The organism is Polyangium jinanense (genome assembly GCF_028435365.1).
In genome coordinates, this window is record NZ_JAGTJJ010000065.1 from 1 (window position 1) to 57,371 (window position 57,371).

At 67.9% G+C, this 57,371-nt stretch carries 47 protein-coding genes; 20 read left to right on the forward strand and 27 right to left on the reverse strand.

Going from position 1 to position 57,371, the window contains the following annotated elements; translation table 11 throughout:
• Positions 1-157 precede the first annotated feature (157 nt).
• Positions 158-1,987, forward strand: coding sequence for a DNA methyltransferase (locus KEG57_RS46985; protein ID WP_272423439.1), 1,830 nt, complete (start codon positions 158-160; stop codon positions 1,985-1,987).
• On the opposite strand, the gene KEG57_RS46990 is transcribed toward KEG57_RS46985, so the two are convergent.
• Both KEG57_RS46990 and adh read right to left on the reverse strand, forming a co-directional pair.
• On the reverse strand, positions 1,965-2,360 hold the full coding sequence (locus tag KEG57_RS46990) for a DUF779 domain-containing protein (protein WP_272423438.1): 396 nt from the start codon (positions 2,358-2,360) through the stop codon (positions 1,965-1,967). The genes KEG57_RS46985 and KEG57_RS46990 overlap by 23 nt on opposite strands.
• Positions 2,360-3,880: an aldehyde dehydrogenase gene (adh, locus tag KEG57_RS46995; RefSeq protein WP_272423437.1), complete on the reverse strand. Its 1,521-nt coding sequence runs from the start codon at positions 3,878-3,880 to the stop codon at positions 2,360-2,362. The genes KEG57_RS46990 and adh overlap by 1 nt, the downstream gene beginning before the upstream one ends.
• A gap of 165 nt (positions 3,881-4,045) precedes the next feature.
• Here adh and KEG57_RS47000 point away from each other — a divergent pair, with 165 nt between their 5' ends.
• Together KEG57_RS47000 and KEG57_RS47005 are read left to right on the forward strand one after the other, a co-directional pair.
• The gene (locus tag KEG57_RS47000; RefSeq protein WP_272423436.1) at positions 4,046-5,176 is read left to right on the forward strand and encodes a hypothetical protein; all 1,131 of its coding nucleotides are present in this window, start codon (positions 4,046-4,048) and stop codon (positions 5,174-5,176) included.
• Positions 5,177-5,306: 130 nt separating this feature from the next.
• Positions 5,307-5,573, forward strand: coding sequence for a hypothetical protein (locus tag KEG57_RS47005; RefSeq protein ID WP_272423435.1), 267 nt, complete (start codon positions 5,307-5,309; stop codon positions 5,571-5,573).
• Between the two features lie 308 nt (positions 5,574-5,881).
• Here KEG57_RS47005 and KEG57_RS47010 read toward each other — a convergent pair whose 3' ends face one another.
• Together KEG57_RS47010 and KEG57_RS47015 are read right to left on the reverse strand one after the other, a co-directional pair.
• On the reverse strand, positions 5,882-6,223 hold the full coding sequence (locus KEG57_RS47010; protein ID WP_272423434.1) for a DUF3634 family protein: 342 nt from the start codon (positions 6,221-6,223) through the stop codon (positions 5,882-5,884).
• Positions 6,175-7,752 carry a serine/threonine-protein kinase gene (locus KEG57_RS47015; protein ID WP_272423433.1) on the reverse strand — a complete coding sequence of 526 codons (1,578 nt, stop codon included), beginning with the start codon at positions 7,750-7,752 and terminating at the stop codon, positions 6,175-6,177. The genes KEG57_RS47010 and KEG57_RS47015 overlap by 49 nt, the downstream gene beginning before the upstream one ends.
• 461 nt (positions 7,753-8,213) lie before the next feature.
• On the opposite strand from KEG57_RS47015, the gene KEG57_RS47020 reads away from it, so the two are divergent.
• The gene (locus tag KEG57_RS47020; RefSeq protein WP_272423432.1) at positions 8,214-8,600 is read left to right on the forward strand and encodes a hypothetical protein; all 387 of its coding nucleotides are present in this window, start codon (positions 8,214-8,216) and stop codon (positions 8,598-8,600) included.
• On the opposite strand, the gene KEG57_RS47025 is transcribed toward KEG57_RS47020, so the two are convergent.
• Complete coding sequence (locus tag KEG57_RS47025) at positions 8,597-9,856, reverse strand: MFS transporter (RefSeq protein WP_272423431.1); 1,260 nt, start codon at positions 9,854-9,856, stop codon at positions 8,597-8,599. The genes KEG57_RS47020 and KEG57_RS47025 overlap by 4 nt on opposite strands.
• Before the next feature lie 185 nt (positions 9,857-10,041).
• On the opposite strand from KEG57_RS47025, the gene KEG57_RS47030 reads away from it, so the two are divergent.
• Together KEG57_RS47030 and KEG57_RS47035 are read left to right on the forward strand one after the other, a co-directional pair.
• On the forward strand, positions 10,042-10,437 hold the full coding sequence (locus KEG57_RS47030; protein ID WP_272423430.1) for a c-type cytochrome: 396 nt from the start codon (positions 10,042-10,044) through the stop codon (positions 10,435-10,437).
• A 22-nt stretch (positions 10,438-10,459) separates the two neighbouring features.
• A complete protein-coding gene (locus tag KEG57_RS47035; protein WP_272423429.1) occupies positions 10,460-11,461 on the forward strand; it encodes an alpha/beta hydrolase family protein in 1,002 nt (333 codons plus the stop codon).
• Here the strand turns inward: KEG57_RS47035 and KEG57_RS47040 are convergent.
• Positions 11,403-12,395 (reverse strand): DUF4846 domain-containing protein, encoded by a 993-nt coding sequence (locus KEG57_RS47040; RefSeq protein WP_272423428.1) that lies wholly within the window; start codon positions 12,393-12,395, stop codon positions 11,403-11,405. The genes KEG57_RS47035 and KEG57_RS47040 overlap by 59 nt on opposite strands.
• 328 nt (positions 12,396-12,723) lie before the next feature.
• On the opposite strand from KEG57_RS47040, the gene KEG57_RS47045 reads away from it, so the two are divergent.
• Positions 12,724-13,281, forward strand: coding sequence for a GNAT family N-acetyltransferase (locus KEG57_RS47045; RefSeq protein ID WP_272423427.1), 558 nt, complete (start codon positions 12,724-12,726; stop codon positions 13,279-13,281).
• 339 nt (positions 13,282-13,620) lie between these two features.
• Here the strand turns inward: KEG57_RS47045 and KEG57_RS47050 are convergent, their stop codons facing one another.
• Together KEG57_RS47050 and KEG57_RS47055 are read right to left on the reverse strand one after the other, a co-directional pair.
• Entirely contained in the window at positions 13,621-16,536 is a 2,916-nt protein-coding gene (locus KEG57_RS47050) for a DUF7003 family protein (RefSeq protein ID WP_272459731.1), read from the reverse strand.
• A gap of 119 nt (positions 16,537-16,655) precedes the next feature.
• Positions 16,656-17,948, reverse strand: a complete 1,293-nt coding sequence (locus tag KEG57_RS47055) for a hypothetical protein (protein ID WP_272459732.1) — start codon at positions 17,946-17,948, stop codon at positions 16,656-16,658.
• A 156-nt stretch (positions 17,949-18,104) separates the two neighbouring features.
• On the opposite strand from KEG57_RS47055, the gene KEG57_RS47060 reads away from it, so the two are divergent.
• Complete coding sequence (locus KEG57_RS47060) at positions 18,105-20,846, forward strand: PAS domain-containing hybrid sensor histidine kinase/response regulator (protein WP_272423424.1); 2,742 nt, start codon at positions 18,105-18,107, stop codon at positions 20,844-20,846.
• An 8-nt stretch (positions 20,847-20,854) separates the two neighbouring features.
• Here the strand turns inward: KEG57_RS47060 and KEG57_RS47065 are convergent, their stop codons facing one another.
• From KEG57_RS47065 to KEG57_RS47075, 3 genes are all read right to left on the reverse strand, one after another.
• Entirely contained in the window at positions 20,855-21,565 is a 711-nt protein-coding gene (locus KEG57_RS47065) for a hypothetical protein (RefSeq protein ID WP_272423423.1), read from the reverse strand.
• Positions 21,562-22,386 carry a multinuclear nonheme iron-dependent oxidase gene (locus KEG57_RS47070; protein WP_272459733.1) on the reverse strand — a complete coding sequence of 275 codons (825 nt, stop codon included), beginning with the start codon at positions 22,384-22,386 and terminating at the stop codon, positions 21,562-21,564. Before KEG57_RS47070 ends, KEG57_RS47065 begins: the two co-directional genes overlap by 4 nt.
• A gap of 122 nt (positions 22,387-22,508) precedes the next feature.
• Positions 22,509-23,132, reverse strand: coding sequence for a hypothetical protein (locus KEG57_RS47075; protein WP_272423421.1), 624 nt, complete (start codon positions 23,130-23,132; stop codon positions 22,509-22,511).
• Positions 23,133-23,191: 59 nt separating this feature from the next.
• Between KEG57_RS47075 and KEG57_RS47080 the strand changes: the two genes are divergently transcribed.
• Together KEG57_RS47080 and KEG57_RS47085 are read left to right on the forward strand one after the other, a co-directional pair.
• Entirely contained in the window at positions 23,192-23,842 is a 651-nt protein-coding gene (locus tag KEG57_RS47080) for a nuclear transport factor 2 family protein (protein WP_272459734.1), read from the forward strand.
• Positions 23,843-23,906: 64 nt separating this feature from the next.
• Entirely contained in the window at positions 23,907-26,357 is a 2,451-nt protein-coding gene (locus KEG57_RS47085) for a DsbA family protein (protein ID WP_272459735.1), read from the forward strand.
• Between the two features lie 15 nt (positions 26,358-26,372).
• Here the strand turns inward: KEG57_RS47085 and KEG57_RS47090 are convergent, their stop codons facing one another.
• Together KEG57_RS47090 and KEG57_RS47095 are read right to left on the reverse strand one after the other, a co-directional pair.
• On the reverse strand, positions 26,373-27,092 hold the full coding sequence (locus KEG57_RS47090; RefSeq protein WP_272459736.1) for a hypothetical protein: 720 nt from the start codon (positions 27,090-27,092) through the stop codon (positions 26,373-26,375).
• Between the two features lie 71 nt (positions 27,093-27,163).
• Complete coding sequence (locus tag KEG57_RS47095) at positions 27,164-28,033, reverse strand: hypothetical protein (protein ID WP_272459737.1); 870 nt, start codon at positions 28,031-28,033, stop codon at positions 27,164-27,166.
• Between the two features lie 118 nt (positions 28,034-28,151).
• On the opposite strand from KEG57_RS47095, the gene KEG57_RS47100 reads away from it, so the two are divergent.
• On the forward strand, positions 28,152-29,381 hold the full coding sequence (locus KEG57_RS47100) for a zinc-dependent alcohol dehydrogenase (protein WP_272423416.1): 1,230 nt from the start codon (positions 28,152-28,154) through the stop codon (positions 29,379-29,381).
• Here the strand turns inward: KEG57_RS47100 and KEG57_RS47105 are convergent.
• The 3 genes from KEG57_RS47105 to KEG57_RS47115 are packed head-to-tail and all read right to left on the reverse strand — an operon-like array spanning position 29,297 to position 31,244.
• Positions 29,297-30,298 (reverse strand): HTTM domain-containing protein, encoded by a 1,002-nt coding sequence (locus KEG57_RS47105; protein ID WP_272423415.1) that lies wholly within the window; start codon positions 30,296-30,298, stop codon positions 29,297-29,299. The two genes, KEG57_RS47100 and KEG57_RS47105, sit on opposite strands and share 85 nt — an antisense overlap.
• On the reverse strand, positions 30,276-30,809 hold the full coding sequence (locus tag KEG57_RS47110) for a hypothetical protein (protein ID WP_272423414.1): 534 nt from the start codon (positions 30,807-30,809) through the stop codon (positions 30,276-30,278). Before KEG57_RS47110 ends, KEG57_RS47105 begins: the two co-directional genes overlap by 23 nt.
• A gap of 60 nt (positions 30,810-30,869) precedes the next feature.
• Positions 30,870-31,244 carry a hypothetical protein gene (locus KEG57_RS47115; RefSeq protein ID WP_272459738.1) on the reverse strand — a complete coding sequence of 125 codons (375 nt, stop codon included), beginning with the start codon at positions 31,242-31,244 and terminating at the stop codon, positions 30,870-30,872.
• A gap of 168 nt (positions 31,245-31,412) precedes the next feature.
• Here KEG57_RS47115 and dhaK point away from each other — a divergent pair, with 168 nt between their 5' ends.
• From dhaK to ptsP, 3 genes are read left to right on the forward strand one after another with little or no spacing between them, the layout of a single operon-like run.
• The gene (dhaK, locus tag KEG57_RS47120) at positions 31,413-32,414 is read left to right on the forward strand and encodes a dihydroxyacetone kinase subunit DhaK (protein ID WP_272423412.1); all 1,002 of its coding nucleotides are present in this window, start codon (positions 31,413-31,415) and stop codon (positions 32,412-32,414) included.
• A gap of 1 nt (position 32,415) precedes the next feature.
• Complete coding sequence (dhaL, locus tag KEG57_RS47125; protein ID WP_272423411.1) at positions 32,416-33,051, forward strand: dihydroxyacetone kinase subunit DhaL; 636 nt, start codon at positions 32,416-32,418, stop codon at positions 33,049-33,051.
• Entirely contained in the window at positions 33,048-35,456 is a 2,409-nt protein-coding gene (gene ptsP, locus KEG57_RS47130; RefSeq protein WP_272423410.1) for a phosphoenolpyruvate--protein phosphotransferase, read from the forward strand. The genes dhaL and ptsP overlap by 4 nt, the downstream gene beginning before the upstream one ends.
• Here ptsP and KEG57_RS47135 read toward each other — a convergent pair.
• The 5 genes from KEG57_RS47135 to KEG57_RS47155 all read right to left on the reverse strand — a co-directional run bounded on the left by KEG57_RS47135 (position 35,401) and on the right by KEG57_RS47155 (position 41,793).
• Positions 35,401-37,584 carry an ATP-binding protein gene (locus tag KEG57_RS47135; RefSeq protein WP_272423409.1) on the reverse strand — a complete coding sequence of 728 codons (2,184 nt, stop codon included), beginning with the start codon at positions 37,582-37,584 and terminating at the stop codon, positions 35,401-35,403. The two genes, ptsP and KEG57_RS47135, sit on opposite strands and share 56 nt — an antisense overlap.
• A 58-nt stretch (positions 37,585-37,642) precedes the next feature.
• The gene (locus KEG57_RS47140) at positions 37,643-38,287 is read right to left on the reverse strand and encodes an MEDS domain-containing protein (protein ID WP_272423408.1); all 645 of its coding nucleotides are present in this window, start codon (positions 38,285-38,287) and stop codon (positions 37,643-37,645) included.
• A 100-nt stretch (positions 38,288-38,387) separates the two neighbouring features.
• On the reverse strand, positions 38,388-39,509 hold the full coding sequence (gene sfnG / locus KEG57_RS47145) for a dimethylsulfone monooxygenase SfnG (protein WP_272423407.1): 1,122 nt from the start codon (positions 39,507-39,509) through the stop codon (positions 38,388-38,390).
• A gap of 39 nt (positions 39,510-39,548) precedes the next feature.
• Positions 39,549-41,141, reverse strand: coding sequence for a hybrid sensor histidine kinase/response regulator (locus tag KEG57_RS47150; RefSeq protein WP_272423406.1), 1,593 nt, complete (start codon positions 41,139-41,141; stop codon positions 39,549-39,551).
• 10 nt (positions 41,142-41,151) lie between these two features.
• Positions 41,152-41,793 (reverse strand): MEDS domain-containing protein, encoded by a 642-nt coding sequence (locus KEG57_RS47155; RefSeq protein ID WP_272423405.1) that lies wholly within the window; start codon positions 41,791-41,793, stop codon positions 41,152-41,154.
• Between the two features lie 266 nt (positions 41,794-42,059).
• On the opposite strand from KEG57_RS47155, the gene KEG57_RS47160 reads away from it, so the two are divergent.
• Positions 42,060-43,154, forward strand: coding sequence for a DUF4241 domain-containing protein (locus KEG57_RS47160; RefSeq protein ID WP_272423404.1), 1,095 nt, complete (start codon positions 42,060-42,062; stop codon positions 43,152-43,154).
• Between the two features lie 18 nt (positions 43,155-43,172).
• Here the strand turns inward: KEG57_RS47160 and KEG57_RS47165 are convergent, their stop codons facing one another.
• The 5 genes from KEG57_RS47165 to KEG57_RS47185 form a co-directional block, all read right to left on the reverse strand.
• Positions 43,173-43,373, reverse strand: coding sequence for a hypothetical protein (locus KEG57_RS47165; RefSeq protein ID WP_272423403.1), 201 nt, complete (start codon positions 43,371-43,373; stop codon positions 43,173-43,175).
• A 291-nt stretch (positions 43,374-43,664) separates the two neighbouring features.
• The gene (locus KEG57_RS47170) at positions 43,665-45,206 is read right to left on the reverse strand and encodes an alpha/beta hydrolase (protein ID WP_272423402.1); all 1,542 of its coding nucleotides are present in this window, start codon (positions 45,204-45,206) and stop codon (positions 43,665-43,667) included.
• A gap of 216 nt (positions 45,207-45,422) precedes the next feature.
• Positions 45,423-48,149 (reverse strand): WGR domain-containing protein, encoded by a 2,727-nt coding sequence (locus KEG57_RS47175; RefSeq protein ID WP_272423401.1) that lies wholly within the window; start codon positions 48,147-48,149, stop codon positions 45,423-45,425.
• A 236-nt stretch (positions 48,150-48,385) separates the two neighbouring features.
• A complete protein-coding gene (locus KEG57_RS47180; RefSeq protein WP_272423400.1) occupies positions 48,386-48,637 on the reverse strand; it encodes a helix-turn-helix domain-containing protein in 252 nt (83 codons plus the stop codon).
• A 61-nt stretch (positions 48,638-48,698) separates the two neighbouring features.
• A complete protein-coding gene (locus tag KEG57_RS47185; RefSeq protein WP_272423399.1) occupies positions 48,699-49,682 on the reverse strand; it encodes a sigma-70 family RNA polymerase sigma factor in 984 nt (327 codons plus the stop codon).
• 238 nt (positions 49,683-49,920) lie between these two features.
• Here KEG57_RS47185 and KEG57_RS47190 point away from each other — a divergent pair, with 238 nt between their 5' ends.
• Complete coding sequence (locus tag KEG57_RS47190; RefSeq protein WP_272423398.1) at positions 49,921-50,910, forward strand: hypothetical protein; 990 nt, start codon at positions 49,921-49,923, stop codon at positions 50,908-50,910.
• On the opposite strand, the gene KEG57_RS47195 is transcribed toward KEG57_RS47190, so the two are convergent.
• Positions 50,903-51,826, reverse strand: coding sequence for a hypothetical protein (locus KEG57_RS47195; protein ID WP_272459739.1), 924 nt, complete (start codon positions 51,824-51,826; stop codon positions 50,903-50,905). The two genes, KEG57_RS47190 and KEG57_RS47195, sit on opposite strands and share 8 nt — an antisense overlap.
• A 509-nt stretch (positions 51,827-52,335) precedes the next feature.
• Between KEG57_RS47195 and KEG57_RS47200 the strand changes: the two genes are divergently transcribed.
• The 4 genes from KEG57_RS47200 (at position 52,336) to KEG57_RS47215 (ending at position 57,210) form a co-directional block, all read left to right on the forward strand.
• A complete protein-coding gene (locus tag KEG57_RS47200; RefSeq protein WP_272423396.1) occupies positions 52,336-53,670 on the forward strand; it encodes a hypothetical protein in 1,335 nt (444 codons plus the stop codon).
• A 117-nt stretch (positions 53,671-53,787) separates the two neighbouring features.
• Entirely contained in the window at positions 53,788-54,594 is an 807-nt protein-coding gene (locus tag KEG57_RS47205) for a hypothetical protein (protein ID WP_272423395.1), read from the forward strand.
• 85 nt (positions 54,595-54,679) lie between these two features.
• A complete protein-coding gene (locus tag KEG57_RS47210; RefSeq protein ID WP_272423394.1) occupies positions 54,680-55,432 on the forward strand; it encodes a hypothetical protein in 753 nt (250 codons plus the stop codon).
• A 476-nt stretch (positions 55,433-55,908) separates the two neighbouring features.
• A complete protein-coding gene (locus tag KEG57_RS47215) occupies positions 55,909-57,210 on the forward strand; it encodes a M1 family metallopeptidase (RefSeq protein ID WP_272423392.1) in 1,302 nt (433 codons plus the stop codon).
• Positions 57,211-57,371: the final 161 nt, after the last annotated feature.

The following is a 57,371-nucleotide window of genomic DNA, read 5'->3' on the forward strand; positions in this document are numbered from 1 at the left end:
CCATGCGCAAGCTGCTCGGTGCGGTCTACAGCGTCGCGAAAAACCGTCGACCCTTCACGCCGCAGCTCGCCGCTGCGTCGGTTACGGACTGACGATTTTTCTTGCGTGGGGGTCCCGGTATCTCAGGTGCCTTGACGCACGGGAGGACACGAACATCATGGGGCCCGTGACCGGAGCGCCCGAGCGCGTGGAGGAGACGATCAGCGCCGCCGAGCGCCGGCAGCTCGGCGTGCATTACACGAACGAGGCGTTCATCCTCCGCACGATCCGGCCGCTTTTCCTCGACGTGCTCGAAGCGTCGCTCGCCGCGGCGAGCACGGCCGTCGCGCTCCGCGCCTTCGTCGAGCGGCTCCTCGGCCTGCGCTTCCTCGATCCCTCGTGCGGCGCGGGGAATTTTCTCGTGGTGGCTTACCGGGAAATACGCAGGCTCGAGATCGAGGCCCTCGTTCGCCTGCGCGCCCGGGGCACGGTCCTGCCGCGCCGCGTGCGGCTCGACCAGTTCTGCGGGATCGAGATCGACGAGCGCGCCGCGAATGCCGCGAAGATCGCGCTGGAGCGTGAGGCCGAGGCCGGCGAGCTCGAATTCGTGGGGCCGAGCGGCGTCGCGCCGCGCATCACGGTCGGCAATGCGCTGCGGATCGACTGGAATGATGTTTTACCAGCCGGGCGAGCGTCGTTCGTCTTCGGAAACCCGCCATTCGTGGGCATGGCCTGGATGAGCGCCGAGCAGCAGGAGGATCGCCGCCTCGCATTCGAACAACTCGACACGCGCGGGCTCCACGCCGGCAGGCTCGATTATGCGGCGGCGTTCATCGCCCGCGCGATGACGTACCGCGAACGCCACCCCGTCCGGTTCGCGTTCGTCGCCACGAACTCGCTCACCCAGGGCGAACAGGCGCGAAGCCTCGGCCCCTTGCTCCGCCGGTACGGGTATCGGATCGATTTCGCGCACCGGACGTTCCACTGGGCGAGCGACGCGAAAGGGAAAGCAAACGTCCACGTGGTCGTGATCGGGTTCTCTCGCGGAAAATCGTCACCGCGCCGGATCTTCGATTATCCCGATCCGCGAGGCGAGCCCGTGGAGCGGGCGGCGAAGAACATCAACGTCTTTCTCGCCGACGGGCCGGACGTCGTGCCGCGGAAACGAAAAACCCCGCTCGGATCCGGCTATCCCGCGGGCACGAAGGGCAGCCAGCCGACCGATGGAGGGCACCTCGTCGTCGAGCCCGCGGATCACGCCGCCGTGATGGCCGATCCCGTGGCCCGGCGGTACGTGCGCCGGTATCTGCAGGCATCCGAGTTTCTCTGGGACGAGCCGCGCCATTGCCTATGGCTCGAAGGCGTACGCCCCGAGGAAATTGCGGCGTCACCCGTGCTGCAAAAGCGTATCGAGGCCGTGCGTCGCGTGCGCCTCGCCTCGCGCACGCCGTCGGTACGGGATCTCGCGGACAAACCGTGGCTCTTCACGCAGATCCGGCAGCCCTCTTTCCGCTACCTCGCGCTCCCCGAGGTCTCGTCCGAGAACCGCCGCGTGATCCCCGCGGCGTTCGTCGATCCGGACGTCATCGCCGGCAACAAGTTGATCACGTTTCCGGGCGCGGACGACTGGGTCTTCGGGATGCTGCAATCGAGCATGTTCATGGCCTGGGTGCGGGCCGTGGCCGGGCGCATGAAGAGCGACATCAGCATCGCGCCGCACCTGACATATTGCACGTTCCCCTTCCCCACACCGGACGCCAAGGGGCGTCGTCGCGTGGAGGAGGCCGCGCGCGAGGTGCTCGCGGTACGAGAGACGTTCCCGGGCAAGAGCCTCGGCGAGCTTTACGATCCGCGGAGGATGCCGGAGGAGCTCGCGCGGGCCCACGATGGGCTCGACAGGGCTGTGGAGGGGCTTTTCGAGGGGGGAAAACCGTTCCGCACGGAGGCGGACCGGCTGCGGGCGCTCTTCGAGCGTTATGCCACGCTCAGCCTTGCGGGCCGCGCTTGACGCCGGCGGCGTCGAGCGCGCAGAGCTCGTCCCCGCCGAAGACATTCGATCGCGTGAGGAATCGCATGCCCTCGGGGGACTCGATCGAAAAACCGGCCCCGCGGCCCGGGACGGCGTCAATCACGAGCTGCGTGTGTTTCCACAGCTCGAACTGCGCGCCGCCGATGTACACGGGGCAGCCCTCGATCTCGCCGAGCAAGACGTCCCGCTCGCCCACCTTGAACTCACCACGCGGGTAACACATCGGGGCGCTGCCGTCGCAGCAGCCCCCCGATTGGTGGAACATGAGCGGGCCGTGGCGCGCCACGAGCCGACGGATGAGGGCGATCGCCGCCTCCGTGGCCGTGACGCGCGGCGGGACCGTGGGTTCCATCAGAAGAACCCCAGCGCCTTCGGGCTATAGCTGACGAGCAGGTTCTTCGTCTGCTGGTAATGCGAGAGCATCATCTTGTGCGTCTCGCGCCCGATGCCCGATTGCTTGTACCCGCCGAACGCCGCGTGCGCCGGATAGAGGTGGTAGCAGTTCGTCCACACGCGGCCCGCCTGAATCGCGCGGCCCATGCGATACGCCGTGTTGATGTCGCGCGTCCACACGCCGGCACCGAGACCATAAAGCGTGTCGTTCGCGACCGAGAGCGCCTCGGCCTCGTCCTTGAACGACGTGACGCTCACGACCGGCCCGAAGATCTCCTCCTGGAAGATACGCATACGGTTCGTTCCCTCGAAGATCGTCGGCGAGACGTAGTACCCATTGTCGAGATCGCCGCCGAGGCGCACGCGCTCGCCGCCGAGGAGGAGCTTCGCGCCCTCCTTCTTGCCGATGTCGATGTAGGAGAGGATCTTTTCGAGCTGATCACTCGACGCCTGCGCGCCGATCATCGTCGTCGGATCGAGGGGATTGCCCTGCTTGATCTTCTTCGTCCGCTCGACGGCCCGCTCGATGAACTGGCGGTAGATCTTCTCGCCCACGAGCGCGCGCGAGGGGCAGGTGCAGACCTCGCCCTGGTTCAGGGCGAACATGGCAAAACCCTCGAGCACCTTGTCGGCGAAATCGTCGTTCTGCGCGAAAACATCCTCGAAGAAGATGTTCGGCGACTTGCCGCCGAGCTCCAGCGTGACCGGGATCAGGTTCTCCGAGGCATATTGCATGATGAGCCGGCCCGTCGTGGTCTCGCCGGTGAACGCGATCTTCGCGATGCGCGGGCTCGACGCGAGCGGCTTGCCGGCCTCGAAGCCGAAGCCGTTCACGATGTTCACGACGCCCGGCGGCAGGAGATCACCAACGATTTCGGCCCACAGCAGGATCGTGGCCGGCGTTTGCTCGGCAGGCTTCAAGACGACGCAATTGCCGGCGGCAAGCGCGGGCGCGAGCTTCCACGCAGCCATGAGCAGCGGGAAGTTCCAGGGGATGATCTGACCGACGACGCCGAGCGGCTCGGGGAAATGGTACGCGACGGTGGTATCATCGATCTGGCCGATCGTGCCCTCCGAGCCCCGAATACAGCCCGCGAAATAACGGAAATGGTCGATGGCGAGCGGCAGGTCGGCCGCGAGCGTCTCGCGCACGGGCTTGCCGTTGTCCCACGTCTCGGCGACCGCGAGCTTCTCGAGGTTCTGCTCCATGCGGTCGGCGATCTTGTTCAGGATGTTCGCGCGCTCGGTCGGCGAGGTGCGACCCCAGGCGGCGCGCGCGGCGTGCGCGGCGTCGAGCGCCTTGTCGATGTCCTCCGCGGAGGAACGCGGAATCTCGCAGAACGGACGGCCGGTCACCGGGGAGATGTCCTCGAAATGCTCCCCCTTCACCGGGGCGACCCACTCGCCGCCGATGTAATTCCCATAGCGGGACTTGAACGAGACCTTGGAGCCTTCTTGGTTGGGCGGCACGTAGACCATTGCGATTTCCTCCGCGAATGTCTCGCCCCCCGACGTGCCCCCCGCGGGCCGCCTCGGAGGCGAGCGAGGAGCAAACTCCCCGAGGTGGCCGGTGTCAAGGGGTTTGGGGCGCAGCGAGGCTCTGAACGCACCGGTACAGCCCGCGCGTGTGGTAGAGTCGCTGCCATGTCGGATCTCATGTCGGAGAACCACCTCGGCCCCCTGTTCTCGTCGTTTCTCGTCGACGGGGTGGGTACGCTGGGCTTCCTCGCGCTTTTCGGCGCCGCGCTGCTCGCGCGGGCCCGCAAGCGCGCGGAGGCGCGGGCCGCCGAGGCCTCGTTCGACGGCGAGAAGCAGCTCGTCGTGGGCGAGGCGATGGTCTTCGGCAAGGTCGAGCGAGCCGAGGGGTCGGAGACCACGGTCCGCGTCGAGGTGGATCAACACGGCGAGGAGTCCGAGAGCTCCGGCGTGTGGTCGCACAAGTGGACGGAAAAGAGTCGGCGCGTCATGGTCGCGCCATTCTATCTGCGCCTCGCGTCAGGCGAGCGCGTGCGGGTCGAGCCGCGGGACGACGTGTTCCTCGTGGACGAGATGGACGGGCTCGTCCGCGTCGACCTGAAGTCACGCATGCGTTACGCCGAGCTCACGCCCGGCGAACGCGTGTACGCTTCGGGCGTGCTCTCGCGCGCCCCGGATCCGGAGTCACAGCCGGGGGCGGGATATCGATCGGGGCGCGAGGGATTCGTGCTCCGGCCGCCGCGCAGCGGACGTATGCTGCTCTCGTCGCAGCCGCTCGGTGAGCGTTTCCACGATCGTGCACGCTTCCACGAGCGCTGGGCGGGGTGGATCCTGCTCGCCGCGATCTCGTTCCACGTCATCTTCCTCGGCTATCACGTGCGACGCTGGGCGGGCACGGACACGACGGCCACCATCAGCAAGCTCGACCATTACGTCACGAAGGGCGATGACACCGTGACGCACCATTACAGGGTATGGCTCACGCCGCGGGACGGGGTCTCGGTCGACGACGAGGTGGAGCCGGAGGATTTCGCCTGGATGCACGAGGGACAGATCGTGCCGGTGCGGCTCGTCGAGGGGCCTTTCGCTTCGACCACGACGATCGGTGGTCACCTGACGGTCCACGACCTCGCCTGGAGCGTGGTACCGCTGCTCATCGGAGCGTGGCTCATCTACAGGTTCCGAGAGCGGGCAACGCGGCCCTGGTACGAGCGCGAGGTCGTGGATAGCGGCAGTGGGAAGCTCGAAGAGACGTTCGAGGCCGAGAAAAAGCGAAGCCAGCCGCGCCCGCAGGCCTAGGCATCTTATCGATGCACTTCAATAAGCCGGGGAGTTCGGGCTGGATTTCGTCACGGGAACGGATTAGGGTCGCCTAAAGCCGTGAGGGAGAGAACGCTCCACGCGGCGCACAACCAGAGGGGTATACGACATGGCAAAGCACAGTTTTTCGGTCAATTTCCCCGGCGCCGCAGTCGACATCATCGCGAAGGCGAAGGGCGCGATCGAGAAGGCCGGCGGCAAGTTCGGCGGCGACGAGAAGAAGGGTGACTTCTCGGTCCCGACGCCGGCCGGCAAGGTGACAGGCGTCTACACGATCACGGGCCAGTCGTTCGCCGTGGACATCACGGATAAGCCCTTCGTGGTGCCCGGCAAGGTGATCGAGGAGCAGGTCAAGTCGTTCCTCGCGAAGGCCTGAAAGCGTAGCGCCGGGGTTTCACCCCGGACCCAGACCAGGGGTTGTCCACCCCTGGACCCGGACCAGCGCAAGCGCTGGACCCGGGGCGACAGCGCGCGATGCGCGCTGTCGACAGGGAAAACGTCGCTACCAGATACGACAGCGCCGCCGTCTCGGCTGGCAACGTGGTTCGTGGTCTTGCCACGGGCCCGTCGGAGAAACCGCGCACTGCGCGGTTTCTCCGTTTTCGGTCCAGGCCGTGCCTGGTCCGGGTGCAGGGGCGGATAGCCCCTGCTCGGGTCCGGGGTGAAACCCCGGCGCTACGGCCCCTAGCGAGCCCCGCTGCGCTTCACGCGCCGGGCCGTGCGCAGGCGGGCGACGGGGAACCGTCCGACCACGTTGCGGAGCCTTTGCGCCGTGGTCTCGTCGATCCCTTTTTCGGTGCGGACCACGACACGTCCGCCCTGGAGCCGGAGCACGATCGTCCCCGTTGCGCGGGATCGACCGAGGACGTCTTCGATGTCGGCGGCGAGCTCGGCCGGCGCTCGGCCCGAGAGCCGCGCGACCCTTCCACCTTCTGCTTCGACGACGAGCAGCCGGCGCGTCCTCTCCACCGAAACGATCACGACCACGACGAACGCGACGAGCCCGAAGGCGACGAGCCAACCCACGCCGCAGCATAGCAAGCTTCGATGCGCGTCGCCGCTCCCGGCCCGGGGGGTGCCGTGGCCCGCCGCGGCTTCGCGCGCAGCAGGGCAAACGCCACGATGGCGCCCACGACGAGGACCACGAGCACCACGTAGATCCACGTCCGGGAAGGACCTCGGGCCAGCGCCTTTTCGGGCGTTTTCTTCCGAGCGGCCGGCTTCCCCGGCTCTTCCTTCAGGTTGGGGATCGTGGCCTCCTCGGGATCGGGACCCGCGACTGCCTTCTGCGCCGCTGCGGCCTCCGCCGAGGTATTGAGCTCGGCCGTCGCCTTGGCGATGTCTGCTGCGAGCTCGGATTGATCTCCGAAATCGGCCGAGTCGAAGATCGACGCCAGACGTTGCCCCCGCGACTCGGGCCCGACGAGCCCGCTCACGCTGCGCTTCAGCGTCACGGACGGCGACGCTTCGACGATCGTTGGCTCGCCGTCCGGCGAGACGAGCTTCGGGCTCAGCGCCGTCGTCGAGGGGAGACGCCGCGCGAGTGCGAGGTGCGGCATTCTCGAGAGGACTGCTGTGGGCTCGTCGTCGCTCCCGGTCTGTGTCGTCTCCTCGTCTTCGTGCGAAGGCACGCGGGCGGCCTCGCGGGGCGCCGTGGTGGCGAGCCCGCCGGAGAGCTCGTGGTAGACCTCGCGCACGGCGGCCTGCATCTCGCGCGCGGTCTGGAAACGATCCTTTCGTTCGAAGGCGAGCGCGCGGGCGAGGAGCTCGACGAGGGCGCGAGGTGCGCCGGGTGAGATCGTCGCGAGGGAGGGCGCCGGCGTCGTCACGGCGGCGACGAGCGACTCCTGCGGCGTGAGGTTGCCGTGAACGAACTGGCCCGTGAGCAAGGTGAACAGAGTTGCGCCGACCGAGTAGAGATCGGAGCGCTCGTCGACGTTCTGCCACTGCCCGCGGGCCTGCTCGGGCGGCATGAACGCGGGCGTGCCGATCACGATGCCGTTCACGGTGAGCGCCTTGCCGCGGGGCGCCTCGCGGAGCTTGGCCACGCCGAAATCGAGCAGCTTGATCTGGCCCGTGCGGAGGAGGAAGACGTTCTCGGGCTTGAGATCGCGGTGCACGACGCCCTTCTCGTGGGCCGCGGCGAGCACGTCGAGGATCGGGTCGGCCATGGAGAGCACGTCGTCGAAGTCGAGGCTGCCGCCGCTGCGGAGCCTCCGCGCTTCGAGGGTCTCGCCGTCGAGCAGCTCCATCACGAGGAACACGCAGCCGTCCTCGTCGACATCGTCGTCGAGGATGGAGACCATGCCCGGGTGGCTCACGGCGTTGACGGCGTAGGCCTCGCGCAGGAAGCGGTCGCGGGCGTCGGCGATCGCGTTGAGCTCGGGATGGATGATCTTGATGGCGACGCGCTTGCCGGTGCGATGGGTCGCGGCGTAGACCGCGCCGAACCCGCCCGTGCCGAGCACGCCCTCGAGGCGCCACTTGTCGCGGAGCACGCGCCCCACGCGCTGTCGCGCGATCTGGGTCGCGAGGCTCGGGGGGGCGCTGTCCATGTGGGCGCGCAGGGTACCAGAAGTCCGGCTCTTGGGGGAACGTCCTCCGCAGCGAGCCCGGTCGCCGGCCGAGGGCGCGCATCACGAGCGGTCCGGAAGAACCCCGGCGCCGCCTGCCGCCCGTTCCCCTCCGGGGAGCGGCGCTGTTCTTCGTGCCAAACATGTGGCACATGCGCCAGGTTTTTCCGCGGAACTTCGAAATCGAGCGAACCCGTTCGAAAAAAAATCACGAAAGTTCGCAACTGGGGTAAAGCTCCGGTCGATGGACGGGCACGAGCCTCGATGTCGCCGCGCGTGGCGCTGGACGAGGTCCGTTCCAGTAAAACCCGATCCTGTAGACGAGCACCATGAAACCTCCCCGTCCCCCCCGTCGTCCCCCGTCGCAAATCCCCTCCCCTCGGGGTTCGTCCGGACGCCCGGCCCCCCCTCCGGACCCCGATGCCGAGGAGCTCCGCGCCCTCGTGTCGGAGGTGAAGGACAAACTGGTCCGCACGGACGACTTCGGTCACGTGATGGACGCGTTTTTCCTGCAGCTCGGCACGAAACTCCGCTTCCTCACGAAGGGCGTCCGCATCGACGAGCAGCCGCTCCTCGGCGCGCTCGTGCCCATGGCCGAGCAGATGGCGCGCAGGCCGCTCCGCGTCCTGGAGATGAAGCTGGTCCGGCTGCGCGAGCACCGCCTGTCGCACGGAATGCTCTACTTCTCGGGCTGGCTCGGCGTCGTCCTCCTTTTCGAGGACATCGGCATGGGCATCCTCGCCATGAGCGAGTCGGACCTGCGCGGGCCGACGCTTTATGGCCGGTTCAAGTTCCTGGCGACGGAGCGGCCCGCACGTCCGCCGAACTAGCCTCGCTCGAGGGCGGTTTTTCCCAGGGAAAGCGGGGCCTCCGCCCGCCGGAGCGAGAGCGCGATCCAGGCGACGAGCCCCGCCCCCGCCGCCATGGCCCCGATCGCCTGGAGCGAGAAGGAGGCCTGGTACAGGAACGCCGCGAGGAGCGCGCCCACCACCATCGTCGTGGTGGTCGTGAGGTCGTCGATGCTCGACAGGCGGCCGATCATCGCATCCGGCGCAAGGCGCTGGAGGGACGCGCTCGTGAGCACCCAGTTGCTCCCGCCGCCCATCCCCCAGACGAGCACGGTGACGAGCAGGAGCGCAGGCCAAGGCTGCACCAGGGAGAAGGTAACGATGCCCACGAACGTGGTGAGCGCCGCCGCGTGTTCGAGTCCTCGCCCCGGATCGTTGCCCCGCGTGAAGAGCGAGATACCGAGCGGGCCGAGCCCCGTCCCCGCCCCGCGCACGGATTGCAAGATGCCGAGCGAAATGGCCGCCGCGCCGAACGGCGCCACCTGATCCGCGACGAGGTTCAGCGTGACCCAGCCCATGCCGCCCGCGAGCGCCGCGGGCACCTTCGAGAAAACGGCCCGGAAAAGCGCCGGCTGCGCGCGCGCATGCTCGAACGCCGCCCAGAGATCCCGCGGTACGGCCCGCACGAGGCCCCAGACGCCGGCGGACTGCGGCTGTCCGGCGCCCTCGGGCTTCATGGAGGGCAGCCCCGCCGCAAGCGAGGCGGCGAGGAAGAAGGAGACGGAGTCCACGAGGATCGCGGGCACGGGACCCAGCGCGGCGAGCAATCCGCCGAGCGCCATGCCCGCGACGAACGTGACGCTCCAGGTCCCGGAGACGATGGCGTTCGCCCGGAGGAGCTCCGGCGGCTCGACCGTGTGGCGGAGCGCCGCTGTTTCTGCCGGGACCATGAAGGCCGTGAACGCGGAGCGCACGAGCACGAGCGACTGCAGCGCCACGAGCTCGCCCCGCGCGGCCGCGAGCGCCATGGCGAGCGTGAAGGCAGCCTGGACGAGCGGGATGCCGACGAGCAGGCGCCGCCTGTCGAACCGGTCGGCAACGAACCCCGCGATGGGCGACAGGCACGCGTGCGGGAGGGAGTGCGCCGCGAAGACGCCGACGAGCGCGAGCGCGCCCCCGCCATGGTCGAGCGCCAGCCGGCTCACGGCGACGAACGCGAGCCAGTCGCCGACGAGCGAGATGGTACCAGCCGCCCAGAGGCGCCGGAACGCAGGGCGGCGGCGGAGGAGGTCGAGCATGCGGCAATCATGGCAGCTTTCTCCGCATCCGCGCGCGAAGGGGACATCGGATTGGCAGATGCTCAATCGACCAGCACGGCCCACCTTCCGTCCCTTCCCCTTCGTGCTAGCTTGCCGGCCGTCCTCGCGGCCCCTACCGAGGGCGAGCCTCGCTGCGGATGCCCCGGGCGAGCACGGGAGATCTGGTGGTTTTGTCACGACGGTATCGGCTTTTCCTGCTCCTCTTCGCGCTCGCCGCCCCTGGGGCGTTCGCCGCATGCAAGTCGAAGCAGGCTCCACCGCGCGAGGTGGCCGGCGGGGACGCGGAGCGAGGACGCGAGGCGATCAAGAAGTACGCGTGCGGCGCCTGCCACCTCATCCCGGGCGTCGAGGGGGCGATCGGCAAGGAGTCGCATCCGCTGTGGGGATTCGCGAACCGGGGCGACATCGCGCACGTCGCGCCGAACACGCCGGACAACCTCATCAAGTGGATCCGCCGCCCGACCGATCTCGATCCCCGTACGAAGATGCCGACCCTCGGCGTGAGCGAACAGGAAGCGAAGGACATCGCGGCGTACCTCTACAAGCTGAACGGCGAGTGATCGGGTATCCTCGGCCGACCGCATGAGGAAGGCCCGCGCCCTCGCCGCCGCCACGCTCGCGTTCGTCGCCGTCTCTGGGGGTGCGGCCGAGGCAAACCCGCGCCGCCGCGTGGGATATCCCTGCGCCGGGTGCATCTTTGATCCGCCGCCCGAGGGAGCGACGAAGGCGCCGCTGCTCGTGGTGCTTCATGGAGACGCGCCCGGCGGCAAGACGCCGCTCGTGGAGCGGGATTCCTCGCCGTTCGTCGCGGCCGCCGCGGCGCGGGGCGTGGCGATGTTCGCGCCGATGTGCCCCAAAGCGGAGGGGTGCCGGGTCGGAAGCTTCTGGCAATGGTCGCAAGGCAATCCGACAGAATGGATCGAGGCACAGATCGACGCGATTGGCCGGGACTACGGGATCGACGCGGATCGGGTGTGGATCGCGGGTTGGTCGGGGGGCGCGTCGTTCCTCGGGTGGAACTGGGCGCGGCTCGGGGCGCGGTATGCGGCGGTGGTGTTCGTCGGCGGGGGCATTCCGCCGCGAGACAGCGCTTGCGCGCCGGAGCCGAATCCGACGTGCGCGCCGCCGGCCTATTTCCTGGTCGGCGACCGGAACCCACTGCACCACCTCGCCCGGGGGCTGCACGAGCGCGTGGCCGCCTGCACGCGCGACGTGACGTGGGACCTCTTGCCCGGCAAGGATCACGCGGGCGAGTGGCGGGCGCTCGGCGCGAAAGGGAAAGCCGACAGCCTGCTCGATTGGCTCGCCGCACGACCGCGGTCCTGCAAAACCGAGCCCGTCGCGCCGGATCCGCCGCCGGATCCCCCGCCTCCGCCTCCGCCTCCGCCTCCACCGCCTCCGCCGCCAATGACGCCGCCGCCGGCTGCGCTTTGCGGATGCCGAATGGGCAAGCCGAGCGCGGCCTATGAATGGTTCGCTTTTTCGTCGGCCGTGGCGCTCCTGCTCGATCGACGGAGGCGCCGTTCTACTCGGGCAAACGGCGGATCGAATCGAACGGGAATGGGTCCCAGAACGGAGTCGTGAGCGCGCCCGACGCCTCGTCGATCACGAACCACGCACGGGCAGGCTCGGGGCGAATCACATGGACGTTCTGCGCCGGGACGAAGCTCTGGCCGAGCAGGACCGCGCGGCGCCCGGCCGCGTCCTTGGCCATGTCGAGGACCAGGACCGTGTGGCCGAACGGCACGCCGGTCAGCACGAAAAAATCCCCGGGTCGCAAGGCGCCGAGGGCCACACGCTCGCCGTCCCGCGCGAGGGCGCCGGTGTTGGTCCAGCCAAACACGTCGTCGAGCCAGGTCCGGAAGAGCGCGTGTGTCGGCTCGGCGCGCTTCGCCGACGGGACGAGCTCGATCCGATTGCCGTCCACGCGCACCCGCTGGCCCGAGGCGTACCGCTGGAATTCGAGCTTCGTGCCGCTCGCCGTGCGGTAGGCCTGGTCGCGGTGTCCATGCGACCAGCGCCACTCCGCATGCAGCCGGATGATCGCGTCGGCGCATTGCTGCAGGTCCGCCTTGCCGATGTCGATGGCCACGACCGCGGCGACATTCGGGTGGCCGTCCGCGCGAATCTCGTCGCCACGGTAGGACTTCACCGGCGTGCCCTTCGCGGCGAGCGGCAAGGTGCGCAGAAACGCGCCGAAGCCGTCCGGGGCGAGGGGCACGCGGGTGAAGCCGGGTGGAGGTGAGAACCGCCGCTCGAGCGTGTCGACCGGCGCCGGCGTGCCCGCGGCTCCCCCTTCGAGCCAGGGGTACTGCGCAAAGGCGTCCGCGGCGGGGGGGCGCGCGGGGGACGGGCTCGCCGGCCCGCTGTCCTGAGCCTGAGCGCTCGTCGAGGGAAGCGGGCGAACCGGCTCGGGGTGCACGGTGGTCTCGCCTGCATCGCGCCGGGGATCCGCTTCCGTCGGCCCGAGCGCCGTGCATGCCGAAAGCGAGCCGAGAAGCGCGAGGGTCCACCGCATGGTCATCTCCTTCCGATCCGATCCTCCACGTGATCGAAGGGGCGCCCGAAAGTGTGACCCGATCTCGCTTCGCAGGGCTCGCGCGCCCGGTGGCGAGGCAACAAAAAAACGAGCGCCTACTCTACGGCGGGGGGGGCGGCCGGAGCAGGCGCTCTGCCCGTAGATATTGCACGCACCGGGCCAACACGTTTCCAGCGTGGATCCGGATATTTGGCGAAGGGTTCTTCCGGGCCGACTTTCAATCGTGCAACACTGCGCGTCGCGATCGTGCAACGCGTCGAGGCATCGTTGCTGATGTCACGAAACGGTGAGAGGCTCCGCGACCCTCATGGTTTCCTTCACCCCGTTCCCTACCCTCGAAACGCCCCGCCTCGTCCTGCGTGAGCTCGTCCCAGCCGACGTGGAGACGATCTTCCGCATGCAGTCCGACCCCGAGGTGGTCAAGTACTTCGGCCGTCCCGCGCACGCGAGCCTCGCCGAGACCGAGAAACTGTTCGGGATCGTGTTCGACGCGCAACGCGACGTCACGGGCATCCGCTGGGGCCTGTCGCTCAAGGACAGCGGCGAGCTCGCCGGGACGTGCGGGTTCTGGCGCTGGGACAAGAACCACCGCCACGCGGAGATCGGCTACGAGCTCGCAGCCGCGTTCTGGGGCAAGGGCCTCATGGTCGAGGCGCTCCGGCCCATCCTCCGCTACGGCTTCACGCAGATGGATCTGCACCGGGTCGAGGCGACCATCGACCCGGACAACCACGCCTCGCAGCGCGTCCTGGAAAAACTCGGCTTCAAGCGCGACGCGCTCATGCGCGAGAACTGGTTCCACAACGGCAAGTTCACGGACTCGGCCATCTACGGCCTGCTGGAGCAGGAGTTCCTCGTCGAGTGACGCTTCGCTGGGGCGTTGCCCCAGGCCCCACCCGGGGCTATCCGCCCCGGGACCCGGACCAGCGCAAGCGCTGGACTCGGGGTCGATGAACTGCGCATCGCGCAGTTCATCGAACAGGCCGATTCAAGACTGGCGAGCGACCCTGCCCATCAAGACCGCCGCGCTGCCATTTCGATGGGCAACGCCGTCTCTGGTCTTGCCACCGGCCTGTGGGAAGAACTGCGCATCGCGCAGTTCTTCCCCCTGAGGTCCAGGGCTTGCCCTGGTTCGGGTCGAGGGGCGAACAGCCCCCGCAGGGTCCGGGGCGGCGCCCCGGCGCGGCGGCCGAGTAAGGGAGTCCTACGCCTCGTCCTCGTCCTCCTCGTCGTCCTCGTCTTCATCCTCGTCGTCGAGCTCATCGTCCTGGGCGCCTTGCCGCCGCGCGTAGGCGCGCTCGTCCCGCTCGTCGAGCGCGGTGAGCAGCGCCCGCGCGATCTTGGCTTGGGGGCCACGCTGGTTCGCCTCGATCTCGGCGCGGATCTCCGGCCGCTCGAAGAGGGCCTGCGAGATCGCCGCGCGCGCCTCGGGGCGATCGGCGTAGAGCGCGAGCGCCATCCCGACCACCCGCGCCGAGGCGAGCCGCGCGAGCTGGCTGCCCACCCACGCCGCGTCCGCGACCTTCGGGATCCGCGCCTCGTACTTGCCGAGCATCTCCTCGCCCGCGAGCGACACGAGCAGCACGTCGGGCGCGGACGGAGGCGTCCTGCGATCGAGCAGTTTGTCGCGGACCCACGTCCGATCTTCCCCGGCGTGCGCAAGATCGAGCTCGCACCGCGCACTCCGCTCGGCCCCGGCGCGGCCGTGCAGCACGAGGTCGAGCATGCGCGGCGCCTCGCCCGTTTGTCCGGGCCGCCACGACGCCGCGAGCCGCTCGCGCAGCGGGCCCCGCTTCCCCTCCACACGACGCAGGACGAAGCCGAGCTCGAAAATCGCGCTCGCGAGCGCCGCCCTGTCCGACGCCCACGCCTCCGGCGAGAGTTTTCCGAGGGCCGCGACGAACGCCTCGATCGTCTCGCGCCCGCCGACGAGCGCCTCCAGCAAGAGCACGAACTCCGTGCCCACGTGTGCAGGCACGGTCCACGGCCGGAGGACGAAGTTCTCCACGAGCTTGCGCGCCTCGGCCGCGTACAGCATGCGATCGTTCTTCGAGGCCGCGAGCACGCCGCGATCCCCGGTCACCCACTTGCGCTCGGCCAGGCCCGCGACGCGCGCCCACATGCATGCCGTCCTGCGCGGCCAGAACTGGCGCACGACGGGCGACGACGCGTTCGTGAGGTGCAGGATCGCCTGCTCCGCCTGCCCCTTCTTGTTCTGCGCCGCGCCATGCAGGAGCCACACCCCGTGCGGAAAACCGCGCGCGATCGTGAGGCTCCAGTACGGCGTCACGCCGACCCCCGCGGCCGGCGTCTCCGGCTCGATCGGATCGTCGCCCTCGGCCCAGGCGTCGCCGCCCGCGTAGCTGCGCAGCTCCGCCGCACCAGGGATCCAGCACTCGGGACGCGCGTTCGCCCGGCCCGGGAGACGCGTGATCTTCCGACGCGCGCGCAGCGCCTCGACCATCGCCACGAGGTCCATCGATCGCGAGGCCGGCTCGCCCGCGGCGACGTACTCGAAGTCGTCGAACGAGAAGAGCCGCGTCGCGCCCTGCGGGATTGCCGCGGCCACGCGCAGATCACGATCGGCCGCGAAGATCATGTCGCGATGCCGGCGGCACAGATCCACGACGAGTGCCTCGGCCGGCGTCACGAGCCTGAGGGTTCCGCGCGAGGCCTCGGGCAGCGCCGCGAACGCGCGCGGCAGGCGGTAACTCGCGCGCAGCGGATCGCCGTTTTGCCGCACGGCCGCGCGCTTGACGTGCACGATCATGTCGTCCGACGGGAGCGGCAGCGGCACGATGCGCGGACCGTCGGAGCCCGCCGTGGGCCGGCCCCTCTCGTCGCGCTCGCCGAGCAGGACGATCTGGTTCGTGATGCCGTCGACGTAGTCGTCCGCGTCGATCTCCACGCTCTGGAGCTCGTCGCGGACGGTGTCGATGAGCTCGTCGTCGCGCCCCGAACGTTTGCCCGCGCCGGGCCCATACGCCGCGAGCTCCCAGCACGCGAGCACGCCCGATCCCGGGTGATGCAGGATCTGCTCGATGACGAGCACGTCGCCCTTCTGCGACGCGTACCCCGTGATCCGCATCGCGGCCGTCGTGTAGTTCGCGTTGTCCCAGCTGGGCAGATCGAACTTGCGCGCCGCCTCGTCGAGCTCCGCGATGCTCCAGAGCGGACCGCGCGGTTCGTCGATCGCCTCGGACTCGGCGAGCAGCCGCTCCACCTCCTCGGGCAAACGCGTCCGCGGCAGGTTGAACTGCTCGGCGATCCGCTTGGCCGCCTCCTCGCCGAGCGACGCCTCGATCGCCTCGCGCACCACGCCGCCGAGCGCCGCGGCGCGATCTCGCAAGAGCTCCGCCGCGCGCGGGTTCCCCTCGTCCGCGAGCGTCGCGAGCGCACCGTATGCATTCGGGTGACGCGTCATCCACCGCCGCGCCACGTCGAGACCGTCGTCCTTCGTGGCTGCGTCGGCGCGCGCGCGCTCGTCGTCCTCGTCCTCGTCCGCGCCCGGATCGTCCGCGTCTTCCTCGTCGTCCTCGTCCTCGTCCTCGTCGTCGCTCTCGTCTCCGTCGTCGTCCGACGTGGACGCGTCCTCCACGAGATCGCTCTCTTCCGCCTCGATCTCGCTCCCCGTGCTCGCGAGCTCCACGATCGATTGCACGCGCAGCGCGACCTCGAGCGCCTCGCGCGTCCCGATCGCGAGCAGGCACGGCACCACGCACCACGGCACGTTCACGAGCGCGCCGTCGCCTTCGATGCGGCTCTCGATCCAGGGCAGGATCCCGTCTCCGTACCGATCGTGCAGCGCGGTGTTGTCGCGGCCGCGCACCTGGAACTCCCAGCGGATGCGCCGCCCGTGCTTCACGAACTCGGCCGCGTCCTCGAGCGACAAGAGCGCCGCCCACACGCGGTCGCTCTCGAACACCATCGTTCCTCCGGCCGAACGGCCTTCACCCTTGCGGAAGACCTCGGCCGGCTCGACGAGGCGGCGCGCCTCGCTGAGCGACATGAGCCCACGCCCGTCGCGGCGGGACACACGCGCGTCCCGCATGGCGATGCTCACCGGCGAGGATGGATCGAACCACCGGGGCGCGGTCTTCGTGACGTGTTCCTTCTTCATCAACTTGCTCTGCGCGGGCCGATGCTAGCGAGCGCCCAAGCGTCTGGCTACCCTCGCCAAACGAGCGGAGGCGAGAGCGGTAACAGAAGCGGGAGCGCCGGTGGTCTCGGCGCTACGCCTCACCCTGGCATTGCGTGCGCCAAGAGCCTGGCGCCGTCCTTGAAAAGGACCTCGATCTTTCCGCCATCCACACGGCGCACGAGGCCACGTCCGAACTTCATGTGCTCCACGAGGTCGCCCGGGGCAAACCTCGCGGTCGTACGATACGGCGTCGCCGCCTCCTCCATGCGCCCGGCGAGCGCCTCTTTCCAGGCGCGCTCGTTCCGCTCGGCCTCGCTCTCCACGGGCTTCGGCGGCGCGGGGTCGCGGAGCGGATCCCAGCCGTGCGCGTACCGCAACATCGACGCGGCGAGCGCCGGATGCGCCGCCGCCCAGCGATCGTCGAACAGGATCCACTGCTCGTGGCCGAACGCACTCGACGTGTGCGGGCAAAACAGCGCCGCGTGCTTGCCCACCTGCACGATCGCCTTCGTGGGATCGCCGTCCAGCTTGAACGCCGTACCCACCTTGTAAAACTCACCCTCCGCGTGCTGATGCGCGCCCACGCCGAGCAGGGTGTGGTTCGTCTGAACGACGACCTCACGCAGCGGATACGCCGCGCATTTCGCGAGCGCCGGCGCGATCGAGATCTGGCCCGGCTCGATCATCGCTCGCAGGAGCCGGAGCTCCACCGGCCACGTGTCGAGCCACTCCTTCGACCACGACTCCGGCTTCTTCGTCGGCACCACAGTGCGCAGGTGCGACGCGAGATCGGGCAACCGCACGCCGGGGATCGCCACGGCTTGGCCCGGGATCGATTCACCATCGTAGGACGTGAGCAGACAGGCGTACGTCGTCCCCTCGCCTTCGCCGCGCGGCAGGACCAGCTCCGGTTCGAAGGGCGGCGTGAACGGGCCGTCCGCGTCGCCCTCCGGCAGCTTCGGCTCCTCGTGCAGCAGCCATGACACCCGCTCCGGCTGCTTGCGCGCGACCTCGTCGTCGAAGAAGAAGTACGCAAGCATGACCTCGTCGTCGTCCGTCAGCACGCGGAGCGAGTGCTCGTCGATGCGCACATTGCCCGGACCTCCCTCGACGTAGAGGTGCTTGCGCAGGATCTTCTCGAGCTCGGCCGTCGACTTCGGCGCCGTGAGCCCGTGCTCCTTCACCGCCTCGAACACCGTGCCGAACCCGTACACGTAGCCGCCGAGCTCGTCCTCGTAGAAGCTGCTCGGCTCCTCGGCCTTCTTGGCCTCGATCATCTTCCCGGAGAACCACGCAAGGATCGACGGCGCGTCGAGGCGCCGCACCCGACGCGAAAGCGGCCCTTCGTAGTGCGATCGATACACGAACCAGATCCCGGGTGCCTCGCTCACGACCAACCGATCCTTCCTCGGCTCCACAGCGGCCGCGCAGTTTGCCCCGGCGCGGGGCGAACGTGAAGGGGCAAGCCTTACGTCTTCGCGGGCGCGCGGCCCGTCGCCGCGCCTGCTTGCGATCATGGGCACGGCGCCCCACGTGTCGATGGATCCATGGCCGAGCCTCGTGCAGGTGCTGCCCCCGCGGAGGACCGATGTCGACGCATCCTCGACAGCCTGCCCGGGCTCGTCTGGGCGTGCCGGGCGGACGGCGCGTGCGACTTCGCCAACGCCTCGTGGGTCGCGTACACGGGCCTCCCCGCGCCGGAGCACCACGGCCTCGGCTGGCAACGCGTGCTGCACCCCGACGACCAGGCGCGCGCCGCTCGGGCGTGGGCCTCGGCGCTCGCCTCGGCCGGATGCTTCGAGATCGAGGCCCGCCTCCGCCGGCACGACGGCGTCTACCGCTGGTTTTCGCTCCGCAGCGCGCCGAGCCGCGACGATCACGGCGCCGTCCTCGCGTGGTCCGGCATCGCCGTCGACGTCCACGAGCAGCACGAGCACGCGCGCCACGACGCCGCGGATCTCGCGCGCGCCTTCGACGTGCTCGATCGTGGCGAGCCCTGCTTCGTCCTCGATCACGAGTTCCGCTACGTCTTCGTGAACCCGAGCCAGGAGCGCCTAAGCCAGACGAGGCGGAGCGAGACGCTCGGGCGGACCGTCTGGGAGGCCTTTCCTTCGGTCGCGGGCCCGCATTCACGCTATTTTCGCGAGTACCACCGGGTCATGCGCGAGCGCGTGCCCGTCGAGTTCGACGCGTACTACGCGCCGCTCGATCTCTGGACGCACGTGAACGTGTACCCGACGAAGGAGGGCGGCATCGCCGTCTTCTTCCACGACGTCACGGCGCGCAAGCGCGCCGAGGAAGAGCGCGGGCGGCTCGTCGTAGCGCTGCGCGAGACCGCGGCCCGCGCCAACCACAGCCGCGCGCAGCTCGAAGCCGCCTTCGAGGCGATCCCGGACGGCATCGTCGTCTTCGACATGAAGGGCCAGGTGATCCTCGTGAACAGCGCGGAGGCGGCGCTGCACGACCTCACGCGCGCCGAGCAGCCGCGCCTCGAGTACTTCGCCGCGCACTTCCAGCTCACCGATCTCGACGGCCGCGTGCTCCCCGTCGACGCATGGCCGGTCTCGCGCGTGCTGCGCGGCGAGTCCTTCGCAGGCTGGCAGCTCCACGCGCGGCGTCTCGACATGGGGCGGGAGTGGTTCCTCAGCTTCAGCGGCGAGCCCGTGCGGGACGAGGAGGGCAAGCAGATCCTCGGGCTCGTGGTCACGCGTGACGTCACCGAGTTCAAGCGCGCCGAGGAGGCGCTCCGGCAGAGCGAGGCGCAGTACCGCGCGTTCTTCGAGATGGCGATCGTCGGCATGGGCCAGCTGGATCCCGCGACGGGCCGGATCCTGTGCGTGAACGATCGGTACTGCGACATCACCGGCTACAGCCGCGAGGAGCTGCTCTCGGGCTCGGTGCGCGACTTGACGCACCCCGACGATCGCCACGACGACTGGGAGAGGTACAGCCGCATGGTCCGCGGCGAGGTCGACGAGTACTGCGCGGAGAAGCGGTACATCCGCAAGGATGGCCGGATCATCTGGGTGCACGTCGCGGCGCGGATGATCCGCGACGCCGCGGGCAAGCCGATCCGGAGCGTGGGCATCCTGGAGGACATCACGCAACGAAAGGAGGCCGAGCAAGCGCTGCGCGAGAGCGAGGCCGCGCTGCGCTCCGCGGATCGGCACAAGGACGAGTTTTTGGCGATGCTCTCGCACGAGCTCAGGAACCCGCTCGCGCCGATCCGCAACGGCCTCTACATCCTGGAGCACGCCGCGCCGGGAGGGCCGCAGGCGCTTCGGGCGCACGCGGCGATCGAGCGGCAGGTCACGCACATGACGCGGCTCATCGACGACCTGCTCGACGTGACGCGGATCTCGCGCGGCAAGATCCAGCTCCAGCGCGAGCGGGTCGAGCTCGGCGAACTCGTGCATCGCATCGCCGAGGATCTCGGGCCGACGTTCGAGCAAGCGGGCGTGGAGCTCGCGGTCGAGGTGGAGCCGGCCTCCCTCTACGTCGACGGCGATCCCACGCGGCTTGCGCAGGTCGTGGGCAACCTGCTGACGAACGCGGTGAAGTTCACGCAGCGCGGGGGGCACGCGTTCCTGTCGGTGAGGCGCGAGGGCAACCAGGCCGTCGTGCGCGTGCGGGACGACGGCGCGGGCATCGCGCCGGAGACGCTGCGGCACGTGTTCGAGCCCTTCGTACAGGCAGATCGCACGCTCGATCGGAGCCGCGGAGGGCTCGGGCTCGGGCTGTCTTTGGTGAAGGGGCTCTGCGAGATGCACGGCGGGACGGTGACGGCCGAGAGCGCGGGGCTCGGGCGAGGCGCGGTGTTCACGGTGCGGCTGCCGCTCGTGCCGACGATCGCGCGGAGCCTCGCGGCGGTGCCGACGGCGGCGCCGCGGGAGCCGGCGCAGCGGGTGCTCGTCATCGAGGACAACGTGGACGCGGCGGAGACGCTCCGCGATGCGCTCGGGATGGGCGACCACGTGGTGGAGGTGGCGTTCGCGGGGCCCGAGGGAATCGAGAAGGCGCGGCGCTTCGAGCCGGACGTGGTGCTCTGCGACATCGGCTTGCCGGGCATGGACGGATATGGCGTGGCGCGGACGATGCGCGCCGATCCAAAATTGCGGTCGGTCTACCTGGTGGCGCTCAGCGGTTATGCGTTGCAGGAGGACGTGGAGCGATCGAGGCAAGCGGGCTTCGACCGGCACATGGCGAAGCCGCCGAGCTTGACGGCGCTGGAGAAGATGCTCTCCGAGGTCGGGCGCGCGAAACTCGAGGAGGCGGCGGGGACGGGATAGGCGCTCCGTCAGCGGCCGAGCCCGAGCCCCGCGAGGTGCTCGAGCGACGCTTGCAGCACGACAGCGGCGATATGATGCTTGCGCGCGATCTCGACCGGGCTCTCGGCCGAGACGAGCAGATCCGCGAGAAAGGGCGTGATGGGCCCGTGGATGAGCCTTCCGCGCGCCGCGGCGTACAGCGTGGGCCCGGCCCGCCGGCTCACCGCGACGAACCCTTCCGGAATGGTACGGATCTCCGCCGGCACGGTGAAATCCGGGTGCGGGCTCATGACGAGCGCCTTCATCATCGCCGTCAGAAACTCTGCCTCCAGAATCGCGCCGTCGCCGATCCCGCGCGCCTCACAGAACCGAAAGAAGGCCTCTTCGAGGCAAACCCCGGGACCTGCGTGGGAATGCTCGCGATACGTATCGAACGCCGGCGACTCCAGGAACGACGACAGCAATTCCCCGAGCTCGTGATCCTCGGGATGGCTTTCCCTCCACGCGTCCACGGTGCGCGCATACGTCGACAGAAGCCCGCCGCTCCCCCGGTACGTGCGCTGAACGAGCTCCGCGCGCACCCGCTCGGCTGCCTTTTGGAGCTGCGCCGGATCGATCGAAAGAAGCGACTGCAAATCGTCAGCCGACACGTCGAGCTCGTCCACGCGCCCCGCGAGGAAGGCCGCGAGGTACGAGCGATGATGCAAGAGCCGGTCGAGCGCGCGATCGAGCGAGATCATGACGACCAGGGGCGCACGGCGTCCCGGAGCCGCTCGAAGCTCGCGACGGTCTCGGGGGCGAGCTGCCCTTCCGCGTCGAGCCTCGGATCTTCGTAGGTGATGGCGGACAGGTGCGGACAAAGGGGAAGGAGACGGCGGAGGAGCTCCAGTTGCTCGTCGAGCAGCACGCCGTGATGGCAATCCATGAACGAATCCTCTTCGATCTCGCATCCCGAGAGGTGAATCTCGAAGCAATGATCGAGCGGGAGCCGTTCCAGATCGCCAAACAGCGCTTCGCCCCGCTTGCCGAGCAGCCATTGATACGAAAGGAGATGCCCCACGTCGAGCGTGGCCGGCGACCTCGTCTCCTCCACGACGGCCCGGAAAAAGTCATAGGCGTGCATCTGGCCGATGCAAAAACTCGTTCCGTCGGAGAATCCGGGAAACTCCACGAAAAGCGGCGCGGATAGCTTCTCTTGCACCTCGGCCGTGTTCCGGATGGCGGCGTCGAGACCCGCGGGCGTGAGGTACGGCGGGAGTGGATAGGGCAAGGGCCTGCCATGGATCGACCAGAGCCCGAGATCCTCGTTCACCCACGCAAACTGGTACCGGTCGACGAGCGCGTTCGTGAAATCGAGGATCCGGCTTCGATCGTAGGCTTCGAGCGCGCCCAGGTTGAAGGTCGTCTGGTGGAGGGCGCGCACGGAAAACGCCGGAATGCGGGCGAACAGATCGTCGTAGGCGTCGAAGTAATCGCGTGGATCGAGGCGATTTCTGCTCCGGGGCTGGAACGACGTGAACAGGTACCGAAAGGCCCCAGCGTGGGACGATAGAAATCGCACGACCGGATCCGTCGCGTGATCCCCACGCCCGGGCTCATGGGCGAACCCGACGGGGGCGCCCCAGGGGAGATCCATTCCGACCCCCAGCCCGAGGCGTCCTTTCACCTCGGGAAAACGGGCCCTCACAGGTCCTTGGTCGCGTTCACGATGCTCGCGAGCTTCCCGGCGCGCTCGCACGTGACGGCCTTGGCGGCCTGGAGATCGGCCTCGCAGGGCCGATTGTAACAGCTCGCGTTGTTCTTGGGCTCTTCCTTGATCAGCCCCCCGACTTGCACGATATGGAGCGCATTCAGCGCGGCGACGTTCTTGTCGATGGTCGCGTCGTCGCAGGCGTTCGGTACGGGAGACTTCACCGCGGCTTCGGCGACGTCGACCAGTTTGCCCAGGCGTATCATGGCGATCCGTTCGTGCTTGCAGCTCGAATAACAACTGGGCGTATGCCCAGGCATATCCTGGGCGAGGGAACGCACGTCGACCACCTCGAGCGCGCGCAGCCGGGCGAAGTTCTCATTCGAGGCCAGGAAGGCGGCTTTGGCCGCCTCCAAGTCGGGCTCTGCTTCGGTGTCCGCCTGGCTGGGAGGCAGCCGGGCGAAGTTCTCATTCGAGGCCAGGAAGGCGGCTTTGGCCGCCTCCGGGTCGGGCTCTGCTTCGGTGTCCGCCTGGCTGGGAGGCGACCCGGCCGCGGCACCGGCACAACCGGCCAGCGCGCCGACCGCTCCGGCGACGAGGGCAACTCTCAACTCCACGGAAGCTCCTTGCGAAGGGGCGCGACGCGCCGTCCTGAAATCTCAGCATAGAGGGGCTCGTGGTCGAAGTCACGTTGCTCGCGCACATCCGCCTGCCGTTTCCGCTCCACGTCCGCTATCCTTGGCCCATAGACATGCGCCGCTCCACGCTCCGCCTGCCCTCGCTTTTTGCGCTGCTGCTGTCGAGTTGCGCCGCGCCTCCGCCGACGCGCGCTCCCGTCGACGTGGTTGTCCTGGCCTCGCGGCCCGCGCAAGCCGCCCCGGAGGTCGAGGATTCGCCGCGACAGCCGGCGCCGCCCTCCTCCGCGCGTTACATCCTGAAGTCCGACGTGCCCAACACGCCGGAGAACGCCGCCGTGATCGCCTTTTGCGAGCGCTACCGCACGGCCGTCGAGGAGAAAAACGTCGATCTCCTCGTCTCCATGGCCGCGCCCGATTACTACGAGGATGGCGGGAACGTCGACCCGGCAGATGACGTCGACGCCCAGGCGCTCGAAAGTTATTTGCGAACATCGTTCGGAAATGCCCAGGAGATCCGGTACGAGATTCACTACCGCCGCATCGTGCGCGAGAACGACGTCATCCTCGTCGATTACTTCTATACCGCGACGTATCGCTTCGCCGGGGCCCAGCCGAAGACCCTCTCCGACGACAACCGGATGGTGCTGGTCCTCGCCGGAGACGGCTTCCTGATTCAGAGCGGGATGTGATCCCATGGCCTTCCCCGCCCGACTGTCATCGGGTAGTCTCCCGCACCCCGATGGAGGATTTCCGATGAGCCACGCACGTGGACGGCGCTGCGCGGCGCTCGTCTCGACCGTCCTGGTTTTGCTCGCCGCTTGCGCGCCACCGCCTTCCGTGCAGCCTACGACGGCGAACCAGGACAAACCCGTCACCGTGCCCGCCCCCGAGATGGCCGACGAGGGCGAGGGCGCGGCCGAAGGTGCGGCGGCGTTCCCCGACCCCGGGACCTTCATCCCCGTCGGGCCCAAGGATCCCATCTGGGGAAACGCGCTCGCCCCGGTCACGATGGTCATCTGGGGCGACTTCGAATGCCCCTTCACGTCCCGGCTCATGGCCACGCTCGCCCTCCTGCAGGAGCAATACGGGCCGGACAAGCTGCGCGTCGTCTGGCGACACAACCCGCTCCCCTTCCATAAAAATGCCCGCCCCGCGCACCTCGCGGCCGAGACCGTGCTGCGGCTCGGGGGCGCGGGCGCATTCTGGAAGTTTCACACTCTCGCCTTCCAAAACCAACGCTACCTCGAACCGCAGTCGTTCACCGCGTGGGCTGCGGAGAGCGGCGTGGATCCTTCGGCCTTCCAGGCCGCCTTCGATCAACAACGTTTTGCCGCGAACGTGGACGCCGACATGGCCTTCGGCAAGAAGGTCGGCGTCACCGGGACCCCGGCTACGTTCGTCAATGGCATTTTCCTCTCCGGCGCCCAGCCCATCACGAGGTTCCAGGAGCTCATCGACGCCGAGCTCAAAGAGGCCGCCGCGCTCCGGCGCTCGGGCATCGACCCCGAGCACGTATATGCCGAGCTCTCGGAGCGGAACCGTGAGAAAACGCCGTCGCCCCCGCCATCCTCCCCGCCGCCGGACACGACCACGGTCTGGAAGGTGCCCCTCGCCGGCTCCCCGGCGCGCGGCAAATCATCCGCGCTCGTGACGATCGTGATGTTCGGCGATTTTCAGTGCCCCTTCACCAAGCGCTCCCTCACGACGATCGCCGAGCTCGAGGCCAAATACGGCGACAAACTGCGCCTGGTCTTCAAGCACAACCCCCTACCCTTCCATACGCGCGCCGAGCCGGCCGCGGAGTTCGCGATCGAGGCCGGCGCGCAAAAAGGAGAGGCTGCGTTCTGGAAGGCGTTCCAGGCGCTCTTCGATACCCAGGAGCGCCTCGCGGATGCCGATCTCGAAAACCTCGCGATCGCGCTCGGCCTCGACGTCAAGCGCGTGAAGAAGGCGATCGCATCACACGCGCATGCCACGCGTATCGAGGGAGATCAAGATCTGGCCGAGGACCTCAAGGCGTCGGGCACGCCTCATTTCTTCGTCAATGGCCGGCGGCTCATCGGAGCCCAGCCCCGCGAGCAGTTCGAGGCCATCATCGACGAAGAGATCACGAAGGCGGGAAAACTCGTCGCCGGCGGGACGCCGGACGCGCAGATCTACGATGCCCTCCAGAAGGACGCGAAGGCCCCCGCCCCCATGGAGAGGCTCCTCGCCCCCGCGCCCACGAAGGACAATCCGGGCAAAGGCGCGCCGGCGGGCGCAGCGGTGACCATTCAAATGTTCGCCGATTTCCAGTGCCCCTTCAGCAAACGCGTGCAGGCGGATGTCGAGCAGCTCCTCGCCGCCTATCCGGGCAAGGTCCGTGTCGTATGGCGGCATTTGCCGCTTCCCTTCCACAGACAGGCGCAGCTCGCCGCCGAAGCCTCCGTCGAGGCCTTCCGGCAAAAAGGCGAGGCCGGCTTCTGGGCCTTCGCGGCGCGCCTCTGGGAGGATCAATCCGAGCAGGGCTTGAGCCGCCCCTCGATCGAGCGCAAAGCCGCCGAAGCGGGGCTCGACGTAGCGAAGCTCTCGGCGGCGCTCGACGCGCGCACGCATTGGAAAGCGGTCCAGGCCGATCGGGAGCTCGCCGAGCGCCTGAACATCTTTGGCACGCCGGCCTTCGTGATCAACGATTACTTCATGAGCGGCGCGCACCCCCTCCGCACCCAAAAGCGCTACGTCGCCAAGGCCCTGAAGCGCGAGCCCATCACCCCCGACACCTTGAAGGCCGACGCCCGCAAGCCCGCGCCCCTCGTGGCGACAAACCCGCCGCCCCTGAGCCCGCCGCCGTCCCCGGCGCCGCCTGCGCCCGCACCTACGGCCTCGGCGGCGACAACCGCGGGGCGCATGGGAGCGAAGCACCTCATCGTCATGTATGCGGGCTCGAAGCGCGCGCCCGCGCACGTCACGCGCACGCGGGCCGAGGCACTCGCGCGCGCGGAGGAGGCGCGCAAGCGATTGGCCGCAGGGGCGAGCTTCGAGGACATCGTCGCGCAGTACAGCGACGAGCCGGGCGCCGCGCAACGCGGGGGTGACCTCGGCACGTTCCCGCGGGGCGCGATGATCCGCGAATTCGAGGAGGCCGTGGACAAACTATCGGTGGGACAAACGAGCGGCGTCGTGGAGACGCCGTTCGGATTTCACATCATCCTGCGGACGCAGTAGCAGCGCCTCCGGCCGTCAATCGATGCAGACGAACCCCGTGAACCGGTAGACCTGCTCCCGGTCCGCGACCCTCACCCGCCCGCTGTTCGGCACGAAGTAATCCACCGCCGACGTCGGGTGCAGCCCGCATCCGCAGAGCTCCATGTCGAACAGCCGCACCCGGAATCCTCCGCGGACGCGCCGGATGTTCGTCGTCTCGATTCGATCCACGAGGAAATCACGCCCGTCGTCGATGTCGATCGAGTACTCCGGATCGGCCGTCGTCAGCGCGACCGCGAAACCGAGCGCCTCCGCCTTCGAGGTCACCGGGGCAAAGCGATCGATGAAAATCGCCGCCGTGTCGATGAGTTCGAAGTTCCCGCCGCCCGTCGCAAGGAGGTATCGCCGCTTCTGCGGCAGCATGCAGCCGAGGTTGACGATCCCCACCGGCGACCCCTCGCGCGCGTCCGCGTTGCACTCCGCGATGGCCACGCGCGACGCGAGGCCGCCGAGCGCCTCGTCGATACGGAGGGTATTTCCGAAACACCCGAATGGCTGAATCGTCGAGGATGCCGAGCAATCCAGCGTGTCGTCACTGCGGACGCAGCCGGCGTCGAGGAACGGCGCCACGTTGACCGCGGGCACGCGGGGCGGAGGATGCTGGATGATGATCGGCTCCCGGGCCGAGGCCTCCGCCGCGTACCCCGTCACGAGACCGAGACCAAGCGCGAGAATCGGAAACAGGTTCTTCTTCATGGTTATGCCCTCCAGGCGTACCTAAACCGGTCCGCCTGGGTGGCAAGCGCCTGCTCTCGAGGCTGTCTCCGTCAAAATCGCAAAATCCCGTTCTCCACGACGACGCCCGTGTTCCCCTTTTGCGCCTTGACGAGCTCGACCCGCGTGCGGCCCTCCGACAGCAGCATGATCCCCCCGATGAACCCCGCCGCGCCGATGCCGAGCGTGACGAGGCCGATCGTGCGGACCGTGTTGATCTGCCTCGCCGGATCCGGGACTTCGGGCGTCGGGGTCGTGTCGATCGTGTAACTCATACCGGCGATCGCGACGCCGCTGAGCACGAAAAAGCCTCCCAGCACGGTCCCCAGGAAGCCCCCCGTGAACCGGGCCATGCTGACGCCTTTGACGCGCGCGGTCACGTGGCCCTCCAGGCCCTCGAGACGGAAAGACTCGGTTGGCACCATGCCGGGGCCGCTGATGAAAAATCGATGGCCGTCCCGTCCGTCCACGAGCTTGTCGCACGGCGCGCGACACATGAATTTCGTGATCGTATTGGGTCCAACGTACTCTGGCTGGTGGTGCCCGCCCCCCACGTCGCCGTCGATCCGCGCGAGCTCCAGGTCGGGCCAGTTCGATTCGATGTGGACAAGCGGCCCGCCCTCCGCCGGCGCGAGCGGCGCAGGCGCGGGCGTCGGCGCGGGCGCGGCGGAGCCCTGCGTGCCGCCGACGATCTTCGCGATCTCGGCCCACGGGATGACGCTCTGCTCGCCCGCGATGATGACGATGACGCGTTGCCCCGGCTCGACGGTCACGATCGTGCCGCGCATCGTGCCGCCATTCTTGAGCTGAATCTCGGCAGCCTCGGTCTTGACCTCGGCCGCGCCCTCGTCCGCCCGCGCCACACCCGCGAACGAGCACCCCACGAGCGCCACTACGCCCACGCACCGTGCAACGAAGCTCATGCATACGTCATAGAGCAAACGAGCGCGTGCGTGAAGAGCCCACCGAGCGCTCCGAGGCATATTCCTCCCTGGGCAAGGCGGGCCCTTGGCGTTAGGGCCCTGGCAAGGGGGAGGTCGCATGAAAGCCGTCGTGTTTCACGGGGTCGGGGACATCCGGCTCGATGACGTGCGGGAGCCGAAGATCAAAGAGCCGACAGACGCCATCGTGCGCCTGACGGCGAGCGCCATCTGCGGGACGGATCTGCACTTCGTCCGCGGGACGATGTCCGGGATGAAGCCGGGCACGATCCTCGGGCACGAGGGGGTCGGGATCGTCGAGGAGCTCGGCAAGGACGTGCGAAACCTGCGAAAGGGCGACCGCGTCGTCATCGCCTCGACCATTGCCTGCGGCACCTGCTCGTACTGCCGGGCCGGATATCAATCGCAGTGCGACAAGAATCCGAATGGCAAGCAGGCGGGGACGGCCTTTTTCGGCGGGCCCATCCAGAGCGGCCCGTTCGACGGCCTCCAGGCCGAGTTTGCCCGCGTCCCCTTCGCGAACGTGGGCCTCGTCAAGCTGCCCGACGGCGTGAGCGACGATCAGGCGATCCTGCTCTCGGACATCTTCCCCACGGGGTATTTCGGCGCCGAGCTCGCCGAGATCACGCCGGGCGACACCGTGGCCGTGTTCGGCTGCGGCCCCGTCGGGCTCTTCGCCATCGTGAGCGCGCAGATGCTCGGCGCGGATCGGATCCTCGCGGTCGACACGGTCCTCTCGCGCCTCGAAATGGCGCGCGCGCTCGGCGCGGAGGTGATCGATTACAACGAGGAGGATCCCATCGAGACGATCCTGCGCCTCACGGACGGGATCGGCGTGGACCGTGCCATCGACGCCGTGGGCGTCGACGCGAACCGGCCGCACGCAGGGCCGGCGAAGGTCAGCCGCGAGGAAAAAAAGGAAGCCGAGCGAATGGTCGAGCAGGTGGCGCCGAAGACGCACGAGGTCGGCGACAACTGGCACCCGGGAGATGCCCCGTCACAGGCCCTCACCTGGGCCGTGGAGGCGCTCGCGAAGGCTGGGACGTTGTCCATCGTCGGCGTCTACCCGCCGCAGATGAAATGGTTCCCGATCGGGATGGCCATGATGCGCAACCTCACGGTGAACATGGGCAATTGCCCGCACCGCCGGTACATCCCGAAGCTGCTCGAGCACGTCGCGAGCGGCGTCGTGGATCCCACGAAGATCCTGACGAACCGGGAGCCGCTCGTCTCCGTGATCGACGCCTACAAAGCTTTCGATCGGCGCATGCCCGGCTGGGTCAAGGTCGAGCTCTCGCCGGGTGCCGTCCCGGCAAAAAAGGCGGCCTGATCGGGGCGCGGCTCGGGAGAGATCCCGAAGAGCGCGAAGTTCAGCACGCACATGATGATGCCGAAGAAGTGGAGGCCGAGGAAGACGGCGATTCCGAGGTGGAGACCCAGGACCGCCGTGAGCCAGAGCCTCCGCGTGCGACGCGGCCAGATGAAGACGCAATAGCCGATCTCGACGACGAGCGTGGCAAGGCAAGCGAGCTGTGCGAGCGCGGGGTACTGGGCGAGCCAGGACATGTCGAACCTGCGATAATCCGGGAGCGAGAGGGCCCGGAAGATGAGTTCGCCGTTCCACCAGTCGAGGAGCGTCGCCTTCTCCACGCCGCTCGCGAAATACGAGATGCACAGGTGTATTTGCATGATCCGTAGCCCGACCCGCGCCCCCGCCGTGGGCGCGCGCGAGGCGCCCGAGATCAAGGCGTCGAGCGAAGCCGCGCGACCGACCGGGACCCAGATCGCGTAAAATAGAAAGATGTGCGCATACTGATCCACCCCGTACATCAGCGGGGCTGCGCTGTTCATCAGCGTCCAGTGGAGAAACCACGCGAGCGCGGCGGCCGCGCGCGTGAAGAGGCCGAGGCCGAGCATGACGAGGGCCACGACGTAGGCGGCGCCGATCGCACGAAGGGCCGCCGCCTCTCCGACGCCGAGCGGGGACAACCAGGCGAGCAGATCACCCGTCCGCGGCCCGAACGTGGGGCCGAAAGCGCGGTTCAGATCCCCCTGGAAGAGGCCGTCGCGCGAGAACCAATCGAAAAACTCCGCGTGGACGACGGCCGCCTGCACGAGGAGCACCGAGGCGAGGCCGATCCGCAAGGCCGCGAGGGGCCTTGCCGTGGCCGGCGCGAACAGGAACACGTCGAGGGCCCGGCACGCGCCGGCCCTCGGGGATGAATCATCCAGAATGGGCGCTTCCATGACGTGCCTCGAGCCGCGGGCGCGGCTTTCGGAACCTCGCATCGTAGAATCGGCTGACTCGTGGCTCGCGGCCGCTCCGGTGCTCGTCCATCAAGACCACCACGAAATACTCGACGCGCACGACGACCTCGCGCGCCTCGGGGTGCCTTTCGAACATCTTCGCGGCGAGTGACTTGGCCAGCTCGCGCCGGAGCGCGGGTTCGGCGGTCTCGAACTCGCCCGCGATGTGCGCGACGCGGAGCTCGGCCTCGTGGCTCGCGCCCGTGCCGAGGGAGTGCGTGGTCCGCCGGCCCTCGGCGTCGATCACGTCCACGTGGAGCACGAACTGGCCATGATCCCTGGACGTGAAAAAGTCGTATTCACATCCGGCGCCGGAGGCGAGTCCGTAATGGTCGAGGAGCCGCCCGATGGGCCCGACCTCGCGGAGCTCCACGCCGGCCGCCCCGAGCGTCACGAGGAGCAAATGGGCGGCGGCCAGGACGAGCAACCATCGGCGCGGTGTCGATCGCATGGTGGTTCCTCCCAGCGCCGCCCGCAGGCCCTCCCTGCGGGCGACGCTCCTCGGAATACCTCAGTGGTCCCAGCCGCCGTGATCCCAGCCGCCGTGATCCCAGCCCCCGCGACGATGGCCGCCGTCCCAGCCCCCGCGACGATGGCCGCCGTCCCAGCCCCCGCGACGATGGCCGCCGTCCCAGCCCCCGCGACGATGGCCGCCGTCCCAGCCCCCGCGACGCCGCTGCGTCTCCAGCGCGGAGCTCCCTTCGTCCACGTTCTCGTCGACGTCCTCGTCCACGGACCCGTCGACGAGCGCGTCCACGGTTTCCTCGACGAGCTCCGGTGCCGGTGCCGGGATATCGGCCCGCGCCGCGAGCGGCGCCGCGACCACGGCGAGCCCCGCACCGAGGATGCCTACCACGAACAAACATTGAATGCGATTTTTGACCATCAATCCCCCTCCTCTCCGCAACCTGCAGTCGCAGCGCAGAACGGCAAGTCGCCCCAGGCGGATCGCTCGCCTGGAAGCTTTTCCCTCTCCATTCTCCGCCCCCTCCGCTCCCGCCTCCTGCCGATTCCTCTCGCGGGCCGCTCCCGTCTTTCGGTATCCTCCGCCCCGATGAAGAAGCTCCTCAACGCGCCTTCCGATCTCGTGAAGGAGGCCCTCGCGGGCATGGCCGTCGCTCACCCGGATCTCCTCCGCGTCCAGCTCGACCCGGCGTTCCTCGTGCGCGCCGATGCGCCCGTGCGTGGCAAGGTCGCCGTCCTCTCCGGCGGCGGCAGCGGGCACGAGCCGTTGCATGGCGGGTTCGTCGGGCGCGGGATGCTCGATGCCGCGTGTCCCGGCGCGGTGTTCACGAGCCCCACGCCCGATCAGATCCTCGAAGCCACGCGCGCCGTCGACGGCGGCGCGGGCGTCGTCCACGTCGTCAAGAACTACACGGGCGACGTCATGAATTTCGAGATGGCCGCCGAGCTCGCGCGCGACATGGGAATCGCCACGGAGACCGTGCTCGTGAATGACGACGTGGCCGTGGAGAACAGCCTTTACACGGCGGGACGTCGCGGCGTCGGCACCACGGTGCTCGTCGAGAAGATCTGCGGCGCCGCGGCCGAGGCGGGGCGCGGTCTCGCGGACGTCGCGGCGCTAGGCCGGCGCGTGAACGATCACGGGCGCAGCATGGGGCTCGCGCTCACGCCGTGCACCGTACCGCACGCGGGAAAACCCTCGTTCGAGCTCGGGCCGGACGAAATCGAGGTCGGCATCGGCATTCACGGCGAGCCCGGGCGGCGGCGCGCGAAGCTCGAACCGGCCGATCGGCTCACGGAAATGTTGATGGATCCGATCCTCGACGATCTCCCGTTCCGGGCCGGGAAGGACGTGCTCCTTTTCGTCAATGGCCTCGGCGGCACGCCGCTGCTCGAGCTTTACGTGGTGTTCCGCAAGGCGCACGAGCTCGCGGCGGCGCGGGGCCTTCGGGTCGTGCGGAGCCTCGTCGGTCCTTACATCACGTCCCTTGAAATGGCGGGCGTGTCCATCACGCTGCTCGAGGTCGACGAGGAGATGGTCCGGTACTGGGATGCGCCCGTGCACACGGCGGCGCTGCGCTGGGGGGTTTGACGTGGGACGCGAGGTGTTGAACGGAGATGCCGTGGTCGTCTGGATCGAGCGTGCGGCCGCGGTGATCGTGGAAAATGAAAAATACCTGACCGAGCTCGATGCGGCCATCGGCGACAGTGATCACGGGGCGAACATGGCGCGCGGTTTTTCGGCCGTGCGCGGCAAGCTCGCGGGGCAACCGCGGGAGGATGTCGGCGCGATCCTGAAGACCGTGGGCATGACGTTGCTCTCGACCGTCGGGGGCGCGAGCGGTCCGCTTTATGGGACCTTGTTCCTGGAAGCGGCGAAGATCGCGGCTGGAAAAGCCGAGCTTGATCGGACGGCGATCCAGCAATCGCTTGCGGCCGGGCTCGCGGGCATCCAGAAGCGGGGCAAGGCCGAGCCGCTCGACAAGACGATGGTCGACGCGCTGGGACCGGCGATCCAGGCATTCGAGGGCGCCGCGGGGGTAACGCTCGCCGAGGCGCTCGCGCGGGCGGCCGAGGCGGCGCGGCAGGGCGCGGAGGCCACGATTCCGCTCGTGGCGCGCAAAGGACGGGCGAGTTATCTCGGGGAGCGGAGCGCGGGCCATCAGGATCCGGGCGCCACGTCGATGTGGCTTCTCGTCCGGAGCCTCGCCGAGGCAGCAGCGGAATGAGCAAAACGACGGTCGGGCTCGTCCTCGTCTCCCATAGCCGCGCCCTCGCGGAGGCGACGCGCAAGCTCGCGACGCAAATGACGGGCGACGCGGTGATCATCGAATGCGCGGCGGGCGTCGGGGAGGCGGGCGAGGAGCTCGGCACCGATGCCATGGCCATCGTCGCGGCACTCGAACGCGCGGCCGGTGCGCAAGGCGCGGTCGTCTTGATGGATCTCGGCAGCGCGCTCTTGAGCGCCGAGACCGCGCTCGAACTCGTGGATGCGTCGATCGCTGCGAAGACGCGGCTCTCGTCGGGGCCGTTCGTCGAGGGCGCGGTCGCCGCGGCGGTGCGCGCGGCGGGCGGCGGGAGCCTCGACGAGGTCGCGGCCGAGGCGCGGCGGGGGCTCGTGGCCAAGGAGGAGCAGCTCGGGGAAGCCGCGCCCGCACCAGTGCCGGTCGAAAAGACCGCTGAAAACGAGACCTGGGAGGATGCCGAAATCGTGGACCCGCACGGCCTGCATGCGCGGCCCGCGGCGCGGATCGTTTCGCGTGCGTCCCAGTTCGACGCGAAGATCACGGTCGAAAATCGAACGAACGGCAAGGGGCCGCGGACGACGGACAGCGTGATTGCCCTCGCGGGGCTCGGTGCGCGGTGCGGCCACGTCTTGCGAATCGCCGCGACGGGGCGCGAGGCGGAGGCCGCCGTCCGCGCCCTCGCGGCCCTCGTGCGCGAGGCCGGGACGAAGGATGCTCCCCCGCCGCAGGCGACGGCGGAGGCCACAAAGGGCCGCGGGATTCCCATTGCAGCCGGGGTCGCCGTGGGTCCTTGTGTTCGCCTGCAAAGGGCCACCCTCCGTTTGTCTGACCATTCCGTCGACGATCCGGCCGCCGAGCTCGAAAAGCTCACGGCCGCGCTCGACCGGGTCGAGCGGGAAATCCGCTCCGCCTTTGGTCGCGACGACATGGCGACCATGCACGGCGCGCTGCTCCGAGATCCCGTCATCCTGCGGACCGCTCGCGAGCTCGTCACGGAATCTCGCCACAATGCCGCCATCGCTTATCATTCCGGCGTCAATCGTGCGGCCGAGGCCCTCGCGAGCGCGGACGACCCGTACATGCGCGCCCGCGTCGCCGATTTGCGCGACATCGAGCTCGCCGTCCTGCGCGCGCTCGGCGCCGCGCCCGCGGTGGCCTTGCCCGAAGGCCCGCCGGCCATTCTCCTCGCTGACGAGCTCTTGCCGAGCGAAGCCGCGCGCCTCGATCCGGCCCGCGTGCTCGGCGTCGTCGACCTGCGCGGCGGCCCGACCTCCCACGCCGCGATCCTCCTGCGAGGCGCGGGGATTCCCGCCGTCTTCGGCGCCGCGGCTCTCTTGCAGGATCTGCCCGAATCCCCTGCCCGTCTTGGCCTCGACGGCGGGACCGGCGAGGTGTGGATCGATCCGGCCCCGGCGATCACGGCCGCACTCGAACGCCGTCGCGCCGAAGAACGGGCGGCGCGGCTTTCCGCGGCGACGTTTCACGGCAAGGTCACCATTCCCTCCGGCCCCACGGTCGAGCTCTGGGCCAATGCGGCGAGCCCGCTCGAAGCACGCGCCGCCAAGGAAGCGGGGGCCTTCGGGATCGGCCTTTTGCGTACGGAAATGTTTTTCCTCGACCGCAGCGACGCGCCCGGCGAGGACGAACAAGCGGACCTGTACGCCGAGGTCCTCGCCGCCTTCCCCGGCGCGCCCATCGTGATTCGCACCCTCGACGCGGGCGGCGACAAGCGCTTACCGTGGCTGCACGTTCCTCCCGAGGAAAACCCCTACCTCGGCCTGCGTGGCATTCGCCTCTCCCTCGATCGGCCCGATCTGCTGGAGACGCAGCTCCGCGCGATTCTCCGCGCCGGGCGAGGCCGGGACGTGCGGATCATGATCCCGATGGTCTCGACGGCATCCGAGATCGAGGCCACGAAGGCCATCCTCGCGCGCGCCGCGAACGCGCTCGACGCCGCGGGAAAACCCCATCTTTGGCCCGTCCCGCTCGGCATCATGGTCGAGGTGCCGGCGGCGGCGCTCCTCGCGGAACGGCTCACGCCGCATGTCGATTTCTTCAGCATCGGGACGAACGATCTCACGCAATACACGCTCGCGGCGGAGCGCGGCCATCCGAGGCTCGCCGCGCTCGCGGATGCGGGGCATCCGGCGGTATTGGATCTCGTGGGTCGGGTGGTGAAAGCGGGCCAGGCGGCGGGGCGCGCCGTGTCCGTATGCGGCGAGGCTGCGGCAGATCCGAAACTCGCGGCGACGTTCGTCGGGCTCGGGATCACGCGTCTCAGCATGGGGCCGGCGGCGATTGCACGCGTGCGCGCCGCGCTCGCGGAAGAGGCTACCCGGCCGCCCGAAACCCCGAAAGAGACGGGTCCCGCGGCAGCTCGACGCTGAAGCACGAGCCCACGCCTGGCTCGCTCGTCAGCCGTATCGCGCCCCCGTGCGCTGCAACGATTTCCCGCGCGACGTACAATCCCAGCCCGAGCCCCCCGAGCGACTTCCCTGAGCACCGCTCGAAGCGCCCGAAAATGCGCTCGTGGTCCTCCGGCACGATGCCGAGCCCGTGATCTTGCACGGAGAGGATCGCCAACCCCCCGTACGCCATGACGCGGATTTCGATCGGTCGACCGAGGCCGAACTTGATTGCATTGCTGAGCAGGTTGACGACGACCTGCTCGATGCGCAGGCGATCCCACCGGCCGGTCACGCCCAGCTCCGCCCGGAGCTCGCTCCGCGAGCCCGCCTTGGCCAAAAGCTCCTGGAACCGGTCCACCGTGCCACGCACCAGCGCGGGCAGGTCGACCTCCTCGAGCTCCAGAGCGAACTGTCCCTGGGCGATACGCGACACGTCGAGCACGCTGTCGACGAGCTGGAGCTGCAGCTTGAGCGGCGTGAGCGGCGTGCAGACCTCAGGCGACGCGATGGAGACGAGGTCCTCGCGGATGCGGGCCGTCTCCTGCGCCTCGCGGTAGAGGCGCGCATTGTCGATGGCGATCGCGGCCCGGCGCGTCACATCCGTGACCAGCTCGAGGTCGGCGCCATCATAGCTGCGACCCGGCGCGGACGAGACGATGCTCAGCACCCCGAGCGTTTGCCCGCGCGCCACGAGCGGCACGATCATGGAGCTCCCTGTCCCGAGCGCGCGGCTGAGCCTCACGTGCCCGTCATCCACGGCGAATTGCCGCACGGCTTCGTCGGTGAGATCTGCGGGCAAGAGCAGAATTGGCTGACCTGTCCGCAAGACCCTGGCCGCCGGGTGGGGGGAATCCCAGCGAGGAGGATACCGGCGTCGTAGCTCGTCGAGCAACGGCTCCTTCGCGGGGTCCTTGTGTGCGCCGGAGATGCGTCGGATCTCTCTGCCTTCCACGACGTCAATCACGCACCAATCGGAGAGCGATTGCACGCACAGTTTCCCGAGGCGCGCGAGCGTCTCATTGTAATCGAGCGACTCTGCGAGGAGCGCCCCAGCCTCGGCCAGGAAGGCCGCGCGACGCTCCGCCTCCTCGGCGGCTGCGCGGGCCTGCTGCTCTTGCGCGAGGAGCCGGATACGCTCCTCCTCGATCCTCTTCCGCTCCGTAATGTCGGTCGAGATGCCGCAGACCGCGTACGGGGCGCCGGCGTTGTCGCGGAGGGGAAACTTGAGGGTGATGTACGTGTGGAGGCCGTCGTCGTGCGGCGCCACGGCCTCCGTTTCCACCGCACTTCCGGTGGCGAACACCCGCTCGTCGATCGCGCGAAAGGCATCTGCGCATTCGGCAGGGAACACATCATAGTCAACCATGCCGATGATGCCCTCCCGAGTGACCCGGAACAGCTCCTCGAAGTGGCGATTGACGAACAGATAACGCCCTTCCCGATCCTTCACGTAGATCACCGCGGTCGAGTTATCGATGATGGCCTGCAAAAGCTGCTGGTTCGCGCGCAACGCCTTTTCAGCACGCCTTCGCTCGGCGATGTCGCGCGCGAGCTGTGCATTGATTCTGGTGAGCTCGGCCGTGCGCTCTGCCACCTGCGCTTCCAGGCGCTCCTTGGCCTGGGCCTCTTCCCTCAGGCGAGCATCGATGGCTAGAAGCGATCGCAGGTCGGCTTCGATGACCTGGCGGAACTGCACGAGCAACCTCTGCGATACGTCGCTGTACGCGTTCTTTTTACAGTCCAGCACGCAGATGGTCCCGAAGACGTCTCCGCCGGGCCAGAGGATCGGAAAGCCTAGATAGGAGATCAGCCCCAGACTGGCGTCCGGACTCGATCGCCATTTTTCGTCGGACAACGCATCGGCGATCAGCAGCGGCCGCCGGGTGCTCATCACCGCCTCGCAATAGTACCCGGCGTTGGTGCACGCCCGTTCGTCGACCGGGTAAGGGTTGCCCCTCGATTCGCTGGAGGCGACGACGACCATCTCGGGCGGCTCGATCTTCACGATCAACGCCGCGGGGATCTGCAGGATCTCGGCGAGGAGATCGACGATTTCTTGCCACTTGTCGGTGATTTCCCGAGGGATCTCGACCCCTGTCGTGCCCATCGCCTGCACCTCGTGTTTCCGGCTGAACCGCCATCGAGTGCGAGCGCGATCCTACGGGTCAGCCGTGCGCGGCCGCGCGTCGGCCCTCGGCGCGATACTTACGAGCGCGTATTTCCTCGAGGAACTCGGCCGGCGGCGTGTAGAACTGGTTTTCGCACATCGTCCCGTTGATCAGCACGAGCGGGTGGCAGCGCAGGAGATCCATCATCGTCGCGCCGGGCATGCTGTTGGCGTCGTAGACGCAGACCGCGATGCATTGGGGGGAGGTGAGCTTGCTGAAGCGTATCTCGAGCTCGATGAGCTCGTCGAAATCCGGAGCATTGTCCAGCATCCAGCCCATGTTGTCCATGCCGCGCATACGCGGATACCCCTCGGCGCGCGCCGTGCTTTCAAAGTCAGCCCACGATTGGAGCATACGGTCCTGATCGAAGCAGCCGTGTTTCAGGTAGGCCTCTTCCCAGCTCAGTACCTGGAACTGCCCACGCGCCTGGCACCCCTCGACGTCGACCCCGAGCCGTGCGTACCGAGCAAGGTGCTCGTGGCGCAGCGCAGGGTTGCAGACGTGGACGACCTTCTCGCCCCACTCCAGCCCCTCTTTATAAAAGGAGCCGAGCACCCGATACTCCTCGTCGCGCGAGCGAAAGAATGCGCAAACGTGATAGTGCCGATCGAGCTTCCTGCCTGCCAGCGTGGCATTCCTCATTGCTATCCCCCCGTCGTGGCCGTCTCCTACGGCCATCGCGGCCATCACTATGAACCACCTCACCATTGTCGTCAACCACGCCCTCCGCCTCCGCCCGGCGCTATTCCGCCGCGATCGGCAGGGGCTCGGCCGCTTCCAGCTCGCGGACGAGCGGTATCACGTGTTTGCCGAAGTATTCGACCTCCTCCTGGAAGTGCAGGAAGCCGAGGAGGATGAGGTCGGCGCCCGCGCGCTTGAGATCAAGGATGCGTTCGGCGATCTGGTGTGGCGTACCGATCAGGTTCGAGCGGAAGCCGTCATTGTATTGGACGAGATCCTCGAAGGTGGACTTGGCCCAGTTGCCCTGGCCTTCAGGTGAGGCCTTGCCTGCATTCTTCACCTCATGGCCGAAGGCGTTGACGGCCTCGGGATTCGCCTTCGCGATGATCTCGGCGAGCACCGCCCTGGCCTCGTGTTCCGTCTCGCGGGCGATCGCAAAAGCGTTCACGCCGATCTTCACCTCGTGGTCGTTCCGGGCCGCCTTGGCGCGGATGTCGTCGACCTGCTTCGCGATCTCTTCCGGCGTATTGCCGTTGGTGAGGTACCAATCGGAGACGCGGGAGGCCATGTCGCGGGCCGCGCGCGAGGAGCCGCCCTGGAAGATCTCGGGATGCGGATCGAGCGGCTTCGGCTTCAGCGAGTAGTTATCGAATTGATAGAAATCGCCCCGGAAGGTGAAGCGGTCCTCGGTCCAGATACCCTTGAGCGCGCGGATGAATTCCTCCGACCGGCGATAACGCTCGTCGTGGTCGAGCCACGACTCTCCGATGGCGGCGAATTCGCCGCGGAACCAGCCGCTGACGATGTTCACGGCGATGCGACCATGGGTGAGGTGATGGATCGTGGCGATCTGCTTGGCGGCGAGCGCCGGGTTCCACGGGCCGGGCAGGATCGCCGCGATCACCTCGAGCTTCTCGGTGGCGGCCAGAAGTGCGTGGCTGAACGAGACCGATTCGTGCTGGAACTCCGCGCCGTAGCCGGCCGTGAAGCGGACCTGGGTCAATGCATAATCGAAGCCGCTCGCCTCGGCGATCTGCGCGAGCTTGCGGTTGTAGTCGATGTCCCAGCCTGTGCGCTGCTCGATGTTGCTGATGACGAGGCCGCCGGAGACGTTGGGGACCCAATAGGCGAACTTGATTGCGTCGTCGCTCGTGGCCTCGGTCTTGTCGTGATAGGTCGTCATGGATGAATCCTGAGGTTTCGATGCTTGGAGGCTCCAAAGCTACCGACCAGGTGTGCGGCCCGCGATCGCGTCGAGGAGCCGCTCGACGCTGATCGGCTTGACGAGGTGCTCGACGAAGCCGGCCGCCGCGCTGCGAGCGCGATCCTGCGCCTGACCGCGGCCGGTCAGCGCGATCAGCCGAGGACCTGCGGTGCCCAGCCGGCGACCCATCTCCGCGGCCAGCTCATAGCCGTCCATGTCCGGCAGCCCGAGGTCGAGCAACGCTACGGTTGGGCGGAAGCTGTCCAGCATCTCGAGCGCCCCGGCGCCGTCGTGCGCGAGCGCGACCTCGTGCCCCGAGGCGCGCAGCAGCTCCGCCAGGAGCTCACCGGCGTCGATGTTGTCGTCGACGAGCAGGACACGCTCGCGCACCTCCGAGAGGCATGACGGAGCGAGAGCCTCCTCCGCCTCGGCGACGGCGGTGGTCGCTGGCAATCGCACGGTGAACGCGCTCCCTTTGCCCATCCCTTCGCTGGCCACCTCGACCGTGCCGCCGTGGAGGGTAACCAGGTTCTTGACCAGCGCGAGCCCGATGCCGAGACCATTCTCGGTGCGGTGGATCGACGTCTTCCCCTGGACGAACGGGTCGAAAATCCGGGGCAAGAGCTCCTCTGAGATACCGACCCCGTTGTCGACGACGATGATCACGACCTCGTGGTCGACGCGGGCGGCCCGGACGACGATGCGGCCGGCGGGCGGTGTATACCGAGCGGCGTTGGTCAGGAGATTCGTGACCACCTGGGCGAGCCGCGATCGGTCCCCTTGCACCACGAGGCCGCCCACCGGGACCTCCATGTGCAGGTCGTGGCGCCGCTGCTCGAACATCGGGGTCGCCATCTCGACGGCCTGGCTGATCACGTGCGGGATCTCGACCGCTTCGAGGCGCAGCTCCACTTTCCCCCGTGTGACCCGCGAGACGTCGAGGAGGTCGTCGACGAGCCGGCGTACGTGCTCGACCTGCCGCTCGATGACGGCGTGCTCGCGGCTCACCGGGCCCTCGCTGCGCACGCGCATGAGCCGGAGCGCGGTCACGATCGGGGCCAGCGGGTTGCGCAGCTCGTGACTGAGCATTGCGAGGAATTCGTCCTTCGCGCGGTTGGCCTGCTCGCGCTCCTGAATGGCGCGCGCGGTCTCGAGGCCGGTGGCCACGAGGCTCGTCGCCACGCGCAGGAGCACGTTCGCGGTCACGTCCGGGAACATGGGGTCGCAGGAGCCGACGAGCAGGTTGCCACGCTCGGCGTAGAGCCCCACTGGCATGTGGAGGGTCCGTACCGTGCCAAACGGCGGACAAATGGCGACCCCAACGGCGCCGATCCCCCTGCCGCAGGAGGCGGCGAGCACCGGCCGCAGCTCCTCGAGCCGTGCAGTCGCATCCTGCTGCCCGACCCGTAATACCTCGACCGCCGATTCGCCCACGGTCCAGCGGGTGATCGCGTAGGCGACGTCGATCGGGAGCAGCGCCTCGAGGACCTCGCACGTCGTCGCGAGGATGCCGGCGGCGTCCTGCCCGCTCCACAGAGGCGGCAGCGCGAGGAGGCCGAGCAGGTCCCGTAGTGTGCTGTGAAGTGATCGGGGTGAATCTGGCTCGGACATGCGTCAGCCGTCAGCGGCCGTGCGCCGGGTCCGGGTCGCGATATCTACGAGCTCGTATTTCCTCGAGGAACGCACCGGGCGGCGTGTAGAACGGGTTTTCGTTGACCGTCCGGTCGATCAGTACGAGCGGGTGGCACCGCAGGATATCCATCACCGTCGCGCCGGGCAGGCGGGTGAGATCGTAGACGCAGATCACCAGGCACTTGTGGCGCCCGACGACCTCGTTGAGGCGGATCTCGTACTCGATAAGCTGGTCGGCCCCCGGAGGATTGGAGAGCGCCCAGTCCATGTTGCCCATGCCGCGCAGGCGCGAATACCCCTCGGCCGACGCCGCGCTGCTCGCGTCATCGAAGAACTGGAGCATACGGTCCGGATCGAAGCGGCCGTGCGCCAGATAGCAGTCATCCCAGCTCTGCACCAGGAGCTGCCCGCGGTCGTGGCACCCCTCGACGTCGATACCGAGCTGGGCGAGCCGAGCGAGGTGCTCGTGGCGGAACGCCGCGTCACACAAATTGACGACCTTCTCGCCCCACTCCAGTCCCTCTTTGTAAAAGGGGCCGAGCACCCGATACTCCTCGTCGCGCGAGCGAAAGAATGTGCAGACGTGGTAATGCCGATCGAGCCTCATGCCCGCGAGCGTTGCATCCCTCATTGGGCCGACGCCTCCTTCGCGACCGCCGTGCTCCCGGCAACCGTGACGTACTGCACCGCCGCCGTCAAACAGGCTTTTCGGCTCCGCCTGCGCGTCTGCGCTGCAGTGGGCCGGTGCCGAGCGAGGTCATCGAAATATCACAAGCCTTTCCGACCTGATCGCAGGGGTGCGGTCGGGGGCTCCGAGCCCGACCGTTCCGGAGAGCGGAGCGCCCGGGCACCAAAGCATCGGTAAGCGCGGCCAAGATCGGGTAGGGTCTCGTGCCCATGACCGAACCCCGTTACGCGCTCCCCCGCTCGTTCCTTCCGATCCGCTCTGCCCACCTCGCCGGCAAGAAGGCTGCCGGCGTGAAGGAAATCCTTCGCGCCGGCGAAATCGTGATCACCACGGGCCGCCTCGTGGCCTGCGATCCCATGATGCAGCCCGAGCGGCCCCCGTTCGAGCGTGTTCTCGCGCCGGGGAAATACCCCGTTCACCTCTTCGTCGCAAAAGAGGGTTCGGTGATTGGATTCGCCGAGATCCGCGTGCGGAAGGCAGCCATCGACCATTTCGAGCTCGCGACGATCGCCGGACAGGATGCGGCGACGCTGGGCGAGGGGCGGTTTTTCGGTTATCCCGTCGACGCGGGGCTCGGCTGCTTCGCCGACGAGGCCGCCCTGCGTCACCTCCGCGATGCGGACGCCGTGCGACAGAAGGCGGAGGGGCCTTCGTATGGGAGTTATTACGACGTCGTGAGTCCCGAGCTCCGCGTGAATGGAGGCTGGTGGGCGGATCATCGGCCCCACGGGAGCACGGGCGAAAACGTGATGATCTTCCGCTCCGGAGACGGCGACGGGACGTATGCGACGTACTTCGGCATCGACGCGGCCGGCGAGGTGGCGTGTGTCGTCACGAGCTTCAATGTGTTCGCGGAGCCAATCTCCCCGGAGCGCAAGCTGCGGGACCTCACCGAAATCTTCGCGCCGTTCGTGGCCGCCATCGAGCGGGACATCGGCGCCTTCCTGCGGTCGAAAGGGTTTTCGGAGCCGAATACTGCCTACAAGGTGAAGTCGGACGGGGGCGAGCTCGATCTCACATACACGCGTGACGGGCTCTCCTTCCAGGTGCGCGCCACGGCGCTGTACCGGTCGGTGCTCGACGCCCATTTCCGCTGGACGCGCGGGCGCGCTACGCTCGACGTGGGCAACGAGCACCACAAGGCGGGCGTCAACCTGGGCCTGCCGAGCGCCCTCGCCGTCGGCGATGCAGCCTATACCTACGCCACGAAGATCGGAGCCTCGTACGCGGCGCACTGGGACGTGCTCGAGCCGGCGGTGCTGGGGTACCTGCCGATCAAGGTGCCCAAAGCAAGCAAGAAGTGACGCCGGCTTCACCAGGATTCATTGGCCCTCGGGCTCGGAGTCCCTGGGCAGCTTGGGGGCGACCTTGGGCAGGCGCTCGAACTCCTTGCGGGCAGCGTCCTCCCGGCCGATCGGAATTACCGAGACGCCCGTCGACGGGTGCTCCGCGAGGAATGCCCGGAGCCACGTGGGCAGCCGGCCGTAAGGCTCGAGATCGGCCGGGAGATCGTAGGTGCCCACCCATACGTGAAGCAGGCCGGCGCGGTGTAGACGAAGAAATCGTAGTCGACCACCAGGCTCCCCTCTCGATCGTAATGGAACACGGCCTCTGCCCCCTGGATCTCGTCGTCACCCGAGCCACACCCTCCCTGGCCGAGCGCTCTCTCGACCGTGCCCCGGTGTCGCTCGAGCGCCCCGCTCGGGATTGGGAAGGTGCGGCCCGCGGCCTGGTCGAGATCCACCACGGCCCGGTAGGCGCTCCCGATCGGACGGTCCCCGCATTCCGCGGAATCGTGCGCCCCGCCTCCTTTTTCACGTCGCGCGCGGGGGCGCAAACGGCGGCACCTCGAACTTGGGGAGCGGCAACGTCACTTCGGCGGGGAGACCTTCCTTCTTGCCGGTCTTGAGGAATTCATACACCGCCTGCTTCACAGCCGGTTCTCCGCGAAGCTGGTAGAACGGGCCGTCGTGGCCGGCGCGATGGACGAGGATCGCATGGCCGTTCGGAAAGTAAGCCTTGATGCCCAGGGTGTTTTCGACCGGCGTCGAGGTATCCCAATCGCCGTGCACGAACAAGACCGGGATCGGGCTCGTGACCGGCTCTCTCAGCGCGTCGCCCATGTCGCGGGTCGGCCAGTCGGGCGCGGAAGCGATGTTCGACTCGAAGTTCCATGTGCCGAGCATCTCGACGGCCGGATCGGTCCGCAGCTTTTGCTCGCGAGCGGCCGTGACGCCCAGACTGCTGTCGATCAAGGGCCCGATCAGCTTCGTCTTGCTCGCTTTTCGGTCTTCGATGACCTCGCGCGCCCAGGCCTCGTAGTGCCCGTGATAGAGCGACAAGATGAACGCGGGCCATTGCTCGCCCTCCTGCGTATGCGATTGCAGGGCGAGCTGAAGGTCTTCCGCCCCTAGAACCACCGTGCGCTTTCCGCCGGCATCGTCGTCGACCTGCACGCGCACCGGCTTCTCGGCAAAACGGAGGCGCAGGGCGCGCATGGCTTCCATCAGTCCGCCCGCGGGCAGATAAGGCGCAAGCCCAGGATCCCGATCAGCGTCTTGGGCGATACGCTGCAGCGCCGCGAGCACGTGCGAGGGCATGTCATAACCGTTGTTCAACGGTTCCACGCCCGACAGCACCGCGCGCGCGACGATCTCGGGATGGAGTCTCATCACCGCGAAACTCCACTGGGAGCCGAAGCTTCCACCGAACAGGCTGATCTTGTCGTACCCCAGCGCCCGGCGAAGGTCGTCCACATCCGCGGCGAGCTCACCGATGTCGTAGCCCGAAAGGTCCTTGTCGGGGTTCGCCGCAATGGCGGCCCTGGCCAATGCACGCATGGCCTCGGCTTCCACGCGCGCCGAACCGGGTTGATCCAAAGGCAAGGCATCGCTCATCGCTTCGAGCATTTCGCCGCGGCGCGTGTAACCGCGCTGCTCGATCACGACCAGGTCCCCCACGGCACCATAGGTTAGCCAGGACCGCAGCCGGCTCTTGGCAGCCGCGTCGTCGTCGGTGAATGCGCCGAGCACACTCAGACCGGGACCACCGGGCAACCAGAAGACGGGCGGCGCGCCGGTGGGATGAGGCGCCTTGATGCGGGCAAAGCCGACGCCTATCCGGCGGCTTTTGGCATTTCGCCTGTTCTCGGGCACGTACAAGGTGCCGAGCTCGTAAGGCACATCGGCGCCGGTCTCACTCTTGACGGTACCCCGCTCCACGACAATCTCAGGGGGCTTGGAGGAGCTGGCCGCGATTGCCGGCGCTGCGGCTGGCAATGACGAAGTCCGGTTCGTCGGGCTTGCGGAATGGCAGGCGGCTGTGAGGAGTACGGCGACGAGGAGAGATCGGACCATGAGGACACGCCCTACCACGCGTCCCGTGCGGGCGGCAACCCTCTCGACCATGCCCCCCAATGCCCTGCGAAAACCGCACGACCGTATCGGATTCGATACGTACGGGTTCTCTCGACGTACTCTGTCCGAGCATGGTACGAGGGTGACACAGAGGGCGGTGCTGGGAATGCGGTTGGTCGGGCGGTTACCGACGGAATGCGAGCCTGATTCCCCTGTTCAGTGCTGCCAGAAGAACTTGGCCTGGTGCTCGTCGAGGCAGCAGAAGAGATAGCCCTCGCTGGAGCCGCCGCCGGTCATGTGTTCTTCCTGAAGCTGGGCGACGAAGCGCATCTCCTTTCTGCACTTGTCGCACTTCGGCGTGTTCTCGAACTGGTACCAGCCCGGGTAGCCGCCGACCTTGTCGGCGACCTCGATGTCGTCGACGTTCTCGTTCTTCTCCGGGTCGGCCTCGAAGACTTCACGATAGGTGAGCTTGCGCGCGCGCATGGTCTTCGACGGCTCCGCTCCCTTCTTGCCCGACGGTGGCGTCGAGAGCGGCGCGCGCTCGAGCTCCGCGGCGGTGAGCAGCAGCGCGGCGTTACAGCCCTTGTCGGTCTCGGACGTGAGACAGGTTCCGCCCGAGGATTCGTTGTCGCAGACGAAGAGCGTGATCGCGGCGTGCTTCGTCAGCGGCAGGCGCTCGGGGTGCGCGTGCAGCGTCATCACGTGCGGCATGGGGTGATTGCAGCCGGCGCAGATGGGCCACGACTCCCGGGTCACGCCGGCGGGAATGCCGCCGAACATGTCGTCTTCGATGCGCTCGAACTTTCCCAGCTTGAAGCGATACGACATGCGACCCGGGACGAGCGCCGCCGCTTCTTTCTCGGGGGCGTGCTCGTAGCCCTTCTTCAACTTCTCGCGGACGGCTTTCTCGTACGCGCTCTTCGCCGCAGCGCGACTGTCGAGCGTGTATACCTTCTCGCTCGGCGTCGCGCCGCGCCGCCCCCAGCACGCGGTCCACGTCGCGCCCTCCCTCGACGAGGCGAACCAGAACTTTTCGCTGCCGTCCTCCTGCAGGCGCAACCATACCGCCGGCGGGATGGCTTCTTCTGTGAGTTGTTCTTTGCCTTTTGTCTTTGCGCCGTCCCTGGGCCGGGGCTTCGCTTCACTTTCGCTCGCCTTCGGCTGCGCGCTCTCCTTCGGGCGAACCGCATCGAGAGCGGCGCCGATCGCGACCTCGACGAGCGAGCCCCTCCCATACCCGACGAGCACGCGGCGCTCGTCGTCGTAGGCGTACGGTGCGTCGATCCCGGAGCGGGAGCCCCACGGAACGAGCGCTGCGTCGATGTCCCCCACGCAGTGCCACTCGCCCGCGCCGCGATAGACGTGCAGCCTGTCGGGGTCGTTGCAGCCGTAGGTCACGAGGAAGAGTTGCCCGGAGGCGTCGTCTCGAGCGATGAAGCGCGCACCGAGCCCCGGGGATTCGTCGAAATTCGACTTGAACGCGACCCACTTGTTGTTGCCGTCGAGCTCGTGGGTCTCGTCCAAATGGTCGGAGTAGGCGTCCTTCTTTCGCCCGCCGATCACGACCCACGTCGAACGGGACGGCTCGAACGCAATGCGCGTAAAGAGCGTCTTCGGGCCCGGGCCCCGCGTCGTTAGCTGCGTCCACGTCTTGCCGTCGAACAGCCAGGTGTCGGTGAGGAACTTCTTTCCGCCGTATGGATCGCCTCCGCCGACGACGAGGAGGCGCCCGGTCCCGTCCGATCCCATGCTGGAGTCGCATCGTTCGGTGAAGCCGGGAGGCGCCTTGCAGACGGAGGTCCAGCCCTTCGAGGTCAGGCGTTCGACCTCTCCCGTTCGACCGACCGCGACGCAGCCGGTTCGGTCGGCGCGAAATCCGAGGACCGCTTCTTCGGGATGGTCCGCCGTCTTGCGCAGCTCTTCGCCGACGACGGAGAACATCCCGTCGTAGCTCCAGAAGAGGACCGGGCCCGCCGTGCTGCCGCCGGTCATGGCAAGTACGGGCTGACCGGCCGGATGCACCTTCTGCCCATCGTAGCGGCCGAGCGTGTGTTGAATCGTCCCCCCGAGCTTCGGGGCATAGACGTAGCTCTCGTTGCGCTCGGGGATGTAGGCGATGGAGACGAGCCGCTCGAGCGGCTTCAGAGCCGATTCCTCGCCATCGACCCACTTCGTGTCGGTCAGCTCGGCCGACCTGTACCTCTTGTAGCTCGCCGTATACCCGCTCGACTCCTCGATGAGGACGAGCCCCTTCGTACGCGGGTGCGTGGTGGCCGCCTTGGAGTTCGAGAACGGCGCCTCCGGGAGCTCGCGCCAATTCTTGCCGTCCCAGCCGAATGCCTTGTTGTTGGCGCTATCGACCACGACCGCGAGCTTCTGGCGCTCGTCCCACGCCGCGAAGGTCTTCCAGGAGCCCGCGTCGGCCATCACCGCCCCCTTGTCCTGCCACTCTCCGTCGGAACCGAGCTCGCGCACCGAGAGACCCTCGCGCTCCATCTTCTCTTGACTGACGAAGTGCACGAGCACGCGGCGGGCGGGATCGAAGACGAAGCTGTCGTTGGCGGAAGCGCGGATCGTCTTCTTCTGCTTCACCTTGACGAACGTCTTTCCGTCGAAGGCGCCGAGCACGACCTCGTCGGAGGTGGAGACGAGCCAGACCGGCTGGCCCCGCGCGGTGTCGAAGTAGAACGCCCTGAGCGAGTCCGCGTCGAGATCGTCGGGGAGACCGAGCTGCTCGTCCGACAGGACGATGGCGCCGGTGCCGTCTTCGGAGACGCGCCATACGCGTCGTTCGACATCGCCGCTCGAGTTCTTGCCGAGGACGAGGAGCCAGAACGCCTTCTCTTCCGGGTGCCAGAAGAAGTGGAACGGGTCACTCGACGAGGAAGGGATGGGGGGGAGCGATACGCTGGACAGTGAAACGATCGGTAATTTGTTCATTGGGCCATTCCGAACCTCGCCGTCATTGCGTATTGCCGACGGGCCCCGCAGCAGGTTTGGGTGTAGGAAACGCTAGAATCCTCGCCCAAGTCAAGCACTCTCGTAGGACGCGCCGGGCGAGCCCTCGCCGTGCCCCCTTGCTCCGCCCGCGGTCCCCGCTCGCCTCGTGTAGGCGCGCCTCAGCCCTCCATCGGTGCAACAGGGAGGCAACGGCGGCGGCTCCGGGGACGGCGCGCTTACCTCCGATTCGGGAAGCTCGAGCCCTTCGGGATCATGTCCTCGACCCCGATCCCAAGACCCATGGCGATCCGCACGCATGTCGCGATCGTGACGTTGACGCGCCCATTCTCGATGCTGGATAGGGCGCCCTTCCCGACGCCACTCGTCTCGGCCAGGTTGGCCAGCGACATCTTTCGGTCGAGGCGCAGGTCCCGCATACGCGCGCCGAAGGCTGTGAGAAGCGGATGGGTCGTTTGTCGACGTGGCATGGCCGTCCCTCCATCGTGACGTGGGTTTCGTGAACCTTGGGCAATGACGTGACGAGCGACGCTACGGCTGTGCGAGCGCACGCAGCATGTCGCGTTCGCGCTGATTCGCAGAATCGGGGTGGTTCGCCGCGTCCGCTTCGAGCAAGGCTTGCGCCTTTCCCGGGGTCCCTTGCTGAAGCGCAGACTTCGCCGCGAGGAGAATGAGAAGGCCAGGATCCGGGCTCGGTCGCGTCCCCTTCGTCGCGCGCTCGCCCTGCTTCGGGGTCGGCCGCGGGGGGCTCGACCGCATCGAGACGTCGGCCGCCTTGGGGATGACATCGGCGGTCCCGGGCCTCTGGTGAAACCGCCGCGCCTCGACTCGGTGTGGTTCACGCTGTGCAACCGACATGTCGGCCTGCCCAAGTTCTCCCGCCGTCGCATCCAGGCTCGATGGGGTGAACGCGACCACCGCCGCCCCAGCGACGAGCCCGGAAACCAGCTTGGAAAACATGCTTTCGAGCGCGCGTCCCAATCCTCGGAGCGCCGATTGCAGCCAATCGCCAAACGGCAGGAACAGCGGCACCATCCCACGACGACGCTTCGGCTTGTCGAGGGATACCAGCGCCTCGCGAAACGCCTGCTCCCCGCGCTGGAACCACGAGCTCACGGTGTTCTTGCTGATCCCGGTTTCGCAAGCAAACTCGCTGAGCCGCATCCCGTACGCACATCGCGCGACGACGACCTCGGCGACGTGCGCGGGCACCTCCTTCAACGCGAGCTCGATCTGCTGGCGTGCCTCGATGACACTGCCGTGGTCGCGGCTGTCGGCCACGAGCTCCTCCGCGTCGGGATCGGGCCAGAGGATCTCCCGGGAGCGACGCGCGCGCCTCGTCCAGTAGGCCATGACCTGCCAGTCGACGAGCTCGAGCAGCCAGGCAACGACACGTTCTTCGCATTCGGGCGGCGGTCTAGGTTCGTCTTCTTTGCAGGCGACGAGCAACGCTTCGCCGACGACATCATCGATGTCGATATGCGGGATCCCCGCTTTTCGCGCACGGGCGCGCATTTTCTCGGTGTGCCGAGCAAGATCCTCGTGCTCCCTCCTGTGCGCGTCTACCAATTTGCCTCCACGGTCTGTCTTGACCACCCTGCCATCTGCTAAGGAACAGAAGCGACCCAAACGCGCGTGGTAAAACGACATGCCCCCCAAAAATTCCTCCGGCGGGCCCAGGACGGTGAAGCGGATCACGCAGGGAGGGGCTTTCCGAGGCGTTGTGCGTGGCCCCGGCTACGCCACTGCCCTCGTGGTCTTCTTCCTCGTCCTCGTGCCTCCTCGGGCCAAGGCCGACGAGCTACTCCATTACCAGGTCGAGTTCAGCGTCGACCCGAAGCTCCCGGCGTGCGACCGGGGACAGGAGTTTGCCGCCCTCCTGAATAACCAGTTTTCCAAGCCGATCCTCGAACCGCCCGCATCGCGCACGCTCCGCGTTCGTATGGGTCGCACGAAGGCCGGTGACCACGCCGTCGACATGCAGATCGAGGAGCTCGACGGGCGTGTGGTCGACACCGTGCACCGTGAATTCCCGGCGTCGACGTGCTGCTTCGAGGTGCTCTACAATGCGGCCCTCCTCGCCTCCGTCCACATCCTGCACGAGGGAAAGGCGGCTACCGTCGTCGAGCCACCGCCCCCTCCCGCCTCGTGCCCCGCGCCTCCGCCACCTTCGCAAGCTCCGCCCCCTCCTCCCGCAACCCCCGCAGCTCCGCCGCTGCCTGCTTCAGCCGGGCTTGCCGACGTGCCCCCGCGATTCGAGGTGAGCGCGGGTCCCATTCTCGCGACCGGCATGGCTCCCGAAATCGTCCCCGGCGTGCAGCTCGGCGCGGCGGTTCGGTTGCGGGGCTCGTGGTGGTTCGAGGGCGACGCACGCGTCACCCCGTGGTTCGAGACGAGGCCCCTCGGCCTCACGGCTTTCGAGGTGCTCACGGCCTCGGGTACCGCTGCTCTCTGTTATCGGCCCGGCCGATTTACCGTGTGCGGGCTCGTCATCGGGGGCGCGAGGTTGACCGAGGACGTGGATAGCGCGTATCCGCAACTCAACCGCACGGGGTTCGCGGGCGTTGGTGGGCGTGTGGGGATGCAGCAGCATCTTGGAGGACCGTTCAGCATCCGCGCGGATCTCGACGTCGCGGCGACGCTCCCCCGCTCCCAGATCAACACATCCAATCGTCCGGCCGTCTGGGAGACCCCATGGGCGACCGTGATCACGGGGGCGCGCCTCGTGACGTCCTTCAAGTAGCCGAAGCGTCCAGACAGCAGAACGTTCGCGCGTTCGAAAGGACGAGCTCTCCGACGGCCTGCCCGCCCTCGGGCGTGCACGTTCCCCGCTCGTACGTGAGGAGCGTGGCCGACTTGGCTGCGAGCCCAGCTCCCGGCGACAGGTCCATGCACAGCGTAGGATCTCCCGCGTGCACGATGTTGGAGCCCCGCAGCGTCACACAGGCGGAGTCATCGTGCAGCGCCACGAACGCGGTGCAACTCCCACCGCTCGGCGCACTGCACGTGCACGCGGTGCACTCCCGTTGATCGTTCACCTCTCCATAAAGGAGGTGCTTGATCGGCCAGCCCTCGGGGCAGGCTTCATCCCCTTCTCGCATGATGCACGTCTCGAAGCTCGGGGGCTTGGGCACGCACACCTTCTCCTCTTGCCCGCACGCGGGCCACGGGGCCCCCGTGCAGGCTCGACCAAAAGGGCCGAACGCATCTCCCGCCGTGAAGTGTGCCGGTCCTGGGATCGGATCGCCATTGCCGTGAGGGGTGCAGGGTTGCTCCTCGATCACGGGTGGGTCGATCGTGATTGCTCCCACGCAGGGGACACCGCCGCACGTCTTACCTTCCTGGATCGAGGTGTTCGCCGTGCAGGAGCCATCCCAGTTTGTCGGCGCGTCGAAATTTGTATTGACACCAAGATCAGAACATGACCCGGCACTCACGGTCCACGTCGTGGGGGGCGAGCACGTGCCGACGGGCCAATCACACGAGCATGTCTCGCACGCGATCGGATCGGGCTCGGGCCAGCCCTCAAAGACGAGCGTGGGTGCTGTTTCCGGGCAGGGCGGCGCCCCGAAGTCCGGGCCGTAGTAGAGGGCGATGGGGCCCTCCCAGCTTTGCGGGCTCTTGGGCGCGCACGTGCCCGGGGGGCAGAGCGAGGACATGCCGCCTTCGGCACCACCATCCGCGTCGCCGCCATCTGCGCCTCCATCGGTGCAACGGGGAGGCAACGGTGGCGGGCCATCACACGCGTTCGCGCAGTCCCACGGGATCGGCCTCGGCTTGACGTATCCCGGAAAATCCGGATCCGGGCACGCCTCGGGGATCGGGCAGGGACAGCAGCGCTCGGAGGTGCCAGGAGGGCAGTCCCCGTTAATATAGTAGTCGACCGTGCACGAGGGGAGCACGAGGAACATCGCGGCGGAAAGGGAGGCGGTTGCGAGGACGCTGAGAAGGAGGCGTCGGGGGGGCATGCGCGGGAGGATAGTTTGTCCGGGGGATGAGGGGCAAGGGGGTGAGACAAACCATGGGTGAACCTATGAGGAGTGTCCGCCTGACCTCTTGAAGACGCGGCCCCTTCGGCCGCCCTCCCTCGCCGCGCGCCGAGGGCTGTGAGAACCGATGGGTCATTGATGGGGCTCGAAGGACCGGTATCCTCGGCGCGGGAGGTCGCATGCGCGATCGTATCCTTGCCGCGTGCTCGCCGCTGGTCCTTCTCTTCCTGTGCGCGCCGTCGCTCGCCCGCGCGGAGATCCCCGTCTGTGTCAGGCTTCCGGGGCACCCGAAGATGGACCGGTTTGCCCTGTCGGGAAGCGCGACCGTCATCACGAAAGACTGGGCGGTCTTCACGGCCAAGACGAATGGCCTCACGGTCTTCGTCTACGACCCTTATGCGCCGCCAGAAAACGTGCGGTTCTTGCCGCCGCCGCACAACAAGTTGAAGTGTCCTGCGCCGCCGCCGCGTCCGAAGCCGGCACCGGCGAAGACTGCGCCCAAGGCTCCGGCCGAGGAGAGCAAGGCAGGGACGTCCGCGCCCGTCGAGGATGCGGAGTCGCAGAAGCCTCCGCCTCAGCAGGTCAAGGATATGCAGGGGGACGTCGTGCCGCCCGGCGTGAAGAAGATGCCGGAACGTCCGCCAGAGAAGCCGCAACCCGCGCCACAGGGCGTCCTCTCGAACGAGCCGCTCTTACCGACGACGTCCACCTTGCCGAAACGGGACGAGGTGCATCCGCCGAAGTGTGTGGACGAGGCGTGCACGCTGGTGGATCGGGGCGGCGCGTTGCCGGAGCGCGTGTTTCGACCCGGAGCGCCGGTCTCCAGTGTGGCGTCGTGCGAGCAGACGAAGGAGGGGTGCAAGGCGCGGAAGGAGAAGACGCGGGCCGGGGCCATCCTGGAGCAGGTCGTGATCGCGGGGGCGATCTTCAACCTGCAAATGAACGAGGATCTCTATCGGCCCGACGGAAAGGAATACGGGATCGTCGGCGGGATGAACGCCGACGGGCCAAACGACCCGAGGCTCCAGGCGGCGGCCGCGGCCGTGATGTTCTCGCCGGTGGCGATGGCGCTGGGCAACAAGTTCATGAAGGCGACGTCGGAGGCCTTGGAACGCGGGGAGAAGGTCGTCATCAAGAACGTGAGTGAGCTGTCGGAGGATGCGGCCAAGTACCTGGCGGAGGAGTTCGGAGAGGAGCTGACGAAGGCGCTCGCGCAGGCGGAGGTCATCGGGCCGTTCCGGGTGATGCGGCACTTCACGACGAAGCATGGTGGGGCGTGGCAAGCGCATCACATCTACGAGACCAAGAAGATGCTAGACATCGGCCTCGATGCCCTGGACGGGCCGTCCGTGATCCTCTCGGAGGAGGCGCACACGGTGGTGACGAACGAGCTAAGGAATTACACGCTACACATTCCAGGGAAAAACCGCCAGGCCCTATGGAAGGCATACGAGGAAGCGTACAAGAAGTCGCCTCACTGGTTGAAGGCGATCGCGCATTACTTCGAGAAGTAAGCGGACCAGGCGGGTGAAAGTGGCACGATGAAAACCAAGGTACGGGTAAAGTTTGACGGGAATGACGTTCCGAGACGCGAACAGACCGTCTTGGGCCCCGCGGGGTGTGGTCCGGATGTGGCCGAGGTCAGCGACAACAAGGTTCTGAAGCAAGTTTTCGTTTATGTTACGCTCGACATCGACGACCCTCGCCTCCTCACCCTGCAGAAGCTCCTGCTCGCCTACAAGGTCCAATGGTCGGAGGATCGTTGGGACGAGTACACGGACGAGGAGTACGAGGCCGCGCGCTTGATCGTCGTACAGGCGCTGTCGGAGAACCACATCGTCGGAGGTCCCCGCTTCTACACGGAGTACGATCTCTCGAACGCCTGCCCGGCGTGCGGCGCGGGGATGCGGCAGACCGGGACGTACTGGATCGATGGCGCGGGCCCACAAACCGTGAGGCTCGGCCAATTTCGCGCTGTATCCAGCTACAGCGAGATCCTCGTCGACCAGCCGCTCGCCGAGACGCTCGCGCGAGCCAACCTCTCGGGGCTCTCCCTCCGGAGCGTGTACGCGTACCAGCCGGACGAGGCGCCGATCGAGCTGATCTGGCGGCAGCTATGGGCGTCGCACACGCTCCCCCCGATGTCGCCGCGCTCGACCGGGATCGACTTCGACAGCGCATGCAAGTCCTGCAGGCGCGGCAAAATCGACTCGACGAGCCCCGAGCGTTTCGCCTACCGCGCAAAGGACGTCGAAGGAGCCCAGGACGTGAACCGGATGTGGGAGCATTTCGGGTACGTTCGGTGGAACGGCGACCTGAAGACGGCCGTCTTGTGGCAACCGTACTTCGTCGTCACCCCCAAGGTCTGGCGCATCTTCCGCGACGCGGGCGTGACCGGGTTCCAGTGGCTGCCCATCCGCGTCGTCGAAGACGAGTGACGGGGCGGCAGCGCAGGCAGCATCCTACATCGCTCCTCACATCCCCCTTGCCCCCGCCCCTCCCACCCCTGTAACCTCCCACCCCATGCGCCATATCTCTCTCATCGCTCTTTTCGTCGGATTGAACGATCTCCTCACGACTCGAAAAGCCGCTCTCGTCAGCTTCGCCTCCGGTGCCGCCAGCACCAAGCTCCTCACGGCCCGACGCGACGCCCTCGCCAAGCTCCCCTCCATTGCCGCGGGCCGACCCCTCGCCGACGACCTCAGCGCCGCCGACGCCCGCCATGATGCCCTCGGGTATTCCCTCTGGCACCTCCTCGAAGCCTACGACCGCCACCCCGACATCCCCGAGCACATTCGCGCGGCCGCTCGGAAAATCCGCGCCGCATTCATTCCCACCCTCGAAGACCTCGGGGCCAGTTATCCCGCCGAAGCCAAGGCGGCCATGGACCGAAAGCCCGCGCTCGTGGACCTGCAACCAGACCTCGCCCTGTTCCCCGTCGCCGGCGGCGGCACCCTTTACGATTGGGCTGACAGTTTCCTGAACGCCGGCGTCGCCATCGATTCCCTCCTCAGCGCCCGCGCCGACCTCGAAACGAAGACCCGCAAAGACGCGACCCGCCTCCGCGGGGAAGTCATCGGCCTCCTCAATCGCACCCGGAAAAACCTCGCCCTGGAGCTCCAGGAGGATCCGAGCCTGCCCAAAGACCTCGACGCACGTATCTTCGGTTACTTCGACCTCCTCGAAAAGAGCGCCGCCGACGCGGCGAAGAGCAAAGCCTCGCCCGAGATTCCTCCCCCGCCCTCCCCCGTCGAGGCGACGGCCGCCACCCCGTAGCTCCTCCGACCTGCTCCCCTCCCCCGCCGCCGGTCCCGGCGAGCTTCTCCGACCTGCCCGAACCACCAACCGCCGGCACCCGCGACAAGAGCCGATCATGTCCCCCGCGCCACCCCGCGCCTGTGCCGAGCTTCTCCGACCTGCTCGCGCACCCCTTCGCCGGCACGAGCGAGCTTCTCCGACCTGCTCGCGCACCCCTTCGCCGGCACGAGCGAGCTTCTCCGACCTGCTCGGAGGGGGTGGGCTCGGGTGTTGCGGGAAGGTCCGATCTGCTCGGAAGGGGGTCGTTCCGGGGGTTCGAGCAGGTCCGAGAAGCAGCCGAGGGGGACGGCGTGGCTCGGGCGGGCAGCTCCGATGAGCCTCGATCCCCCGCGCCTCGGTCCGCCGAGCAGGTCGAAGAAGCCATGCCCGCCCGCCGAAATGCCCCGGATCCAGCGCCGTTGACCTCCGCGCCGCCCGGCTCGTACCCTGGCCGCATGAAACACCTCTTCACGCTCGCTTGGGCCTCGATCCCCCTCTTCCTCCTCGCCGGCTGCGGGGACGGCGGCGAGGGGCCGGAGCCCGGTCCCATCCCCGTCGCGCCAACGGAAAACCTCGATCGCGACATCCTCTCGACTGCACTCGCCCTCGACGTCACGGCGATGACCGGCGAAGCCACGATCGATCTCGCGCCCGCGGGAAAGCCGGGCGCCTCGTTCGAGGTGGCCGGGCTCGTCATTCAGAGCGTCGAAGACGCGAGCGGGCAGCTCGAATACGCGGTCCAGGATGGAAGGCTCGACGTGGGCGTGAAAGAGAGCGCGGAGAACACCACGCTCCAGATCAAGTACGCATTCACCACGCAGAAGAACTTCGATGGGTATCTCGCCGAGGAGCTCACGTTCCTGTGGCCGCGCTTCTGCGGAAACCTCTTTCCGTGCAAATCCGTGCCCTCGGAGGGCGTGAAATTCGAGATGACGCTCTCGGGCGTGCCGATGGGCAAAGACGCCGTCTTCCCCGCCGAGATCCCGGCCGACGCGCCGACCTACATGCCGGCCTTCGCCCTCGGCGAATACACGCACGTCGCGCTCGGAACGACCACGGCGGGCACGAAGGTGAGCGTCTACCATCTGCCCGGCGAGGAAGCAGCCGCGACCGAAGGAACGAAGGATCTGGCGGCCGTGTTCGATTGGCTCGAAAAGACCTACGGAGCCTACTCGTTCGGCGGCGAGGTCGGGTCGGTCTCAGCGAAATGGGGGCCGGGCGCATACGGGGGCATGGAGCATCACCCGTACTGGCACGTGGGAAGCGACTCGATGAACGATCCGGTCACGCACGCACACGAGGCGGCGCACGGCTGGTTCGGCAACGGCGTGCGTATCGCATGCTGGGAGGATTTCGTGCTCTCCGAGGGCACAGTCTCGTATCTCGCGGCCCGCGGGCTCGAAGCCGTCGGGGGCACGGCCGTGGGCGAAGCGATCTGGAGCGATTACCAGACCCAGCTCGACGCGGTGATCATGGAGCAGGACACGGTCCTCATGCTGGACACGTGCAATACGATCGACCTCATCACGCACCCCTTGTGGTCGACCGTCACCTACATGAAGGGCGCGTTCTTCTACCGGGCCGTGGAAGCCCAGGTCGGCCGGGACAAGCTCGACGCGGCGCTCGCGAAGTTTTACGGGACGTTCAAGAACCGCGCGGCCCGGATGCAGGACATGATCGATACGATCGAGGCCGAGACGGGCGCGGACATCTCTGTCCACGTGAATGGCTGGCTGAAGGGCCTCGGAAAGCCCTAAGGGCGCTGAGCATGGGTCTCTTCTTGGGGTCGCCTCGCCGGGGCGCTGCCCCGGGCCCCGCGGGGGCTGTTCGCCCCTCGACCCGAACCAGGGCAAGCCCTGGACCGGTGGTGGAAGAACTGCGCTCCGCGCAGTTCTTCCAACGGGCCGGTTGAACCGCG

What these genes read in the sequence shown, in the direction of transcription:
- KEG57_RS46985 (WP_272423439.1), top strand. Translation starts at nt 158, where the DNA reads ATGGGGCCCGTGACCGGAGCGCCCGAGCGCGTGGAGGAGACGATCAGC.
- KEG57_RS46990 (WP_272423438.1), bottom strand. Translation starts at nt 2,360, where the DNA reads ATGGAACCCACGGTCCCGCCGCGCGTCACGGCCACGGAGGCGGCGATC.
- adh (WP_272423437.1), bottom strand. Translation starts at nt 3,880, where the DNA reads ATGGTCTACGTGCCGCCCAACCAAGAAGGCTCCAAGGTCTCGTTCAAG.
- KEG57_RS47000 (WP_272423436.1), top strand. Translation starts at nt 4,046, where the DNA reads ATGTCGGATCTCATGTCGGAGAACCACCTCGGCCCCCTGTTCTCGTCG.
- KEG57_RS47005 (WP_272423435.1), top strand. Translation starts at nt 5,307, where the DNA reads ATGGCAAAGCACAGTTTTTCGGTCAATTTCCCCGGCGCCGCAGTCGAC.
- KEG57_RS47015 (WP_272423433.1), bottom strand. Translation starts at nt 7,752, where the DNA reads ATGGACAGCGCCCCCCCGAGCCTCGCGACCCAGATCGCGCGACAGCGC.
- KEG57_RS47025 (WP_272423431.1), bottom strand. Translation starts at nt 9,856, where the DNA reads ATGCTCGACCTCCTCCGCCGCCGCCCTGCGTTCCGGCGCCTCTGGGCG.
- KEG57_RS47035 (WP_272423429.1), top strand. Translation starts at nt 10,460, where the DNA reads ATGAGGAAGGCCCGCGCCCTCGCCGCCGCCACGCTCGCGTTCGTCGCC.
- KEG57_RS47040 (WP_272423428.1), bottom strand. Translation starts at nt 12,395, where the DNA reads ATGCGGTGGACCCTCGCGCTTCTCGGCTCGCTTTCGGCATGCACGGCG.
- KEG57_RS47045 (WP_272423427.1), top strand. Translation starts at nt 12,724, where the DNA reads ATGGTTTCCTTCACCCCGTTCCCTACCCTCGAAACGCCCCGCCTCGTC.
- KEG57_RS47050 (WP_272459731.1), bottom strand. Translation starts at nt 16,536, where the DNA reads ATGAAGAAGGAACACGTCACGAAGACCGCGCCCCGGTGGTTCGATCCA.
- KEG57_RS47060 (WP_272423424.1), top strand. Translation starts at nt 18,105, where the DNA reads ATGGCCGAGCCTCGTGCAGGTGCTGCCCCCGCGGAGGACCGATGTCGA.
- KEG57_RS47065 (WP_272423423.1), bottom strand. Translation starts at nt 21,565, where the DNA reads ATGATCTCGCTCGATCGCGCGCTCGACCGGCTCTTGCATCATCGCTCG.
- KEG57_RS47085 (WP_272459735.1), top strand. Translation starts at nt 23,907, where the DNA reads ATGAGCCACGCACGTGGACGGCGCTGCGCGGCGCTCGTCTCGACCGTC.
- KEG57_RS47090 (WP_272459736.1), bottom strand. Translation starts at nt 27,092, where the DNA reads ATGAAGAAGAACCTGTTTCCGATTCTCGCGCTTGGTCTCGGTCTCGTG.
- KEG57_RS47095 (WP_272459737.1), bottom strand. Translation starts at nt 28,033, where the DNA reads ATGAGCTTCGTTGCACGGTGCGTGGGCGTAGTGGCGCTCGTGGGGTGC.
- KEG57_RS47100 (WP_272423416.1), top strand. Translation starts at nt 28,152, where the DNA reads ATGAAAGCCGTCGTGTTTCACGGGGTCGGGGACATCCGGCTCGATGAC.
- KEG57_RS47105 (WP_272423415.1), bottom strand. Translation starts at nt 30,298, where the DNA reads ATGGAAGCGCCCATTCTGGATGATTCATCCCCGAGGGCCGGCGCGTGC.
- KEG57_RS47110 (WP_272423414.1), bottom strand. Translation starts at nt 30,809, where the DNA reads ATGCGATCGACACCGCGCCGATGGTTGCTCGTCCTGGCCGCCGCCCAT.
- KEG57_RS47115 (WP_272459738.1), bottom strand. Translation starts at nt 31,244, where the DNA reads ATGGTCAAAAATCGCATTCAATGTTTGTTCGTGGTAGGCATCCTCGGT.
- dhaK (WP_272423412.1), top strand. Translation starts at nt 31,413, where the DNA reads ATGAAGAAGCTCCTCAACGCGCCTTCCGATCTCGTGAAGGAGGCCCTC.
- ptsP (WP_272423410.1), top strand. Translation starts at nt 33,048, where the DNA reads ATGAGCAAAACGACGGTCGGGCTCGTCCTCGTCTCCCATAGCCGCGCC.
- KEG57_RS47135 (WP_272423409.1), bottom strand. Translation starts at nt 37,584, where the DNA reads ATGGGCACGACAGGGGTCGAGATCCCTCGGGAAATCACCGACAAGTGG.
- KEG57_RS47140 (WP_272423408.1), bottom strand. Translation starts at nt 38,287, where the DNA reads ATGAGGAATGCCACGCTGGCAGGCAGGAAGCTCGATCGGCACTATCAC.
- sfnG (WP_272423407.1), bottom strand. Translation starts at nt 39,509, where the DNA reads ATGACGACCTATCACGACAAGACCGAGGCCACGAGCGACGACGCAATC.
- KEG57_RS47150 (WP_272423406.1), bottom strand. Translation starts at nt 41,141, where the DNA reads ATGTCCGAGCCAGATTCACCCCGATCACTTCACAGCACACTACGGGAC.
- KEG57_RS47155 (WP_272423405.1), bottom strand. Translation starts at nt 41,793, where the DNA reads ATGAGGGATGCAACGCTCGCGGGCATGAGGCTCGATCGGCATTACCAC.
- KEG57_RS47160 (WP_272423404.1), top strand. Translation starts at nt 42,060, where the DNA reads ATGACCGAACCCCGTTACGCGCTCCCCCGCTCGTTCCTTCCGATCCGC.
- KEG57_RS47170 (WP_272423402.1), bottom strand. Translation starts at nt 45,206, where the DNA reads ATGGTCCGATCTCTCCTCGTCGCCGTACTCCTCACAGCCGCCTGCCAT.
- KEG57_RS47175 (WP_272423401.1), bottom strand. Translation starts at nt 48,149, where the DNA reads ATGAACAAATTACCGATCGTTTCACTGTCCAGCGTATCGCTCCCCCCC.
- KEG57_RS47180 (WP_272423400.1), bottom strand. Translation starts at nt 48,637, where the DNA reads ATGCCACGTCGACAAACGACCCATCCGCTTCTCACAGCCTTCGGCGCG.
- KEG57_RS47185 (WP_272423399.1), bottom strand. Translation starts at nt 49,682, where the DNA reads ATGCGCGCCCGTGCGCGAAAAGCGGGGATCCCGCATATCGACATCGAT.
- KEG57_RS47195 (WP_272459739.1), bottom strand. Translation starts at nt 51,826, where the DNA reads ATGTCCTCGCTCTGCCCCCCGGGCACGTGCGCGCCCAAGAGCCCGCAA.
- KEG57_RS47200 (WP_272423396.1), top strand. Translation starts at nt 52,336, where the DNA reads ATGCGCGATCGTATCCTTGCCGCGTGCTCGCCGCTGGTCCTTCTCTTC.
- KEG57_RS47210 (WP_272423394.1), top strand. Translation starts at nt 54,680, where the DNA reads ATGCGCCATATCTCTCTCATCGCTCTTTTCGTCGGATTGAACGATCTC.
- KEG57_RS47215 (WP_272423392.1), top strand. Translation starts at nt 55,909, where the DNA reads ATGAAACACCTCTTCACGCTCGCTTGGGCCTCGATCCCCCTCTTCCTC.